Origin of the sequence: Pseudonocardia sp. 73-21, assembly GCF_001899645.1 — a bacterium.
Taxonomy (GTDB): Bacteria; Actinomycetota; Actinomycetes; order Mycobacteriales; family Pseudonocardiaceae; genus Pseudonocardia.
Map to the genome: position 1 here is coordinate 1 of NZ_MKVV01000057.1, position 57,671 is coordinate 57,671.

The 57,671-nt window shown below is 73.6% G+C and carries 47 protein-coding genes and 1 tRNA gene; 33 read left to right on the forward strand and 15 right to left on the reverse strand.

Annotated features, from left to right (window positions below; translation table 11 throughout):
- Positions 1-439: 439 nt before the first annotated feature.
- The gene (locus BGP03_RS18095) at positions 440-1,336 is read right to left on the reverse strand and encodes an Abi-alpha family protein (RefSeq protein ID WP_298795619.1); all 897 of its coding nucleotides are present in this window, start codon (positions 1,334-1,336) and stop codon (positions 440-442) included.
- Positions 1,337-1,446: 110 nt separating this feature from the next.
- Between BGP03_RS18095 and BGP03_RS18100 the strand changes: the two genes are divergently transcribed.
- The 9 genes from BGP03_RS18100 (at position 1,447) to BGP03_RS18140 (ending at position 13,703) form a co-directional block, all read left to right on the forward strand.
- Positions 1,447-2,496 (forward strand): alpha/beta fold hydrolase, encoded by a 1,050-nt coding sequence (locus BGP03_RS18100; RefSeq protein WP_298795618.1) that lies wholly within the window; start codon positions 1,447-1,449, stop codon positions 2,494-2,496.
- Positions 2,497-2,536: 40 nt separating this feature from the next.
- The gene (moeZ, locus tag BGP03_RS18105; protein WP_298795616.1) at positions 2,537-3,709 is read left to right on the forward strand and encodes an adenylyltransferase/sulfurtransferase MoeZ; all 1,173 of its coding nucleotides are present in this window, start codon (positions 2,537-2,539) and stop codon (positions 3,707-3,709) included.
- 252 nt (positions 3,710-3,961) lie between these two features.
- Positions 3,962-6,247: a hypothetical protein gene (locus tag BGP03_RS18110; RefSeq protein WP_298795614.1), complete on the forward strand. Its 2,286-nt coding sequence runs from the start codon at positions 3,962-3,964 to the stop codon at positions 6,245-6,247.
- 72 nt (positions 6,248-6,319) lie between these two features.
- Complete coding sequence (locus BGP03_RS18115) at positions 6,320-7,150, forward strand: TIGR02569 family protein (protein ID WP_296371593.1); 831 nt, start codon at positions 6,320-6,322, stop codon at positions 7,148-7,150.
- A 127-nt stretch (positions 7,151-7,277) separates the two neighbouring features.
- Positions 7,278-8,666, forward strand: coding sequence for a nitrate/nitrite transporter (locus BGP03_RS18120; protein WP_296371594.1), 1,389 nt, complete (start codon positions 7,278-7,280; stop codon positions 8,664-8,666).
- A gap of 166 nt (positions 8,667-8,832) precedes the next feature.
- Positions 8,833-11,445: a nitrite reductase large subunit NirB gene (gene nirB / locus BGP03_RS18125; RefSeq protein WP_298795611.1), complete on the forward strand. Its 2,613-nt coding sequence runs from the start codon at positions 8,833-8,835 to the stop codon at positions 11,443-11,445.
- Entirely contained in the window at positions 11,442-11,786 is a 345-nt protein-coding gene (nirD, locus tag BGP03_RS18130) for a nitrite reductase small subunit NirD (RefSeq protein WP_298795609.1), read from the forward strand. Before nirB ends, nirD begins: the two co-directional genes overlap by 4 nt.
- A gap of 8 nt (positions 11,787-11,794) precedes the next feature.
- Positions 11,795-12,979: a uroporphyrinogen-III synthase gene (locus BGP03_RS18135; RefSeq protein ID WP_296371600.1), complete on the forward strand. Its 1,185-nt coding sequence runs from the start codon at positions 11,795-11,797 to the stop codon at positions 12,977-12,979.
- Between the two features lie 25 nt (positions 12,980-13,004).
- On the forward strand, positions 13,005-13,703 hold the full coding sequence (locus BGP03_RS18140; RefSeq protein WP_296371603.1) for a CbiX/SirB N-terminal domain-containing protein: 699 nt from the start codon (positions 13,005-13,007) through the stop codon (positions 13,701-13,703).
- 67 nt (positions 13,704-13,770) lie between these two features.
- Here the strand turns inward: BGP03_RS18140 and BGP03_RS18145 are convergent, their stop codons facing one another.
- The 3 genes from BGP03_RS18145 to BGP03_RS18155 form a co-directional block, all read right to left on the reverse strand.
- Positions 13,771-14,046, reverse strand: coding sequence for an MGMT family protein (locus BGP03_RS18145; RefSeq protein WP_296371604.1), 276 nt, complete (start codon positions 14,044-14,046; stop codon positions 13,771-13,773).
- 2 nt (positions 14,047-14,048) lie between these two features.
- Complete coding sequence (locus BGP03_RS18150; RefSeq protein ID WP_296371606.1) at positions 14,049-14,405, reverse strand: alpha/beta hydrolase; 357 nt, start codon at positions 14,403-14,405, stop codon at positions 14,049-14,051.
- 216 nt (positions 14,406-14,621) lie between these two features.
- Positions 14,622-15,044 carry an Asp23/Gls24 family envelope stress response protein gene (locus BGP03_RS18155; RefSeq protein ID WP_298795606.1) on the reverse strand — a complete coding sequence of 141 codons (423 nt, stop codon included), beginning with the start codon at positions 15,042-15,044 and terminating at the stop codon, positions 14,622-14,624.
- A gap of 183 nt (positions 15,045-15,227) precedes the next feature.
- Between BGP03_RS18155 and BGP03_RS18160 the strand changes: the two genes are divergently transcribed.
- The 6 genes from BGP03_RS18160 to BGP03_RS18185 all read left to right on the forward strand — a co-directional run bounded on the left by BGP03_RS18160 (position 15,228) and on the right by BGP03_RS18185 (position 24,557).
- Entirely contained in the window at positions 15,228-15,809 is a 582-nt protein-coding gene (locus BGP03_RS18160) for a sigma-70 family RNA polymerase sigma factor (protein WP_298795604.1), read from the forward strand.
- Positions 15,810-15,868: 59 nt separating this feature from the next.
- Positions 15,869-16,384 carry an Asp23/Gls24 family envelope stress response protein gene (locus tag BGP03_RS18165; protein WP_296371612.1) on the forward strand — a complete coding sequence of 172 codons (516 nt, stop codon included), beginning with the start codon at positions 15,869-15,871 and terminating at the stop codon, positions 16,382-16,384.
- The gene (locus BGP03_RS18170) at positions 16,381-16,752 is read left to right on the forward strand and encodes an Asp23/Gls24 family envelope stress response protein (protein WP_298795601.1); all 372 of its coding nucleotides are present in this window, start codon (positions 16,381-16,383) and stop codon (positions 16,750-16,752) included. Before BGP03_RS18165 ends, BGP03_RS18170 begins: the two co-directional genes overlap by 4 nt.
- Before the next feature lie 43 nt (positions 16,753-16,795).
- Entirely contained in the window at positions 16,796-20,098 is a 3,303-nt protein-coding gene (locus tag BGP03_RS18175; protein ID WP_298795599.1) for an ATP-dependent DNA helicase, read from the forward strand.
- Positions 20,099-20,242: 144 nt separating this feature from the next.
- A complete protein-coding gene (locus BGP03_RS18180) occupies positions 20,243-21,196 on the forward strand; it encodes a glycoside hydrolase family 16 protein (protein WP_298795597.1) in 954 nt (317 codons plus the stop codon).
- A 10-nt stretch (positions 21,197-21,206) separates the two neighbouring features.
- Positions 21,207-24,557 (forward strand): ATP-dependent DNA helicase, encoded by a 3,351-nt coding sequence (locus BGP03_RS18185; RefSeq protein ID WP_298795596.1) that lies wholly within the window; start codon positions 21,207-21,209, stop codon positions 24,555-24,557.
- 48 nt (positions 24,558-24,605) lie between these two features.
- On the opposite strand, the gene BGP03_RS18190 is transcribed toward BGP03_RS18185, so the two are convergent.
- Positions 24,606-25,145, reverse strand: coding sequence for a DUF1697 domain-containing protein (locus BGP03_RS18190; RefSeq protein WP_298795594.1), 540 nt, complete (start codon positions 25,143-25,145; stop codon positions 24,606-24,608).
- A complete protein-coding gene (locus BGP03_RS18195; RefSeq protein ID WP_296371622.1) occupies positions 25,142-25,519 on the reverse strand; it encodes a hypothetical protein in 378 nt (125 codons plus the stop codon). The genes BGP03_RS18190 and BGP03_RS18195 overlap by 4 nt, the downstream gene beginning before the upstream one ends.
- An 89-nt stretch (positions 25,520-25,608) precedes the next feature.
- Here BGP03_RS18195 and BGP03_RS18200 point away from each other — a divergent pair, with 89 nt between their 5' ends.
- Positions 25,609-26,607, forward strand: coding sequence for a potassium channel protein (locus tag BGP03_RS18200; RefSeq protein WP_296371847.1), 999 nt, complete (start codon positions 25,609-25,611; stop codon positions 26,605-26,607).
- Positions 26,608-26,823: 216 nt separating this feature from the next.
- On the opposite strand, the gene BGP03_RS18205 is transcribed toward BGP03_RS18200, so the two are convergent.
- From BGP03_RS18205 to xylA, 3 genes are all read right to left on the reverse strand, one after another.
- Entirely contained in the window at positions 26,824-28,050 is a 1,227-nt protein-coding gene (locus tag BGP03_RS18205) for an ROK family transcriptional regulator (protein WP_296371624.1), read from the reverse strand.
- 196 nt (positions 28,051-28,246) lie between these two features.
- Positions 28,247-29,671 (reverse strand): FGGY-family carbohydrate kinase, encoded by a 1,425-nt coding sequence (locus BGP03_RS18210; protein WP_296371627.1) that lies wholly within the window; start codon positions 29,669-29,671, stop codon positions 28,247-28,249.
- On the reverse strand, positions 29,668-30,855 hold the full coding sequence (gene xylA, locus BGP03_RS18215; protein WP_296371629.1) for a xylose isomerase: 1,188 nt from the start codon (positions 30,853-30,855) through the stop codon (positions 29,668-29,670). The genes BGP03_RS18210 and xylA overlap by 4 nt, the downstream gene beginning before the upstream one ends.
- A gap of 45 nt (positions 30,856-30,900) precedes the next feature.
- Here xylA and BGP03_RS18220 point away from each other — a divergent pair, with 45 nt between their 5' ends.
- Together BGP03_RS18220 and BGP03_RS18225 are read left to right on the forward strand one after the other, a co-directional pair.
- Complete coding sequence (locus BGP03_RS18220) at positions 30,901-31,737, forward strand: exodeoxyribonuclease III (RefSeq protein ID WP_298795591.1); 837 nt, start codon at positions 30,901-30,903, stop codon at positions 31,735-31,737.
- Positions 31,738-32,066: 329 nt separating this feature from the next.
- Positions 32,067-33,302 (forward strand): aldehyde dehydrogenase family protein, encoded by a 1,236-nt coding sequence (locus BGP03_RS18225; protein ID WP_298795589.1) that lies wholly within the window; start codon positions 32,067-32,069, stop codon positions 33,300-33,302.
- A 50-nt stretch (positions 33,303-33,352) separates the two neighbouring features.
- On the opposite strand, the gene BGP03_RS18230 is transcribed toward BGP03_RS18225, so the two are convergent.
- Positions 33,353-34,297: a helix-turn-helix domain-containing protein gene (locus BGP03_RS18230; RefSeq protein ID WP_298795587.1), complete on the reverse strand. Its 945-nt coding sequence runs from the start codon at positions 34,295-34,297 to the stop codon at positions 33,353-33,355.
- A 123-nt stretch (positions 34,298-34,420) separates the two neighbouring features.
- On the opposite strand from BGP03_RS18230, the gene BGP03_RS18235 reads away from it, so the two are divergent.
- The 5 genes from BGP03_RS18235 (at position 34,421) to nudC (ending at position 39,958) form a co-directional block, all read left to right on the forward strand.
- Positions 34,421-35,449: a carbon-nitrogen hydrolase family protein gene (locus tag BGP03_RS18235; protein ID WP_296371635.1), complete on the forward strand. Its 1,029-nt coding sequence runs from the start codon at positions 34,421-34,423 to the stop codon at positions 35,447-35,449.
- 38 nt (positions 35,450-35,487) lie between these two features.
- Complete coding sequence (locus tag BGP03_RS18240) at positions 35,488-36,225, forward strand: SDR family NAD(P)-dependent oxidoreductase (RefSeq protein ID WP_298795584.1); 738 nt, start codon at positions 35,488-35,490, stop codon at positions 36,223-36,225.
- A gap of 46 nt (positions 36,226-36,271) precedes the next feature.
- Positions 36,272-37,540, forward strand: a complete 1,269-nt coding sequence (locus BGP03_RS18245; RefSeq protein ID WP_298795625.1) for a pitrilysin family protein — start codon at positions 36,272-36,274, stop codon at positions 37,538-37,540.
- Between the two features lie 76 nt (positions 37,541-37,616).
- Entirely contained in the window at positions 37,617-38,972 is a 1,356-nt protein-coding gene (locus BGP03_RS18250) for a pitrilysin family protein (protein WP_298795582.1), read from the forward strand.
- Positions 38,969-39,958 (forward strand): NAD(+) diphosphatase, encoded by a 990-nt coding sequence (gene nudC / locus BGP03_RS18255; RefSeq protein ID WP_296371641.1) that lies wholly within the window; start codon positions 38,969-38,971, stop codon positions 39,956-39,958. Before BGP03_RS18250 ends, nudC begins: the two co-directional genes overlap by 4 nt.
- A gap of 11 nt (positions 39,959-39,969) precedes the next feature.
- Here nudC and BGP03_RS18260 read toward each other — a convergent pair whose 3' ends face one another.
- A complete protein-coding gene (locus tag BGP03_RS18260; RefSeq protein ID WP_296371643.1) occupies positions 39,970-40,209 on the reverse strand; it encodes a mycoredoxin in 240 nt (79 codons plus the stop codon).
- Positions 40,210-40,264: 55 nt separating this feature from the next.
- On the opposite strand from BGP03_RS18260, the gene BGP03_RS18265 reads away from it, so the two are divergent.
- The 3 genes from BGP03_RS18265 to BGP03_RS18275 all read left to right on the forward strand — a co-directional run bounded on the left by BGP03_RS18265 (position 40,265) and on the right by BGP03_RS18275 (position 43,409).
- Positions 40,265-42,316 (forward strand): ATP-dependent DNA helicase UvrD2, encoded by a 2,052-nt coding sequence (locus BGP03_RS18265; protein ID WP_296371646.1) that lies wholly within the window; start codon positions 40,265-40,267, stop codon positions 42,314-42,316.
- Between the two features lie 461 nt (positions 42,317-42,777).
- A complete protein-coding gene (locus tag BGP03_RS18270) occupies positions 42,778-43,098 on the forward strand; it encodes a WhiB family transcriptional regulator (protein ID WP_298795623.1) in 321 nt (106 codons plus the stop codon).
- Between the two features lie 47 nt (positions 43,099-43,145).
- Positions 43,146-43,409 carry a hypothetical protein gene (locus tag BGP03_RS18275; protein ID WP_296371648.1) on the forward strand — a complete coding sequence of 88 codons (264 nt, stop codon included), beginning with the start codon at positions 43,146-43,148 and terminating at the stop codon, positions 43,407-43,409.
- Between the two features lie 93 nt (positions 43,410-43,502).
- Here BGP03_RS18275 and BGP03_RS18280 read toward each other — a convergent pair whose 3' ends face one another.
- Positions 43,503-44,837, reverse strand: a complete 1,335-nt coding sequence (locus BGP03_RS18280) for an AarF/ABC1/UbiB kinase family protein (protein ID WP_296371650.1) — start codon at positions 44,835-44,837, stop codon at positions 43,503-43,505.
- 73 nt (positions 44,838-44,910) lie between these two features.
- On the reverse strand, positions 44,911-45,939 hold the full coding sequence (locus BGP03_RS18285; protein WP_298795578.1) for a TOMM precursor leader peptide-binding protein: 1,029 nt from the start codon (positions 45,937-45,939) through the stop codon (positions 44,911-44,913).
- Positions 45,940-46,067: 128 nt separating this feature from the next.
- On the opposite strand from BGP03_RS18285, the gene BGP03_RS18290 reads away from it, so the two are divergent.
- Entirely contained in the window at positions 46,068-46,640 is a 573-nt protein-coding gene (locus tag BGP03_RS18290; protein ID WP_296371654.1) for a M48 family metallopeptidase, read from the forward strand.
- A 3-nt stretch (positions 46,641-46,643) separates the two neighbouring features.
- On the opposite strand, the gene BGP03_RS18295 is transcribed toward BGP03_RS18290, so the two are convergent.
- Entirely contained in the window at positions 46,644-48,038 is a 1,395-nt protein-coding gene (locus BGP03_RS18295; RefSeq protein WP_298795576.1) for a zinc-dependent metalloprotease, read from the reverse strand.
- A 182-nt stretch (positions 48,039-48,220) separates the two neighbouring features.
- Between BGP03_RS18295 and BGP03_RS18300 the strand changes: the two genes are divergently transcribed.
- The 6 genes from BGP03_RS18300 (at position 48,221) to BGP03_RS18325 (ending at position 57,087) form a co-directional block, all read left to right on the forward strand.
- Entirely contained in the window at positions 48,221-49,237 is a 1,017-nt protein-coding gene (locus BGP03_RS18300) for a PDZ domain-containing protein (protein WP_296371657.1), read from the forward strand.
- A gap of 102 nt (positions 49,238-49,339) precedes the next feature.
- Positions 49,340-52,309, forward strand: coding sequence for a UPF0182 family protein (locus BGP03_RS18305; protein WP_298795574.1), 2,970 nt, complete (start codon positions 49,340-49,342; stop codon positions 52,307-52,309).
- Positions 52,310-52,458: 149 nt separating this feature from the next.
- A tRNA-Met gene (locus BGP03_RS18310) sits at positions 52,459-52,532 on the forward strand.
- A 297-nt stretch (positions 52,533-52,829) separates the two neighbouring features.
- Positions 52,830-54,248: a rifampin monooxygenase gene (gene rox / locus BGP03_RS18315; protein ID WP_298795572.1), complete on the forward strand. Its 1,419-nt coding sequence runs from the start codon at positions 52,830-52,832 to the stop codon at positions 54,246-54,248.
- Positions 54,249-54,253: 5 nt separating this feature from the next.
- The gene (helR, locus tag BGP03_RS18320; RefSeq protein ID WP_299736815.1) at positions 54,254-56,407 is read left to right on the forward strand and encodes an RNA polymerase recycling motor ATPase HelR; all 2,154 of its coding nucleotides are present in this window, start codon (positions 54,254-54,256) and stop codon (positions 56,405-56,407) included.
- A gap of 257 nt (positions 56,408-56,664) precedes the next feature.
- Positions 56,665-57,087, forward strand: a complete 423-nt coding sequence (locus BGP03_RS18325; protein ID WP_298795568.1) for a hypothetical protein — start codon at positions 56,665-56,667, stop codon at positions 57,085-57,087.
- On the opposite strand, the gene BGP03_RS18330 is transcribed toward BGP03_RS18325, so the two are convergent.
- On the reverse strand, positions 57,030-57,449 hold the full coding sequence (locus tag BGP03_RS18330; RefSeq protein ID WP_298795566.1) for a hypothetical protein: 420 nt from the start codon (positions 57,447-57,449) through the stop codon (positions 57,030-57,032). The genes BGP03_RS18325 and BGP03_RS18330 overlap by 58 nt on opposite strands.
- Positions 57,450-57,671 lie beyond the last annotated feature (222 nt).

Sequence of the window (57,671 nt, forward strand, 5' to 3'; positions counted from 1 at the left end):
CATGCCTTGATTCTAGTCGAACAGACGTGCGATTGCTACGTGTTTGCGCAGTTCAGGACACTTTCGGTGTTGCCTGGGGGTTGAGTCGCCGGGGGTGCAGGGTCAGGTCCGACCGCGGGGCTGAGGTGGGTTCCGAGTACAGGGCCGGGCACGACAGGGTGATCTGAGTGTTCGGTGCGGGGACCAGCTGACGTGGGGCCGGTCGGATGCGGCCGCTCGCGGGCGACCGCCGCACAGACCCGCCCGGGATACATCGAGCACGGCCACGGCGGCGGCCGCACCGGTTCTTCCGGGCCTACGCCTGATCGCGACCTGGCACGTGCAGCCGGCTGGCCGGCGCCAAGACCGGCCGTCCCCACACCGGGTCCTGTTCACGAACAGGACCTGTGGCCGTGAGCTGGGCCCACGGCCACCGACCATCGACCTCGGAATCAGTCATCTACTGGCCGTTGGTGGCCGGCCCGTGGTCGGCCGGCACCTCCCACGGCACGGTGACGGCGGGCAGGTGGACCTCGGGTTCGGGATCGGGCTCCGGGGCGGGCGGCAGGTCGGGCCCCGGCTCGGTCCAGATCTGCTCGTCGTGGGGATGGCAGGCGTCCCACAGCTCACGCCCGAGCGCGGACATCCGGAGGGTCTGGCGCACGATCCGCGCCCGGCCGTCGGCGCGGGCGGCGTCCTCGGCCTCGCGCACGAGCTCGTCGGTGAGGCAGATGTCGTACTGCACGGCCAGCGTCGGGTCCATCTCGCCGACCTCGACGAGATCGAGGTGCAGCAGGCGGGCGAGGTAGCGCGGCACCGATGCCGGAACGGCCACTCCCGCGGCCCGTCCGACCGTGGAGGCGTTGGACAGCACGCGCCGGGTGCCGGTGACGCCGGTGCGGCAGTCGACGTGCAGCAGCGGGTAGGCGCTGCCGTCGGCGAGCGCGGAGAGGATCCGGGCCTCGTCGGGCAGCAGCTGGCGCAGGATCGCCAGGTAGAGGTACTCGCGGGCGCGCTGCCTCGTCTGCTCGATGGAGCGCAGCAGCAGCTCCGCCATCGCCACGCGCAGCGGCTCGGTCTGCTTGGGCGGGGCCGTGGCCGCCGTGCGCAGCGTCGGCTCGCCCTCGGTGTCGGACGTGGCCCGGCCGTCGTGCAGCGGATCGACGTTGTCGAGCCGGCGGCGCAGCTCGCCGAGCACCGTGCGTTCCAGCTGCTGCAGCTCGGTCTCCACGGCGGCCGCGCCCGGCAGGCCGCGGGCGAACTCGGCGCCGGCCTTCGTGGCCCAGCGCGCGAACCGGCCTGCCTGGTTCACCAGTGCCTCGGCGCGCTCGGACGCCGGCGGGGTCTCGTCGGGCACCCGGCCTCCTGTCATGAGTGTTACCGAGGGTAACAGCCGGGACGGTGCGGCAGCAAGATTCGGGTCACCGTCACTGGCGAAGGCGCGCCCGTTCGGGTCATGCTCGACGGGTGGTCTCCCTGATGTCGTTCGCCGTTCGCCCGCCGGCAACCTCCCCGGCCGAGGTTCCCCTGGCCGACCCGGCCAGCCTGCCGGTGCGCGACGAGCGCTGGGCACCGTGGCCGGGCCGGGAGATCACCGCAGGCGGCGTGACGCTGCACGTGCGTGAGACCCCGGGTCCGGACGGCACCCCCGCCGTCTACGTCCACGGGCTGTCGGGATCGGGCACCAACTGGACCGACCTCGCGGGCCTGCTCGGCACCCGCGCCGCGGGCACCGCCGTCGACCTGCCCGGGTTCGGGCTCACCCGGCCGACGCCGACCACGGACTTCTCGCCGTCCGGCCACGCCGACGCCCTGCTGTGCTTCCTCGCCGGTCGGGGCCGCCCGGTGCACCTGCTGGGCAACTCGCTGGGCGGCACCGTCGCGATGACGGTGGCCGCCCGCCGTCCGGAGCTGGTGCGCACGCTGACGCTGGTGTCGCCGGCCATGCCCGACCGCAGGCCCGACCCGCGGCGGATGTCCGACCCCCGGATGGCGCTCGCGATGCTGCCCGGCCGCGTCGGGCGCCGCGCCCGCGCCGAGCTCGCCGCCGTCAGCTACCGCCAGCGCGCGGAGAACGTGGTGCGGCTGTGTTTCGGCGACCCGGGTCTCGCGCCCGAGCACCGGCTCGCCGAGGCTGCCGCCGAGTTCGAGATGCGGGCCCACCAGCCCTGGGCCGGCGAGGCCGTGGAGCGCACGAGCAAGGCGATGCTGGCGGGCTGGCTGCGCGGGGCGTCGCTGTGGACGGTGGCGGCCCGGGTCCGCGTGCCCACCCTCGTCGTCTGGGGGGACCGCGACCGGCTCGTCAACCCCCGGCTGGGTGCCCGCACCGCCGCCGCGGTCGGCGGGAAGCTGCTGGTGCTGCCCGGCGTCGGGCACGTGGCGCAGATCGAGGCCCCGGACGCGGTCGCGCGGGCCGTCGCCGGGATGTGGGACTCCGTCGCCGAAGGACGTTGGGTGTCCGAGGGTAGTTGGGTCGCCGCCGGAACCTGGGAAGATCCTGCACCGGGTCCGCGTTGACGCGGGCACGTACGTGGAGTCGATTCGAGGAGCTTTGAAGATGGCGCTTCCGCCGCTCGTGGAGCCGGCCGCCGAACTGACCAAGGACGAGGTGGCCCGCTACAGCCGTCACCTCATCATTCCCGACGTGGGAATGACCGGTCAGAAGCGGCTGAAGAACGCGAAGGTGCTGGTGGTGGGCGCCGGCGGGCTCGGCAGCCCCGCCCTGCTCTACCTGGCCGCCGCCGGGGTGGGCACGCTCGGCATCGTGGAGTTCGACGAGGTCGACGAGTCCAACCTGCACCGCCAGGTCATCCACGGGCAGTCCGACATCGGGCGCCCGAAGGCCGAGTCGGCGCGGGACTCCATCAACGAGGTCAACCCGTTCGTCGATGTCCGGCTGCACCAGGTGCGGCTCGAGGCCGACAACGTGCTCGACATCTTCCGCGACTACGACCTGATCCTCGACGGCACCGACAACTTCGCCACGCGCTACCTGGTGAACGACGCCGCCGTCCTGCTGGGCAAGCCGTACGTGTGGGGCTCGATCTACCGGTTCGAGGGCCAGGCGTCGGTGTTCTGGGAGGACGCGCCCAACGGCCAGGGCCTCAACTACCGCGACCTCTACCCCGAGGCTCCGCCCGCCGGCATGGTGCCGTCCTGCGCCGAGGGCGGCGTGCTGGGCGTGCTGTGCGCGTCGATCGGCTCGATCATGGTCAACGAGGCCATCAAGCTGATCACCGGCATCGGCGAGACGCTGCTCGGCCGCCTGATGGTCTACGACGCGCTCGACATGACCTACCGCACGATCAGGCTGCGGAAGGACCCCGAGGCCACGAAGATCACCGAGCTGATCGACTACGAGGCGTTCTGCGGCGTGGTGTCCGACGAGGCGCAGGACGCCGCCGCCGGCCACACCATCACGGCCGTCGAGCTCAAGGACATGATCGACTCGGGCAAGGACTTCGCCCTGATCGACGTCCGCGAGCCCCACGAGTACGAGATCGTCAAGATCCCGGGCTCGGTGCTGATCCCGAAGGACCGCATCCTCTCGGGCGAGGCGCTCTCGGAGATCCCGCAGGACAGGCCGGTGGTGCTGCACTGCAAGTCCGGCGCGCGGAGCGCCGACGCCCTGGCGGCGCTGCACAAGGCCGGCTTCAAGGACGCGGTGCACGTGCAGGGCGGCGTGCTGGCGTGGGCGAACCAGGTGGACAAGAGCCTCCCCACCTACTGACCCCCCACCGAACCACCCGATGAACGGCACTCCCGTCGCCCGGTTGCGACGGGAGTGCCGTTCGTCCGTCACGCCATCCTCATGTCGTCCCGCCGCCGCTCACGGTCCGTCACAAGATCTTCCGAACAGCACGCAGCGTGACGCTGACCAGGGGTATCGGTCCAATTGGAGCAGTGACAACCTCCCGTGGACGCGGGTACCGTTCCCCTCCCGGAAGATCAAGACGGGTCACCCGTCAGGGGGGTCGCACAGGTGGACGACTACGTACGGCGATGCGCGCTGCCTGGCTGCGACGTACCGATCGACGACATCCCGGGGCGTCCCGCACGCCGCTACTGCACGGCCGCCCATCGCGCCGCGGCCCGGCACGCCCGCCGGGCGTCGATGCAGCCCGACCAGCAGGAGCGGCTCGCCGAGACCCTCCCCTGGCTGCGGGAGCCCGACCCCGAACCCGTCCTCGTGCGGCCCTCGGCGGCGCACGCCGAACCCGAGCGGACCGTCCGGGTGCCGGCTCCGCGCGCGGTGTCGCCGGCGGGTCGCGGCCTCGCGGCCCGGCTCGGTGACCGCCTCCCGCGCCGCCGCCGCGCCATCGCCGTGATCGGCGCGGCGGGGATCCTCGCGGGCGGCTACGCCGTCACGTCGTCGCAGTCCACCGAGGTCGCCGGGCCCGTCGCGCAGACGCCGCAGGGCGAGTCCTCCGACGGCTGGGCGGCCCGGGCCCAGGTCACGCTGACCTCGGTCGACAGGCAGCTCGACACCATCGCGCAGACCGAGGCCGCGTGGAACGCCATGCCGGAGCACGCCACGGTGGGCACGCCCGCCGCGGTCGCCGAGCTGATGGACCGCAAGGCGCTGCTGGAACGGCGCAAGGCGGCCCTGCAGTCGCAGCTCGACACCTACCGGGCGCTCGCCCGTACGAAGGCCGACCTGGAGCTGTCCGAGCAGAACCTCGATGCGGTCGAGAAGGCGTTGAAGGACGCTCCCACCACGGGCGCCGTCACCTCGCCCGACGAGGCGTCCGCGCTCGCCGCCCTGCAGGAACAGCGTGACCTGCGGATCCGCCAGCGCGACGCGAAGAAGCTGGAGCTGGCGGGCATCGAGGGCAACGTCGAGAAGGCGGCCAGAGCGCCGCTGCCCGACGACGGCCAGCAGACCACCGTCGTCAGCGAGAAGGTGCTGGACGTCATCCACAACGGTGGGCGCGACGGTGGACGGCCGACGTCGCCGACGCCCGGCCCGCGCCGTCCCGAGGTGCTGGCCAGCGGCCGCGAGGGGGAGCAGGGCCAGGAGCGCCAGGCCACCACCACGAGCGCGCCGCCCGACCCACGTGGTCCCCGCGACGAGTCGGCCGAGCGCCGGTCCGAGCCGCGGCCTGCGGCGGCACCGAAGGGGCCGGTCGGCGGGGTCGTCGACACGGTGGACGGGGCGCTGGGCGGCGGGAAGCCGGACCCGAACACCGGTGATCGGTCCCGGGGCCCGGTCGGGAAGGTCGCCGACACCGTCGGCGGCGTGCTGGGCGCCGGAAAGCAGGAGACGAAGCCGGCAGCCGCGGACAAGGCTGCCGCCGACAAGCCTGCTGCGGACAAGCCCGCCGAGCAGCCGAAGGGACCGGTCGGGAAGGCCGTCGACACCCTGGGTGGTGCCGTCGATGGGCTGGTCGGCGGCGGGAAGGGCCAGAAGGAGAGCACCCCGAAGGAGAGCTCCCCGAAGAAGAGCTCCCAGAAGGAGAACAAGCCGGAGCAGAGCGCGGCGGCGAAGCCCGCTGCGGACGACGGGGCCGGGCGGTCGCCGACCCCGAGGAGCGCGCCCGCCAGGAGCGCCCCGGCGGCGACGCCCGCGCGCACCGGTGGCGATCTCGCCGGGTCGATGCCCGGCGCCGAGATGGCGATGGCCATCGTCAGCTCCGTCCCGGGCGGGGAGGCAGCCGCCCCCGCGATGGAGTCGGCGCTGCGGCAGGCGGCGACCCAGTACGCGGAGCAGGCGGGTGCGTCGACGACGACCGTGAAGTCCTCGGGCTCCCCATCCTCGGGCTCGCAGTCCTCGTCACGCAAGACGCCGACCCACCTGACGACGACGGTGGTGGACGACTCCGGCTCCACGCATGAGCAGAGCTCCCGCAGCTCCTCGAGCGGCGACGGATCCTCGAGGACATCGTCGGGTGGCACGGCGTACTCGAGCTCGTCGAGTTCCGGCACGTCGAGCCAGCCGAGCACGTCGAGCCAGTCGAGCACGTCGGGCTCGAACACGTCGCGCTCGAGCACGTCGGGCTCGGGTACGTCGAGTTCGGACAAGTCCGGCTCGGGCTCGTCGGGCTCGGGCACGTCGAGCAGGTCGGGATCCGGCACGTCGTCCGGCTCGGGTGGCTCGTCGAGCTCGGGTGGCATCTCCGACCCGGGCGGCTCGTGGAGCTCGGACAGCTCGTCCGGCTCGGGTTCGGCGAGCTCCGACTCGTCCGGTTCCGGTTCGCGCAGCTCGTCCGACTGGTCCGGCTCCGGCAGCTCCACGGACTACTCCGCAGGCTCCGACCGGTCCAACTGACTCCGGAGCCCACGACCCTTCGTCCCGCGTGGCAGACCCGATCGGGCGGCGGGCGCAGGTAGCGTCCCGGGGGTGACCGCTGCTCCCGTCCGTCTGCCCGCCGGCGAGGCAGGCACCGCGCTCCCGCCGCACGTCCGCACGGCCTTCGGCGTCAAGGACCTGGAACCACGGCCCGTGGTGTGGGCGGGGCGCCGGGCGTGGCACTGCGGTGACGTGCTGATCCGTCCGGTCTCCGACAACGCCGTGGCGGCCTGGTCCGCGGGTGTCCTGGACGGGCTGGAGGTCGACGGCCTGCGGCTCGCCCGGCCGGTGCGGTCGTCGGACGGCCGCTGGATCGTGGCGGGGTGGGCGGCCAGCCGGTTCGTGCCGGGCACGCTCGAGCCGCGCTACGACGCCGTGGTGGAGGCCGGGATGCGTCTGCACGCGGCCACCGCGCACGTCCAGCGTCCGCGGGTCCTCGACGACCGCGACGACATGCTGACCCGCTCGGCCGCCGGCGCGTTCGGGGAGCGCAAGCTCAGCCTGAAGCCGTCGGCGGGTGGCGACCTGTACTGGCAGCTCGCGGCCTACCGCACCCCCGTCCGCGTCGCGGCGCAGGTGGTGCACCCGGAGCTGTTCGGCGCCGTCCTGTTCGACGACGAGGGCGTGCCGGCGCTGATCGACCTCGTGCCGTGCTGGCGGCCCAAGGAGTGGGCGGCCGCCGTGGTGGTGGTCGACGCCCTGGCCTGGGGCGGGGCCGACGACGCGATGATCCAGCGGTGGTCGCACCTCGACGAGTGGCCCCAGATGCTCCTGCGCGCCGTGCTGCACCGGCTCGCCCTGCACGCCCAGCACCCCGAGGCCTCGGCGTCCACGCTCGCGGGTCTGGAACGCGCGGCGGGCCTGGTCAGCGCCCAGCTGTAGATCTCACATGCGGTGCCCCCACCGGTGAGCACGCTTTTGCTCCGCCGTCACACAGATCCGACCAACCGGTAACGGCCCCTGCCTAGCGTCCCCCTCCGACATCGGAGACGAACGCAGGAGGACGCCAGTGACCACCACGGACGTAGAGACCGGGAACGGCCGGTCGTTCCTGCGCGGCCGCTGGATCGAGAACTGGAACCCGGAGGACACCACGTTCTGGGAGCGGACCGGCGCGAGGATCGCCAACCGGAACCTGTGGTTCTCCATCCTCAGCGAGCACATCGGGTTCTCGATCTGGTCGCTGTGGTCGGTGCTCGTGCTGTTCATGGGCAACGACTACGGGTTCAGCGCAGCTGACAAGTTCTTCCTGGTCGGGGTGCCCACGCTGGTGGGCGGGTTTCTGCGGCTGCCCTACTCGTTCGCGGTGGCCCGGTTCGGCGGCCGCAACTGGACGATCGTCTCGGCGCTGATGCTCCTGGTCCCGACGATCCTCGCCGCGATCGTCATGCACCCGGGCACCTCGTACACGACGTTCCTGCTCGTGGCGGCCATCGGTGGGGTCGGCGGCGGGAACTTCGCCTCGTCGATGACCAACATCAACACGTTCTTCCCGGAGCGTCGCAAGGGCTGGGCGCTGGGGCTCAACGCAGGCGGTGGCAACCTGGGCGTGCCGGTGATCCAGCTGATCGGGCTGCTCGTCATCTCGACGGCCGGCACGGGCGCGCCGCGGATCCTGCTGGGCGTCTACATCCCGCTGATCGTGATCGCCGCCGTGCTGGCGGCGGTGTACATGGACAACATCTCCGCGGTCCGCAACGACACCGGCTCGTTCACCGAGGCGCTCCGGCAGGGCCAGACCTGGGTGATGTCGTTCCTCTACATCGGCACGTTCGGCTCGTTCATCGGCTACGGCTTCGCATTCGGGCTGGTGCTGCAGAACCAGTTCGGCCGCACCCCGTTGCAGGCCGCCGCCGTCACGTTCATCGGGCCGCTGCTGGGCTCGCTGATCCGCCCGGTGGGAGGGCGGCTCGCCGACCGGATCGGCGGCGCGCGGGTGACGTTCTGGAACTTCGTGGCGATGGCCGTGGCCACGCTGATCATCATCGCGGCGTCGGGGATGAAGTCGTTGGCGCTGTTCACCACCGGTTTCGTGATCCTGTTCGTGCTCACCGGCATCGGCAACGGCTCGACGTACAAGATGATCCCGGCGATCTTCCGGGGCAGGGCGCGGTCGGCGATCGCGCTGGGCGAGAACGAGACCACGGAGCTGGGCCGGGCCCGGCGCATCTCCGGTGCGGTGATCGGCATCGCCGGGGCCGTCGGGGCGCTGGGCGGGCTGCTGATCAACCTGGCCCTCCGCCAGTCGTTCCTCACGGCGAAGAGCGGTGACCCGGCGTTCTGGTCGTTCCTCGCGTTCTACGTCGTGTGCATCGTGGTCACCTACGTGGTCTACCTGCGGCCGCTGCCGGCCGAGGCCGAGCACACCCACCCGCGCAAGGCCCTCGTCGGCGTCTGACCGTTCGCGATCGCAAATTTCCGGCTCGCACAACGCGGTGACGCAGGGTCACGAAGCGGCTCGTCGTGGGGGGCTCACGCTGGTGGCCCGGCGATGTGCGGGCTGCGTTACGTCGGTGTCACGGTGGGCCGTCCGTCCGTAATCCCGTCTGCCTACCGTCGCTCGCGTGAACAGACAGCTCGTCGTCATCGGCAACGGGATGGTCGGGCACCGGCTCGTCCAGGCGCTGCGGGAGCGGGACACCCGGCGCGAGTGGCACGTCACCGTCCTCGGGGAGGAGACGCGCCCGGCCTACGACCGGGTGGCGCTCTCGTCCTACGTCGACGGCACGACGGCCGACGAGCTGACGCTGCCCGAGCTGGGGGTGCAGCTGCACCTGGGCGACCCCGCCGTCGCGATCGACCGGGCCGCCCGGCGGGTGCGCACCGCGTCAGGGCGCACGCTGTCCTACGACGCGTTGGTGCTGGCCACCGGCTCGGTGCCGTTCGTGCCGCCGGTGCCGGGAAGGGACCTGCCCGGCTGCTTCGTCTACCGCACCCTCGACGACCTCGACGCCATCACCGCGGCCGCGGAGGCCGCCGTGGCCCGACCAGGTCCCGGACGTCGCTCGGCCGTCGTCGTCGGGGGCGGGCTGCTCGGGCTGGAGGCGGCGCGGGCGCTGCGGCGGCTCGGGCTCTCGCCGCAGGTGGTGGAGATCGCGCCGCGGCTCATGCCCGTGCAGGTCGACGAGGGCGGCGGGGCGCTGCTGCGGCGGCTCGTCGAGTCGTCGGACCTGGCGGTGCGGTGCGGGGTGTCGGTGACCGCGGTCGCGCCCGACCGCGGCCGGCTCACGGCCACCCTCTCCGACGGCGTCGAGCTCGACGCCGACCTCGTCGTGTTCTCCGCCGGCATCCGGCCCGCCGACGCACTGGCCCGCGCGGCCGGGCTGGCGCTGGGCGAGCGCGGCGGGGTGCTCGTGGACAACCGCTGCCGCACCTCCGACGAGGACGTGTGGGCGATCGGTGAGGTCGCCGCGCTGGAGGGGCGCACGTACGGGCTGGTCGCGCCGGGCTACGCGATGGCGGAGGTCGTGGCCGACCGGCTGCTCGGCGGTCAGGCCACGATGACGCCGGCCGAGCTGGACATGTCCACGCAGCTCAAGATGCTCGGCGTCGACGTGGCCAGCTTCGGTGACGCCCAGGCCGCCACGCCGGGTGCGCTGGAGGTGGTGGTCGACGACCCCGTGGCGGGCACGTACTCGAAGCTCGTGGTCAGCGGACCTGCTCGGAGCGACAGCGGAGAGCTCGTCGATGGGGCGCGGACGCTGCTCGGCGGGGTGCTGGTCGGCGATGCGTCGAGATTCGCGTCGCTGCGCCCGCTCGTCGGTTCCCCGCTGCCCGCCGACCCCGCGGCGATGATCGCGCCCGGAGGCGTGGAGCTGGGGGCCGACGCCCTGCCCGACTCGGCGCAGATCTGCTCCTGCAACGCGGTCACCAAGGGCGCGATCACCTCGGCGATCGCCGGCGGGGCGCACGATGTTCCCGCGCTGAAGGCCTGCACCCGGGCCGGCACCAGCTGCGGATCCTGCGTCCCCCTGCTGAAGAAGGTTCTCGCCACCGAGGGCGTCGAGGTCTCGAAGGCCCTGTGCGAGCACTTCGGGCAGAGCCGCGCCGAGCTGTTCGAGGTGGTGGCGGGCACCGGGATCCGGACGTTCTCCGAGCTCGTCGACCGCTTCGGCCGCGGGCGGGGCTGCGACATATGCAAGCCCGCCATCGCGTCGATCCTGGCCTCGCTCGGGACCGGCCACGTCCACGACGGCGAGCAGGCCGCCCTGCAGGACACCAACGACCACTTCCTCGCCAACCTGCAGCGCAACGGCACCTACTCGGTGGTGCCGCGGCTGCCCGGCGGCGAGGTGAGCCCGGCCCAGCTGATCACGATCGGCGAGGTGGCCCGCGACTTCGGGCTCTACACGAAGATCACCGGCGGTCAGCGCATCGACATGTTCGGCGCCCGCGTGGAGCAGCTCCCCGCGATCTGGCGGCGGCTCGTCGACGCCGGGTTCGAGTCCGGGCACGCCTACGGCAAGGCGCTGCGCACGGTCAAGTCCTGCGTGGGCACCACGTGGTGCCGCTACGGCGTGCAGGACTCCGTGGGGCTCGCCGTCGCGCTGGAGCTGCGCTACCGGGGCCTGCGGGCGCCGCACAAGTTCAAGTCCGGCGTCTCGGGCTGCGCGCGCGAGTGCGCGGAGGCGCGCAGCAAGGACTTCGGCATCATCGCCACCGAGCAGGGCTGGAACCTCTACGTCGGCGGCAACGGCGGGTTCACCCCGCGCCACGCGGAGCTGCTCGCGTCCGACCTCGACACCGAGCAGCTCGTGACGATCATCGACCGGTTCCTCATGTTCTACATCCGCACCGCCGACCGGCTGCAGCGCACGGCGTCGTGGATCGAGTCGCTCGAGGGCGGGCTCGAGCACCTGCGCGCCGTCGTCGTCGAGGACTCCCTGGGCATCTGCGCGGACCTGGAGGCGGCCATGGAGAAGCACGTCGGCAGCTACGCCGACGAGTGGCGCGGGGTGCTGGAGGACGAGGAGAAGCTGGCGCGGTTCGTGTCGTTCGTCAACGCACCGGACACCCCCGACGCGACGATCGAGGTGGTCAGGGAGCGCGGCCAGCCGGTGCCCCTGCCTGCGCCGGGAGTGCGCCAGCCCACAGAGCTGCGGCTCCGCCGCCCGTGCGCGGTTATCGGTGCCGGGGCACCGATAACCGCGCACGACCCGGCCGGGGCCGACCGATGACCACCGTCGTCCCGGATCTGCGCTGGCACGACGTCTGCGACCTCGCGCGGCTGCTGCCCGAACGCGGGGCCGCCGCGCTCGTGGACGGGCGGCAGGTCGCGATCTTCCGCACCCACGACGGCGGGCTGCACGCCGTGGACAACATCGACCCGATCTCCGGGGCCGCGGTGCTCTCGCGCGGCATCGTCGGCGACAGGGGCGGGGTGCCCACCGTCGCGTCGCCCGTCTACAAGGAGTCGTTCAGCCTGCTGGACGGCCGCTGTCTCGACGCCGACGGGGTGAGCGTCACCGTGTATGCGGTGCGCATCACGGACGGCCGCGTCCAGATCGGGATACCGTGACGACTGCCGTGACCACCACTGACGCCGCCACCACCACGACCGCCGTCCCACCCCTCGCGGGGTTCACCGTCGGCGTCACCGCCGCGCGCCGGGCCGAGGAGCTCGGCACGATGATGGAGCGCCGCGGCGCGGCCGTGCTGCACGGGCCCGCGCTGCGCATCGTCGCGCTGGCCGACGACACCGACCTGCTCGCCGCCACCCGCGGCCTCATCGCCCAGCCCCCGGACATCACCGTGGCCACCACCGGCATCGGTTTCCGCGGCTGGGTGGAGGCCGCCGACGGGTGGGGCATCGGTGAGGACCTGCTGGCCGCCCTGGGCTCGGGGAAGCTGATCGCCCGCGGCCCGAAGGCACGCGGCGCGATCCGCGCGTCCGGGCTGGTGGACGCGTGGTCACCGCCGTCGGAGTCCTCGGCCGAGGTGCTCGACTACCTGCTCGCCGCCGGCGTCGAGGGCTCCCGCATCGCGGTGCAGCTGCACGGCGAGCCGCTGCCCGACGTCGTCGAGGCGTTGCAGGTGGCGGGCGCCGAGGTGATCGAGGTGCCGGTCTACCGCTGGGCCCCGCCCGTCGACATCGGGCCGCTCGACCGCCTCACCGACACCGTGCTCGGCGGCTGCGTCGACGTGCTCGCGTTCACCAGCGCCCCCGCCGCCGCGAGCCTGCTGGCCCGGGCCGCCGAGCGCGGCCTGCGCGACGAGCTCGTCGCGGCGATGTGCGGCCCGGTGCTGGCGCTGTGCGTCGGGCCCGTCACCGCCGCACCGCTGGAAGCGCTCGACATCCCCACCGTGCAGCCCGAGCGCTCCCGGCTCGGGGCCATGGTGCGCAAGCTGGAGTCCGAGATGCCCGCGCGGGCCCGGCGGCTCCCGGTGGCCGGCCACTGGCTGGAGCTGCGCGGGCACGCCGTGCTCGTCGACGGGGTGCTGCGCCCGGTGCCACCCGCCGGGATGGCGCTGCTGCGGGTGCTGGCCCGGCGGCCCGGGCGGGTGGTCACCCGCGCCGAGCTGCTGCGTGCGCTGCCCGGCACCAGCAACGACGAGCACGCGGTGGAGACGGCGATGACGCGCCTGCGCTCGGCCCTGGGAGAATCCCGGCTCGTGCAGACCGTCGTGAAGCGCGGCTACCGGCTCGCGCTCGACCCCGCCGCGGGCCCGGCCCCGGTCGGGGGGCACTGCCTGCACGGGGACAGCCGGTGACCGACCTGCTTGTCAGGGCCGGTCGATGAACACTGTGCCCAGCCTGCTGCTCGTCGCCCACGGCACCCGCGCGCCCGAGGGGGCCGTGGTCACCGAGCTCGTCGCCCAGCGGGCCCGCGAGGCGCTGGGGGTGCGGGTCGGGGCCTGCTACGTCGACGTCCGGCACCCCACCCCGGCCGACGCCCTCGCGGAGCTCCCCGGCCCGTGCGTGGCCGTCCCGATGTTCCTGGCCGCGGGCTACCACGTCCGGGTGGACGTCCCGGCGCAGCTGGGCGGCACCGGTCGCTCCGACGTGGTGCTGGCCGACACGTTCGGCCCCGATCCGGCGCTGGTCGCCGCCGCGGCCGACCGGCTGCGCGCCGCCGGGCTACGGGACGGCGACGCCGTGGTGCTGGCCGTCGCCGGGTCGAGCGACCCGCACGCGCAGGCCGACGGGGCCACCGCCGCCCGCCGGCTGGGCCGGCTGCTCGGCGCGCCGGTCACCCTGGCCACGATCGCGACGGGCGGGCCGCGGGTCGGCGAGGCCGTCGCGTCGCTGCGCGAGGGCGGGGCGAAGCGCGTGGCCGTGGCCTCGTGGCTGCTGGCGCCCGGGCTGTTCCAACGCCAGCTCGACGCGTGCGGCGCCGACCTGGTCGGGGCGCCCATCTCCGACCACGACGCGGTGATCGAGCTGGTGGCCGCCCGCTACCAGGCGGCGCTGTCGGCCGCGGTGCGCACGGCCTGACGTCGCAGCTCGTCGGTCTCCTCGCAGCCCGCCGGCGCGCTGCGAGGACGCCACACGGGCTGCGAGGTCAGGGGCGGCGGGGGAGGCGACCGTCCACCAGCAGGATGCCTTCGGTGCGCAGGCGTGCGGCCTGTTCCTGTGCCACGTGCTTCGCGCAGGTGCCGTCGGCGCGCAGGACGCGGTGCCAGGGGATGTCGTGGCCGTCCTCGGCCAGGATCCGGCCCACCATCCGCGCCCGCCCCGGCATGCCCGCGCGGGCGGCGACCTCCCCGTAGGTGGACGTCTCGCCCGGCGGGATCGAGCGGACGACCTCGCGCACCCGCTCGACGGCGGCGTCGTCCATCTTCACCACGGGAAGGCCCGGATCGCCGTCGCCACCTCGGCCGCGCGTTCCAGGTAGACCACGTGGCCCGTGTCGGACTCCTGGACGGTCGTGAGCGGGCCGAGGTGCGCCACCCAGTCCGGGTGGACGTAGGCCTCCTTCGTGGCTGTCGGCAGCAGGGTGGGGAGGTCGGCGGGCGGGGGGATCGCGGGCCGGGACGGCGAGCGGCCGTGCCCCCGCAGATCGACGGTGACGAGCCGGACATCCGGGAGCCCAGCGGCCGGCGGGCGCCACCGGAGGCAGTGCCCGGTGCCGCCGTGCAGGGCCAGGACGGGCGGACCGTCCACGGGCCCGTAGAGGTCGACGTTGAGCACACTCACGCCCGTGATCGTGCCAGCCACCGGGCCCCGCGGGGCAGTGGACCGGGCCGCGTCGACGCGCAGCAGCAGCGGGGGTGGCCGGTCGTCGAGGTCGAGGGCATCAGGGCGCCGACGGGTCGAGCCCGGGCAGGACGAACGCGCCGAAGCCGCCGTAGGCGCTCGCGGGGTGGTTCGGGCTCAGGCTGACCGAGGCGCCGGTCGGGGTGAGCGCGGTCGTCACGACACGCGCGGGGCGGCCGCGGGCAGGGCCGGGACGTCCTCGTCCTTGTCGTCGGACGGCAGGTGCACGTCGCTGACGTTGATGTCGACCTCGACGACCTCGAGGCCGGTCATGCGCTCCAGGGCACCGATCACGTTGCGGCGCACGGCCTTCGCCACCTCGACGACGGACGCGCCGTAGGAGACGACGAGCTCGAGGTCCACGGCGGCCTGCTTCTCGCCGACCTCGACGCCGACACCCTGGCCGGCGTTGGTGGTGGCACCGGGGATGCGCTCGCGCAGGGCGCCGAAGGCGCGGGCGGCGGCGCCGCCGAGGGCGTGGACGCCGGGCACCTCCCGCGCGGCGAGCCCGGCGATCTTCGAGACGACGATGTCGGCGATCTGGGTGGTGCCCTGCGGGGTGGCGAGCGGCGTGGCCATGTCTACTCCTCCGTGGACGGTCCGTTCCTCGTTGCGGGAACACCGGTGACGACACCGGGACGCCACGTTCCTCACGCCGTGCCACAGTGACGTGGCCCACCGTGAGGATCGTGGTCGGCGCGTGTCTCCCCTGTGTCAGAGCAGTCGAGTTGTCCGGGCGTTTGTGGAGGAAGGGAGCTAGAGGTGGTGACAGGCTCCGCGGTGGCCGAGGCCGCACCGTCGGACGGCGGGTGGGACGACGCCACACTCGTCGGCCGGGCCCGCGAGGGCGACCTGCGCGCGTTCGAGGCACTGGTCGGGCGGTACCAACGGCGGATCTACCAGCTCGCCTGGCGGATGACCGGCAGCTCGGGCGACGCCGAGGACGTCACGCAGGAGGTCTTCCTGACCCTGTGGCGACGGCTGCCCGAACTGCGGGAGGACGTCGCCGTCGTCGGATGGCTCTACAAGACGGCCACCAACCGCTGTCTCAACGTCCTGCGGTCGCGCAAGCCCACGGCCGAGGTGGACGAGGCGACCACGCCGTCGCACGATGCGTCGGACGATCCGGAGCGCTCGGCCGAGTCGAACGAACAGATGCAGGCACTGGCGGCCGCACTGGGGCGGCTGCCGGCGAAACAGCGGGCGGTGTGGCTCCTGCGGGAGATCCACGGCCGCAGCTACGACGAGATCGCCGATCTCGTCGACACGACCCCCCAATCCGTGCGCGGGCGGCTCGCCCGGGCGCGTGTGCAACTGGCGGAGATGATGCAACCGTGGCGGTGACCAGAGGGACCCATGGGAACAGCCGGATCGACGGTCACCCGCTTCCCTGCGGACGGTGGGTGGAGGACGTCGTCGACGACCTCGACGCCGGCCGGACCGACGACCATTCCCGAACCTGCGAGCACTGCGCCACCGCGCGGCGCAGCCTCGAGAACCTGATGGAGGCCACCGCGGCGCTCGTCGCGGATCCCTCCGAACCACCCCCCACCCTGCTCGGCCGGATCATGCAGGCCGTCCGGGCCGAGGCCCGGCGCGGTGACGTGCTGGCGCTGGAGGGGGCCGAGCTCGGACCGGCGGACGTCTCCGAGGTGGCCGTGGCGGCGGTCCTGCGCTTCGCCGCGGACTCGGTGGAGGGTGTGTGGGCCCGCAGCTGCCACATCACCGTCGAGCCGGGGAGCGCCGGAACCATCGCCGTGGCCATGACGTTGTCGCTGCGCTACGGCAGCGGCCCCGCCGAGGGGCTGCTGGGCGAGGTGCGCGGGCGGCTCGCCGCCGCGCTGGCCGGCCAGGTCGGCCTGCACGCGCACCGCGTGGACCTGACGATCGTCGACGTGTGGCCGGAGGAGGAGCTGTGACGACGCCTCTGGAGAATCTCGGTGAGGTCGCCGACGTCCACGTCGCGTCGGCCGCCGCCGGCGCCGCCCGCGCCACCCCCGGCGTCGAACGGCTGCAGCCCGGCCTGTGGGGCCTGGTGCAGCAGCTCAGCCACGAGCTGTGGGAGCGCGCCACCGGCGAGGCCTACCCCGACGTGGCCGGGGTGGAGGTGGAGATGCAGGACGGGGTGGCGCTGGTGGACGTCACGCTGGCCACCGACGGCACGATCCCGGCCGGGCAGGTCGCGGCCGCGGTGCAGCGGGCGGTGGTCGACGCCGTCGCCGCCCGCACCGCCGTGCCGGTGCTGAGCGTGGCCGTGCACGTCTGCGAGATAGCCCTGCCCCGATAGTGTCGGTGCCCCGTGGTTGCATCGTCCCATGACCGTCAGCGGGGTGACCACCTCCTCCCGCCCGCTCGCGCCCGGCCTCGTCCGGCGGGCGCGCGAGGCCGGGCCGGAGCCCGTCTGGGACGCCGCGGCCCGGCGCGTGCTCGCGCACACCGCCGGGCCGCTGCGGGTGGTGGGCGGGCCCGGCACCGGCAAGACCACGCTGCTGCTGGCCGCCGTCGCGGCGCGGGTGCGGGCGGGTGGGGATCCGTCGCGCACGCTGGTGCTGGTCGGCAGCCGACGCGCGGCGGCCGAGCTGCGGGAGCGGCTCACCGAGCCCGGCGACGGGCAGACCTCGCGCGAGCCGCTCGTGCGCACCGTCCACTCGTACGCGTTCGGGGTGCTGCGGCTCTACGCCGCGCTGCACGGGGATCCGCCGCCGCGGTTGCTGGCCAGCGCGGAGCAGGACGCCGTGGTGCGCGACCTGCTGGGCGGCGAGCTCGACGGCGACGCCCCGGACTCGGGCTGGAACGACGCGCTGCGCCCGGCGCTGGGGCTGCCCGGCTTCGCCGCGGAGCTGCGCGAGCTGCTGCTGCGTGCGGCCGAGCGCGGCCTGGGTCCCGAGGAGCTGCACGACCTGGGGCGCCGCCACGACGTGCCGGCCTGGGTGGCGGCGGGGCGGTTCTTCCGCACCTACGAGCAGGTCAACCTGCTGCGGGGCGCCGCGGGCCGGGGTGCCCCGCAGGCCACCGCGCCCGCCCTGGACGCCGCCGAGCTGGTGGCGGCCGCGCTCGACGCGCTCGCCTCCGACGCGGATCTGCTGGCCGCCGAGCGCGAACGCGTGCGCCACCTCGTCGTCGACGACGCGCAGGATCTCGACCCGCAGCAGATGGAGCTCGTCCGGGCGCTGGGTTCCACCGCGCAGACGGTGCTGCTCGCCGGCGATCCCGACCAGGCGGTGCTCAACTTCCGGGGCGCCGATCCGCAGGGCCTGCGCGCCGTCGAGGCCGAGACGGTGGTGCTCACGGTCGACCACCGCGGCGCACCCGCCGTGCGTGCGGCCGGGGTTCGGCTGGCGGCGCGGCTCCCGGGGGCGGGCGAGGGGCGTACCCGCACCGGCGGAACCGACGGCCCGGACGGCGTCGTGGCCGTCCGGGTGTTCACCTCGGCGGCGCAGGAGGCCGGATGGGTCGCCGACCAGCTCCGCCGCGCCCACCTCACCGACGGGGTGCCGTGGTCGCGGATGGCGGTGCTGGCGCGGTCCACCCGGCGCTCGATGCCCACGCTGCGCCGGGCGCTGCTCGCCGCGGGCGTGCCGATCGCGGCGCCCACCGACGAGCTGCCGCTGGCCCGCCAGCCCGCCGTCGTGCCGCTGCTGATGGTGCTGCGCTACGCCACGCGGCCCGATCTCCTGGACGCCGACGCGGCCACGGCCCTGCTCACCTCGCCCCTGGGCTCGGCCGACCCGATGCGGCTGCGCCGCCTGCGCCGCGGGTTGCTGCGTCTCCATGCGCAGGCCTCGGAGGAGGCGCGTGCCGTTCGCAGGCCGGCGCCGGAGGGGGCACCGGCTGGTCACTACCAGGTGCCGGAGGTGGCCCCCGGCATCGACGCCGAACGCGTCAGCAGCGACCCGTTGCTGGTCGAGGCCCTCCGGGCGGCCGCGCTCGGCCATCCCGACCCGCTGGCCACCCTGCCCCCGCAGGAGACGGCGCCGCTGCGCCGGGTGGGCGCGCTGCTGGCCACGGCGGGCGACGCGGTCCGCGAGGGGGAAGGAGCCGAGGAAGTGCTCTGGCGGGTCTGGCAGGCCTGCGGGCTGGGGCGGCGCTGGAGCGAGGCGAGCGCGCGCGGCGGCCCGGTCGGGGCGGCCGCCGACCGTGACCTCGACGCCGTGCTCGCCCTCTTCGACGCGGCCGCGCGGCACACCGACCGGCTGCCCGGGGCCGCCGTCGCCGGGTTCACCGAGTACCTGGCCGAGCAGCAGCTGCCGGCCGACTCGCTGGCGTCGCGCGCTCCGCAGGGCGAGGCGGTCGCGCTGCTCACCGCCCACGCCGCGCGCGGCCGCGAGTGGGACGTCGTGGCGGTGCCGGCGGTGCAGGAGGGCACGTGGCCCGATCTGCGGCAGCGCGGCAGCCTGCTGGGCAACGAGCGGCTCGTCGACCTCGTCGCCGGGGTGGCCGAGCCCAGCGGCACGGTGTCGCGGGTGGCGCCGTTGCTGGCCGAGGAGCGGCGGCTGTTCTACGTCGCGTGCACCCGGGCGCGGCACACGCTGCTGGTGAGCGGCGTCCAGGATGACGACGAGCAGCCCTCCCGCTTCCTCGACGAGCTCGACCCCGTGCCCGCGGGCCAGGCCGACCGGCCCGTCCACCGGCCCGGCCGGGCGCTCGTGCTCGCCGAGCTGGTGGGGGAGCTGCGGCGGGCGGTGTGCGACCCCGGATCGTCGGGGGAACGACGGCACCGGGCGGCGGTCCAACTGGCGCGGCTCGCCGAGGCCGGTGTACCGGGCGCGCGGCCGGCCGACTGGTACGGCCTCGATCCGGTGTCCAGCGACGCCCCGCTGCGCGCCGAGGGCGAGATCGTGCCCGTGTCGCCGTCCGACATCGAGAAGATCATGCGGTGCCCGCTGCGCTGGGTGCTGGAGCGCCACGGCGGCGGCGACGTCGGGGCGCTGGCCGCCGTCACGGGGTCGCTGGTGCACGCGCTGGTGCAGGCCGGAGCGGGGGGCGCCGAGCCGGGTGAGCTGGAGGGCGCCCTCGCGCAGGCGTGGGCCCGGCTCGACGCCGGTGCGCCGTGGTTCTCCCGCCGCGAGCTGGCCCGGGTGCGCGGCATGCTGGCGGCGTTCGACGCGTGGGTGCGTTCCAGCCGCGAGGCCGGCCTGCGGCTCGTCGCGGTGGAGCAGCCGATGCAGCTCGACCTCCCGCCCACCGACGTGCCGCGCGGGGCTCCGCTGAGGCTGCGTGGCCGCGTCGACCGGCTGGAGATCGACCCCGAGGGCCGCCCGGTCGTCATCGACGTGAAGACGGGCAAGACGGCGGTCAGCGCACGGACGGCGGCCGAGCACCCGCAGCTCGCGGTCTACCAGCTCGCGGCCGCGCTCGGAGCGTTCGGCGAGCTGGTCGACCAGGCCGCCGGTCCGGGTGGGGCCCGGCTGGTCTACGTGGCCGACCAGCGTGCGGGCGGCGAGGCGAAGGAGCCCGTCCAGCCCCCGCTCGACGCCGACGGCGTGGCCCACTGGGAGCAGGTGGTGCGCACGAGCGCCCGGGAGACCTCGGGGTCGCAGTTCGTCGCGCGGGTCGGGCCCGACTGCGACCGGTGCCCGGTCCGTTCCGGCTGTCCGGTCAACGGATCGGGGCGACAGGTGCCGGAACCGTGATCTTCGCGACGGAACGTGACCATAAAGGACGATCTGGGCACGCTTTCGGGTGGGTCCTGGGAGTGTCGACCGGACCGCCGGTAGCCTCAGCGCCGCACGCCGTCGCTCCCTGCATTCCCCCATCGGCGTGGTCGAGGAGGGTTCGTGTTCCGCGTCTCGTCCCGTGCCCGCGTGGTGATCGCCTGCACGGCGGTGGTGGTGGCGCTGGCCGGTTGCGCGGCCTCACCCGATTCCACCACCGCCGGTCCGCCCCCGGACCTGTTGCAGGCGTTGCCGGAGCCGGCCGCACCCCCCACCACGATCCCGCCCACCCCCACGGTGGCGCCCACCACCACCGTGAAGGCCAAGCCCAAACCGGCCACCGCAACGCCGCCCCGGCGGGGTCGCACGGCCACCGGTGCGGCCGCGGCCGGGCAGACGCCCGCGGAGATCGCCGCCAACTGGAAGCCGGTCGGTGGCGACGAGTTCAACGGCTCCGCCCTGGACACCACCAAGTGGGGCACCTACGACAGCGTCGGCGCCTTCGGCAACGGCACACGCAGCCCCGACACCATCAGCCAGTCGGGCGGCAGCATGCACATCACCGCCAAGAACGTGGACGGCGGCATGTCCGGCGGCATGGCCGACTCGTTCGGCCAGATCTACGGCCGGTGGGAGTTCCGGGCACGCACCGATCTCGGCCGCGGATTCGGATCGGCCATCCTGCTCTGGCCCGACTCCGAGCAGCTCTCCGACGGAGAGCTGGACATCATGGAGGTCCCCAACGAGAAGCGGGACCGCGCCAACTTCGTCGTGCACTCCGGCGACGGAGGCCAGACCACCGTCGGCACCGCCATCCCGGGCCGGTTCGACCAGTGGCACACCTTCGCCATCGAGTGGCTGCCCGACAGCATCACCTGGTACGTCGACGGCAAGCAGCAGTACAAGCTGACGGACAAGGCCGCCATCCCGAGGACGTCCATGCACCTGGCGATCCAGCTCGACCAGGGGCCGAAGACCGACTGGATCGAGGCTCCGGACGACACCACGCCCGCCGCGGGCATCAACCTCGACGTCGACTACGTCCGGGTCTACGCCCCGGCCAAGCCCCCCGCGTAGAGCTGCGCCTGTGGAGCTGACCCCGCAGGCCCTCGCCGTCGCCCTGGGCGTCCCGCCGCCCACCGACGAGCAGGCTGCGGTGATCTCCGCCCCCGCCCGTCCGACGCTGGTCGTCGCGGGTGCGGGGGCGGGTAAGACCGAGACGATGGCGGCGCGCGTCGTCTGGCTGGTGGCCACCGGTGAGGTGCTGCCCGAGCAGGTGCTGGGCCTGACGTTCACGCGCAAGGCCGCGCAGCAGCTCGGGGCCCGCGTGCGGTCGCGGCTGCGGCGTCTCGCCGGGTCACGGCTGCTCGACGAGCTCGACCCGAGCGGCGAACGCCGGGCCGCGGTGCTGGCGGGCGAGCCGACCGTGGCCACCTACCACGCCTACGCGGGCCGACTCGTCGGCGAGCACGCGCTGCGGCTGCCCGCCGAGCCCGCGGCGCGGCTGCTGGGCGAGACGGCGTCCTGGCAGCTCGCGCACCGCGTCGTCACGAGCTGGGCCGAGGACCTCGACGTCGACCTCATGCCGGCCACCGTCACCGAGCGGCTGCTGTCGTTGGCCGGTGAACTGGGCGAGCACCTCGTCGACCCGTCGGCCGTGCGCCGGCACGCGGAGCTGTTCACCGACCTTCTCGAGGGCGCTCCGCGCGGCAAGGGGCAGCGCGCCGAGCCGTCCCAGACGTACCGGAAGTGGATCCAGACCCAGCACACGCGCGTGGCGCTGCTGCCGCTGGTGGAGGCGTTCACCGCGCGCAAACGGGCCGAGCGGGCGGTCGACTTCTCCGACCAGCTCGCCGTCGCCGCCCAGGTCGCGGCCGCCCATCTCGAGGTCGGGGCGGCGGAGCGGGCCACCTACCGGGCGGTGCTGCTCGACGAGTACCAGGACACCGGCTACGCCCAGCGCGTGCTGCTGCGGGCGCTGTTCGGCACGGTGCCGGGAGAGCCCGTGCGGGACGACGGACCGGCGGTCACGGCGGTCGGCGACCCCTGCCAGTCGATCTACGGCTGGCGCGGGGCGAGTGCGGGCAACCTGACGCGCTTCCGCACGGACTTCCCGGCCGGGGAGGGGGAACCGGCCGACCAGTACGGCCTGCTGACGAGCTTCCGCAACCCGCCGGAGGTGCTCGACCTCGCGAACGTGGCGTCGGCCCCGCTGCGAGCCCTGCCCACTCATGACGAACGGCACGCTCGTCAGAGGGGACCGGGCCCCGCACACGTCGACGTGGGAGAGCTGCGGGCCTCTCCGCACGCGGCCCCCGGCGTCGTGCGTGTCGCGATGCACCCCGACGTCGCCGCCGAGCTCGCCTGGATGGCCGACGCGGTCGCCGAGCAGTGGCGGCTCGCGTCCGACGCCGGTGCCGAGCCACCGTCGTCGGCCGTGCTGGTGCGGCGCCGCGCCGACATGGACCCGATCGCCGCCGAGCTGCGGGCGCGCGGGCTGCCCGTCGAGGTGGTCGGGCTGGGTGGGCTGCTCGACACGCCGGAGGTCCGTGACCTGGTCAGCGCCCTGCGACTGGTCGCCGACCCCCTCGCCGGGCCCGCGGCCGTCCGGTTGCTCACCGGGGCGCGCTGGCGGCTCGGCGTCGCCGACCTGGCCGCCCTGTGGGCCCGGGCCCGCGAGCTGGTGCCCGACCTTCCGTCGCAGCGGGGGCCGCTGACCCCGGCGGAGCTGGCCCTGGGCGCGCTGCCCGGAGAGCAGGCGGAGCAGGCCGGGCTCGTCGACGCCCTCGACGACCCGGGCGGGCCCGAGCGCTACTCGACTGCCGGGTTCGAGCGCATCGGACGGCTGGCCCGCGAGCTGGGCTGGCTCCGCTCGCGCGCCGGTGCCCCGCTCACCGACCTCGTCGCCGACGCCGAGCGCGTCCTGCTGCTCGACGCCGAGACCGCCGCGCGTCCGGGACCGGTCGGCCGGGCCCACCTCGACGCGTTCGCCGACGTCGTGGCCGACTTCGCCTCGGGCGCGGAGGTGTCCACGCTGCCGGCGCTGCTGGACTACCTGGAGGCCGCGGAGAAGGCCGAGGACGGGTTCAGCCCGGGTGAGGTCGAGGTCACCCCCGACCGCGTGCAGGTGCTCACCGTGCATGCCGCGAAGGGGTTGGAGTGGGAGGTGGTGGCCGTGCCGCACCTCGTCCACCTGGTGTTCCCGGGTCGCAAGATCGGCGGCACCTGGCTGACGAGCCCGGCCGAGCTGCCCGTCCCGCTGCGCGGCGACGCGGCCGACCTCCCCGACATCCAGCTCCCCGCCGGCAGTGCTGATGCGCGCTCCGCCGACGCGGCGCGCTGGGACCGCAAGCAGCTCGAGACCGTCGTCAAGGAGCACTCCGAGGCGCTCGACGAGCGGCGGCTCACCGAGGAGCGGCGGCTGTTCTACGTCGCTCTGACCCGGTCCGAGCGGGTGCTGCTGCTCTCGGGGCACCGCTGGGGTCCTGCCGGGGACAAGCCGAAGGAGCCGTCGGAGTTCCTGGTGGAGGCCGCGCAGGTCCATCCCGCGGAGGTCTGGGCCGAGGAACCCGCGGACGGCGAGGCCAACCCGGCCCTGCTCGACACGCCCGAGGGGGAGTGGCCCGCCGACCCGCTGGGCTCCCGCTCGGCCGACGTCCACGCCGGCGCCGACCTCGTCCGGGCGGCCCAGCGCGACCGCGCCGGCCCCGGCGAGCAGCTCGACCTGCTCGGCGACGAGCCGCCGCCCGACGAGGACGAGCTCGATCCCGAGGGCTGGGCCGCCGACGTCGACGTGCTGCTGGCCGAGCGGGCCGCGGCCCGGGCCCGGCCCACCGTCGCGCTGCCGTCGCAGCTGTCGGTGGTGCAGCTCGTCGAGCTGGCCGACGACCCCACGGCGCTGGCCGCACGCCTGCGCCGGCCGCTGCCCCTGCCGCCCAACCCGCACGCCCGTCGCGGCACGGCGTTCCACGCCTGGCTGGAACAGCGCTTCGGCGCCGCGCAGCTGCTGGACCTCGACGAGCTGCCCGGCGCGGCCGACGAGGGGGCCGCCCCCGATGACGCGCTGGAGGAGCTGCAGGAGGCGTTCCTCGCCTCGGCGTGGGCGGAGCGGCGGCCCGTCGAGGTGGAGGTGCCGTTCGAGACCGTCGTCGCCGGGGTCGGAGTGCGCGGGCGGATGGACGCGGTCTTCGCCGAGCCCGACGGCACCTGGACCGTCGTGGACTGGAAGACCGGCACCCTCCCCGACGACGCCCGCCTCCCGGCGCTGTCGGTGCAGCTCGCGGCCTACCGGCTGGCCTGGGCGTCGCTGGCCGGCTGCGAGCCCGGGAAGGTGCGGGCGGCGTTCCACTTCGTGCGGCAGAACGTCACGCTCAGCCCCGCCGACCTCCTCGACGCCGACGGCCTCCGCGCCCTCCTGGCCTCGGTGCCCGCCGGTTGACACCCGCGAGTCGGCGGTTTCGCGTGTACGAGTCGCCGGTTCCGGGGCTCAGCCGAGCAGATCGACCAGCTTGGTCATCGTGTTCCAGTTCCGCGCGGTGACGGTGACGCCGAGGTGCTTCTCCGCGTACGTGGCCACCGGCGGCGCCTCCATCGACCCGTCCGGACACCACTGGTAGACGACCCGGTCGCCGAGCCGGGCCCGCTCGGGGTCCAGGGCGACCGGATCGTGCTCGGCGAGCAGCGCGGGGTCGGGCGCCGCGTCCAGGATGTGCGCGAACATCCGCGAGCCGTTGTCCGCGATCTCGACGAACGGGTGACCGTCGACGATCGCCCGCAGCCGCTCACCGGTCAGCACCAGGCACCGGACATCCATGGCGAAGCGGTCGGCGATGGCTGCGTGGATCCGCCCGGCGTGCTCGTCGGGGTCGCCGTCCTCCCCGGTGACGACGGCGTTTCCGCTGTTCAGCAGGGTCTTCACGTCGGTGTAGCCGAGGTCGGTGAGCATCACCCGCAGGTCGGCCATGGCGATCCGCTTGGCCTTGCCCACGTTGATGCCGCGCAGCAGCACGACGTACCGGGTGCTCACCGTACGGCGTCCTTCCGGACCTTCATCGCCCACAGCACCAGCGGGATCTGCAGCGGCAGGCGGCCGTAGGCGATGGCCTGCTCGCGCGGGGAGCGGTCCGACCAGTCCACGGCCATCGTGATGTTCGCGGGCAGCACCGCCACGAACAGCGCCGCCGCGGCCAGCCCGCCGAGTCTCCTCGTCCTCGGCGCGGCCACCGCGGCCGCGACCCCGAGCTCGGCGACACCGGAGGCGATCGTCCAGAACCGGGCGGTACCGGGCAGCTGCCTCGGCACGATGGCGTCGAAGAACGCGGGGATCAGGAAGTGCAGCACGCCGCCCCCGACGAGGAACGTGCTCATGGCGACCGCGGCGCGCTGGCGGGGGAGCGTCATGGCGGTGATCGTCGCGCGGCTACCCTCCGCGGGTGCGGACAGAGCGTCGTAGGCCGATCGCCGATCCGGCGCTCGTCGGGCCGGTGCGGATGCCCGATTCCACCGTCACCCCGATCGTCTCGCTGCTGCGCCGCCTCGCCATCGCGCTCGGTGCGCTCGTCGCCACCGCCCTGATCGTCTACTTCGGACGCGCCGGGTACCTGGACAACAACAGCGACACCCCGATCAGCCTGGGCGACGCGTTCTACTACGCCACGGTGTCGGTCTCCACCACCGGTTACGGCGACATCGTGCCGGTCAGCCCGACCGCGCGGTGGATCACCACGATCTTCGTCACGCCGCTGCGGCTGATCTTCCTCATCACCTTCGTCGGCACCACCGTCGAGTTGCTCACCGAGCGGTCCCGGCAGTCGTTCCGCATCCAGCGCTGGAGGTCCCGCGTGCGCGACCACACCGTCGTCGTCGGCTACGGCACCAAGGGTCGTGCGGCCGTCGAGACCCTGCTCGGCGACGGGGCGGATCCGGGGAACATCGTCGTCGTCGACACCGACCGGGCCCAGCTCGACGCCGCGTCCGCGCTCGGGCTGGTGACGGTCACAGGCAACGCCACGCGGTCGTCGGTCCTGCGGATCGCGGGGGTCCCGAACGCCAAGGCGATCGTGGTGGCCACCAACCGCGACGACACCGCCGTGCTCGTGACGTTGACCGCGCGCGAGATGGCCCCCACCATCCGGATCGTCGCGTCCGTGCGGGAGTCGGAGAACGTGCACCTGCTGCGGCAGTCCGGCGCCACGTCGGTGATCGTCTCGGCGGAGACGGCGGGCCGGCTGCTCGGCGCCGCCACCACCACGCCGAGCGTCGTCGAGGTGATCGAGGACCTGCTCACCCCGGACGCCGGGTTCGCCATCAGCGAGCGGGAGATCGAGGACTCCGAGATCGGCGGGTCGCCCCGTCACCTCGCCGACATCGTGCTCGGCGTGGTCCGCGGCGAGACCCTGCACCGCGTCGACGCCTCGACCGTCGACGCCCTGGAGCGCGGCGACCGGCTCCTCTACGTCCGCAAGGCGAGCCAGCCCGACGAGAACTGAGCGTTGCGCGTGATCGTGGCCGGCCGCACGTTCCGGCCCTCGCCACGGCGGTGACGTGCGACGCGTCGCGATCATGATGACCCTGCTCCCAGCGTGACCGGCGCCGGTCGCACCTCAGCACCGTGTTCCGGGCATCGACGTGCGGTCGATCACGATCATCGCGTGGCCGGCAGCGGACCGGCGGGGTGACACGGCGAACTCGTCGTATCGGGACGGTCAGCTCGCGGGCGGGAGCTGCAGGAGGGCACGGACGACGGAGGTGGCGGCTCCGCGCAGCGCGGCGTCGGCTCCGAGTACGGAGCTGCGGATGTCGACCGGCGGGCTGGTCAGCACCCGCGTGTCCAGCTCCGCCGCCACCGCGTCGCGCAGGGGCGTGCCGAGGCGGGCGTAGAGCCCACCGAGGACGACGGCCGGGACGTCGAGCAGGTTGACCGCACCGGCCAGGGCGACGCCGAGCGCCCGGCCCGCGGCGTCGACGGCGGCGGCGGGGACAGCGTCGTGCTGACGGGCGAGCAGGTCGTCGACGTCGGTCGCCCCCGCCGCCGCGAGCAACGCGTCCTGGCCGGCGGCCTGCTCCAGGCACCCGCGACCGCCGCAGCTGCACCGCGGCCCACCGGGATCGACGACGACGTGCCCCAACTCGCCTGCGCGCCCGCCGGCTCCGCGGAACAGCCCGCCGCCGAGCACGATCGCGCCCCCGACGCCGATCTCGCCCGAGACGTACAGCATGTCCGGCGGGCCGCCACCGCACCACAGTTCGGCGAGTGCCGCGAGGTCGGCCTCGTTGCCGGTGCCGACCGGGAGCCCGCGCAGCAGCCCGGACAGCTCGGCGGTGACGGGGACGTCGATCCAGCGGGGGAGGTTGGGGGCGCGCTGCAGCTCGCCACGCGGCCCGACGACGCCGGGCAGCGCGACGGTCGCACCGACGACCGCCAGCCCGGCCTCGGCGATCACCTCGGCGGCCAGCGCGGCCGCCGTCCGGAGCCCGACGGCGGGGGCCCGGCCGCGGTGGTCGGACTCCGCGGTGCGGACGGCCCGCACGGCCCCGGCGAGATCGACGACGCACGCGCCGACGTGGTCCACCCCGATCTCCACGCCCAGCCCCGCGGGCCCGGAGCGGTTGAGCTGCAACGGGTTCGCCGGCCGTCCGGTGCCACCGCGGGCGGCGGCCAGCTCGGTGACGAGCCCGCCGTCGAGCAGTTCCTCCACCAGCGACGAGACGGTGCCGCGGGTGAGTCCCGTCCGTGCCGCTACGGCCGCCCGCGACACGGGCTCGCCGTCGGCCACCTCACGCAGCACGAGCGCGAGGTTGTGCCGCCGCACGCCCGCCGCCCCCATCGGCCGCACCTCCCCCCGCGAGTGCGCGATCCCGCCGCGCGAGTTCGCCGTTCCACCGCGCGGGTTCGCCATCTCACCGACCGAGTTCGCCGTCTCGCGGCTCATCCGAGCCGGCCCACGCGACGATCGGGCGAACTGGGCCCGCAGATCGGCGAACCCGCCGGGCCATCCGGCGAACTCCCGCGGTCAGGTGGCGAACTCGCCGGGCCACCCGGCGAACTCGCCGAGCGGGACGGCGAACTCGCCGCGTGGGATGGCGAACTCGCCGCGTCGGATCGGTCGACCCGCGGGGGGACGGGGGTCATCGCCGGGGCACCGTCAGGTCGCGGGCTTCCGCGTAGCGGGCGCGGACCACGGGGGTCGGGTCGGCCTCGAACGTCTCGGTGTCCGCGGCCGCCCACCCCGGCGGCGCGTCCGAACCCGCCAGCACCCACGCGGCCTGACGGGCCGCGCCGTCGGCCACGTACTCGCCGGGCGTGGGCCGCAGGACCGGCCGGCCGAGCACGGCGGGCGCGATCTGCGCCACCGCGTCCGACCGGGCCCCGCCGCCGATGAGGAACACCCGCTGCACCGGGACCCCGGCCGCCACCAGCGCGTCCACGGCGTCGGCGAGGCCGCACAGCAGCCCCTCCACCGCCGCGCGGGCCAGGTGCGCCGGCGTCGAGGTGCCGAGCGTCAGGCCGTGGAGGGCGCCGGTGGAGTCGGGCCTGTTCGGCGTCCGCTCGCCCTCCAGGTAGGGCACGAGCACGAGCCCGCCCGCACCCGGCGGCGCCGAGAGCGCCAGCCGGGAGAGCCCGTCGTGGTCCACGCCCAGGAGAGCTGCGGCCGCGTCGAGCACCCGTGCGGCGTTGAGCGTGCACACCAGCGGCAGGTGCTCACCGGTCGCCGACGCGAAACCCGCGATGATCCCCGACGGGTCCGCCGTGGGGGTCGGGCTCACCACCGAGACGACGCCGGACGTGCCGAGTGAGATCACGACGTCGCCGGAGCGGGCGCCCAGCCCGAGCGCGGCGCCCGCGTTGTCGCCGGTGCCCGGGCCCAGCAGCACCCCGTCCGGCGTCCGGCCCGCCGCCTCGGCCGGTCCGAGCACCCGCGGCAGCAGCACGTCGTCGCGGCCCAGGCCGAGCCGCAGCAGGTCGCGGCGGTACCCACCCGTGGTCCCGAAGTACCCGGTGCCCGACGCGTCGCCGCGGTCGGTGACCAGGTCGTCGAGGTTCCCCGTCCCGCGCAGCTTCCAGGTCAGCCAGTCGTGGGGCAGGCAGACGGCCGCGGTCGCGGTGGCGTTCGCGGGTTCGTTGCGCGCCAGCCAGCGCAGCTTCGTGACCGTGAACGAGGCGACCGGGACGCTGCCGATCGCGTCGGCCCACGCCGTCGCTCCGAACTCGTCGACGAGGTCGGCCGCCGCGCCCGCGGAGCGCGTGTCGTTCCACAGCAGCGCCGGTCGGACGACCTCGCCGGAGCCGGAGAGGCACACCATCCCGTGCTGCTGCCCGGCGACGGCGATCGCCTCGACCCCGTCGAGCCCGCCGGCGTCGGCCACCGCGGCCTGCAGGGCGTCCCACCAGGCGGCGGGGTCGACCTCGGTGCCGCCCGGGTGTTTCGCACCGCCCTCGCGGACGAGGGCTCCCGTGGCGGCGTCCCGGATGACGATCGTGCAGGACTGCGTGGACGAGTCGACGCCGGCGACGAGCCGCGGCGCTGGTGGTTCGCTCGCGCGCCCGCTCACCGCGCCCCCATCAGGTGCTCCACCGCCAGCTGGTTGAGCCGGCCGAAGCCGTAGCCGCGCTCCCCGGCCTTGTCAGCGTCGTACTCCTCGAAGGCGGAGCGGTCGGCCACGAGGTCGGCCAGCGTCTCGCCGTCGGCCAGCGTGGGCTTCGACAGTTCCGCGACGCCCGCCGTGGCCAGGGCCTCGATCACCTCGGGATCGGCCCGGAAGGCGGCGGCGCGTTCCTTGAGCAGCAGGTAGACGCGCATGTTCGCCGCCGCCGAGTCCCAGACACCCGTGATGTCCTCGGTGCGCAGCGGCTTGTAGTCGAAGTGCCGCGGCCCGTCGTAGGACGGCCCGCCGCCCGGGGCGCCGTGCTCGATGAGGTCCACGAGGGAGAACGCGTTGATCAGGTCGCCGTGGCCGAAGATCAGGTCCTGGTCGTACTTGATGCCGCGCTGGCCGTTGAGGTCGAGGTGGAAGAGCTTGCCCGCCCACAGCGCCTGCGCGATGCCCGCGGAGTAGTTGAGCCCGGCCATCTGCTCGTGGCCGACCTCGGGGTTCACGCCGACGATGTCGCCGTGCTCCAGCCCGGCGATGAACGCGAGGGCGTGGCCGAGGGTGGGCAGCAGGATGTCACCGCGGGGCTCGTTGGGCTTGGGCTCGATCGCGAAGCGGATGCCGTAGCCCTGCTCCTTGACGTACGCGGCGAGGGTGTCGATGCCCTCGCGGTAGCGGTCGAGCGCGGCCTGGATGTCCTTGGCCGAGTCGACCTCGGCGCCTTCGCGGCCACCCCAGAACACGTAGGTGGACGCGCCGAGCTCGGCGGCCAGGTCGAGGTTGCGCACGATCTTGCGCAGCGCGAAGCGGCGGACGCCCCGGTCGTTGCTCGTGAACGCCCCGTCCTTGAACACGGGGTGGGTGAACGTGTTGGTGGTCATCATCGGCACCACGAGGCCGGTCTCGTCCAGCGCGGCCCGGAACCGGGCGATCAGCCGGTCACGCTCGGCGGCGTCCGACCCGAACGGGATCAGGTCGTCGTCGTGGAACGTGACGCCCCAGGCGCCGAGGTCCGAGAGTCGGTGCACCGACTCGACGGGGTCCAGAGCGGGCCGGGTCGCGACGCCGAACGGGTCGGCCGCCGGCCAGCCGACCGTCCAGAGGCCGAAGCTGAAGTGGTCCTCGCGGCTGGGCTGCGGCGCCATGCCGACTCCTTTGTTCAGGTATCGAACTAATAGGGGCACGGTAGCGTGCCGGACGTGCGCTTGGCTACGTGGAACGTGAACTCCGCCCTCTCCCGGCTGCCGCGGCTCCTGCCCTGGCTCGACGAGCGCGCGCCCGACGTCGTCTGCCTGCAGGAGACGAAGCTGTCCGACGAGGCGTTCGCCGAGACCTTCGACGAGCCGCTGCGCGAGCGCGGCTACGAGGTCGCCCACGTGGGGGAGGGCCGGTGGAACGGGGTGGCCCTGCTCTCGCGCGTCGGCCTGGACGACGTGGTGCGCGCCCTGCCCGGCGTGCCCAGCTTCGGCGACGCCGTCGAGGCCCGGGCCGTCACCGCCACGTGCGGCGGCCTGCGCGTCACGTCGGTGTACGTGCCCAACGGCCGCACCCCCGACGACCCGCACTACGCCTACAAGCTGGAATGGCTGGCGGCGCTGGCCGCGTCGGTGACGGACCCGGCCACCACCGTGATCGCCGGCGACATGAACATCGCCCCGGCCGACGCGGACGTCTGGGACCTCACGCAGTTCGTCGACTCGACGCACGTGACGCCGCAGGAGCGCAAGGCCCTCACCGCGTTGCAGGACACCGGCCTGCACGACGTCGTCCGCGACCGCTGGCCGTCCGAGCGCATCTACACGTACTGGGACTACCGCGCCGGCCGCTTCCACCAGGACAAGGGCATGCGCATCGACCTGGTGCTCGCGGGCTCCGACCCGGCCGGCCGGGTGCGGGCCGCGTGGATCGACCGGCAGGCGCGCAAGGGCAAGGGCCCCTCCGACCACGCGCCGGTGATGGTGGACCTCGACACGGCCCCCGACGGCGACCTCGGCCCGGTGGTCCCGCCGCCCTCGGCCCGGAAGTAGCGCCTGCCGACGCCCGTGCGCGGATATCGGTGCTGGAGCACTGATATCCGCGCACGACCCCGGTCGCTCGGCGTGCCGCGCCATGATCGTCGGGAGTGGTCAGGGGCGGCCACATCGGGCGCCGTGTGCCCACTTCCGGCGATCGTGGAGCCAACACCGGACGCTCCGTCGGCCCACGCCGACGCTGCGGATCGCCGCAGCGGGCGTGCTCGCCCCGCCCGACCTCGTCATCGGCCGGGTTCGCGCCGGCCGCGGTGGTGCCGGTCCCCTGGGCCCGCGACGATGCCCCGACGTCCCGCGATGCGCAGGGGCCGTGAGAATCTGGCGGTGTGAGCACCACCGAAGCCGCCGCCGTCCGCGATGCCGCCCTCCGCGCCGCCGCCGCCGCGCCGGGGGTGCGGGCCGCGGGGGGAGAGGCGGTCGACGCCGCCCTGCGCACGGCCGCCGTCCTGCTGCGCGAACGCACCGGCCGGCTGCTCGCGGCCAACGCCGAGGACGTGGAGGCCGCCGAGCAGAACGGCATGGCGCCGGGCCTGCTCGACCGCCTGCGGCTCACCCCCGAGCGCCTGACGGACATGGCCGGCCAGCTCGACGTCCTCGCCGCCACCCCCGAGCCGCCGCTGCAGCGCGAGGTCCGGACGCTGCCCACCGGGGAGCGCGTGTTCGAGCGGCGCGTGCCGGTCGGCGTGATCGGGGCGGTGTTCGAGGCCCGCCCCAACGTCACGGTGGACGTGGCGTCGCAGGTCCTGAAGGCGCGCAGTGCCGCCGTGCTGCGCACCGGGTCGGCCGCGCTGGGCTCCGCCCGGGCGCTGATCGACCTCGTCATCGCCCCGTCCCTGCGCGAGAACGGTGTGCCCGAGGCCGCCGTCCAGCTCGTCCCGACGCCCGGCCACGCCGGCGCCGAGGCCCTGGTCGGCCTGCCCGATCTCGTGCCGCTCGTCGTCGTCCGGGGAAGCGGCGAGGTCACCCGCAAGCTGTCGGCGATCGGGGCCGCGGCGGGTACGCGCGTGCTCGCCCACGCCGACGGCGGCGGCGTCCTCTACCTCGACGCGAGCGCCACCGAGGCCGAGACCGAGCGTCTGGTCACCGAGGGCACCGATCGGCTCGGCGTCTGCAACCGGCTCAACCTGCTGCTGATCGACGCGCCCGCGTACGACCGCCTGTGGCCGGTGGCGGAGAAGGCGCTGCGCGAGCGGACGATCGAGCCGTCGCTCCCACCGCACAGCCACCCGCTCGGCCACGAGTGGGCGCTCGACTCCGGCGCCGAGGCCCACGTCACGGTCACCACCGTCGACGGGCCGGTGGACGCCGCTCTCACCGCGGCCCGCGAGACCTCGGGCCTCGCCGCCACCGTCTGCGCAGCCGACGAGAAGGCGGCCACGGCGTTCATCGACGCCTACACCGGCACCGGCGTGTTCTGGAACGCCACCACCCGCCTGCTCGACGGCTACAAGCTCCTCGGCCTGCCCGAGACCGGCATCAACGTCGACCACACCCCCGGCCCACGCGGCCCGGTCACCTACCTGGACCTGAGCCTGCGCCAGTTCGTGGTGCTCCCCGCCTGACGGCGGTCGTGCGCGGATATCAGGGCCCCGGCACTGATATCCCACCCGCTTCAGCGCGTACGGGGGGTGGCACGGACCTCGCGGGCGGTGCGCCCGAACCGTGCGCGGAACGCCCGGCTGAAGTGTGACGCGTCGACGAAACCCCACGAGAACGCCAGGTCGCTGATGGTGCGGTGACGCAGCGCCGGATCGCAGAGGTCGGCGCGCACGGCGTCGAGGCGCTGCGCCCAGATCCACTCCGCGATCGAGCACGGCTCCCCGGCGAACGCGCGGTGCAGCGTGCTCACCGACGTGTGCAGCTGCGCGGCGATCACGGCGACCGTCAGCCCGGGGTCGCGCAGGTGCGCCCGGGCGACGGCCCGCACCTGCTCCCGCCGCGCCTCGGCCGACGGCTCCGGCACCGCGCCGCCCAGCGAGCTCAGCCCGGCCACCACGATGTGCTCCACGCTCTGGGCCACCGCGGCCGCGGCGGCCGGTTCGAGCACGCTGATGTCAGCGGCGAGCGTCCGGATCATCTCGATCATCAGGTGCCCGGCGCCGCGGGAGCCGCGCACGCTGCGGGCGGTGAGCTCGGCGGCGTCGCGCAGCTGGGAGCGCAGGGTGGGCCCGGGCAGCATGAGGACGTACTGCTGGAACGCGCCGTCGAAGTCGAGCTGGTAGGGGCGCGTGGAGTCGTAGAGCGCGAAGTCGCCGGGGTGCAGCTCGGCCGTGCGGTCGTCCTGCCTGATGCGCCCGACGCCGGAGGTCTGGATGCTGACGAGGAACCAGTCCTCCGCCGCCCGCGCGATCAGCGACGGCGTGCGGCACACGCGCTGCGCGGTGGCCGTGACGCGGGAGAGCTCCAGCGTGGCGAGCGAGTCGACGCGTATGTCGCCCACGACGTCGTCGCCCGGCGCGTCGCAGGACAGCTGGACGTAGGCGTCGGAGACCGCGTCGTTCCAGTAGGCCAGCCGGTCGCGCGCGTCCACCTCGTCGGTGGTGTGCAGGCGCGCCATGCGCCGACGGTAGGGACGGGGCCCGGACCAGGCAAGACCCAGGGACGTCGCTGCGTCGCAGAGTCAACAAGACGGACACGCACGGACCAGCGACGGGCCGTGGGCCCCGCCACGCTGATGCGCATGAGCATCGACCACCCCCGGTTCCGCGCCGCCGCCGTCCAGGCCGCGCCCGCCTTCCTCGACCTCGACGCCGGCGTGGACAAGGCGATCGCCCTCATCGCCGAGGCCGCCGCGAACGGCGCGAAGCTGATCGGCTTCCCCGAGACCTGGCTGCCCGGCTACCCCTGGTTCATCTGGCTCGACTCCCCGGCGTGGGGCATGCAGTTCGTGCAGCGCTACCACGACAACTCGCTGGTCTACGGCTCGCGCCACGCCGACCGCCTCGCCGCCGCGGCCCGCGAGCACGCGATCACCGTCGTCATGGGCATCTCCGAGCGCCAGGCCGGCAGCCTCTACATCGCGCAGTGGATCATCGGCCCCGACGGCGAGACGATCGCCCGGCGCCGCAAGCTCAAGCCGACCCACGTGGAGCGCACGGTGTTCGGCGAGGGCGACGGCTCCGACCTGTCGGTCTACCCGACGCCGCTGGGCCGCATCGGCGGACTCTGCTGCTGGGAGCACCTGCAGCCGCTGTCCAAGTACGCCATGTACGCCCAGGACGAGCAGGTGCACGTCGGCGCGTGGCCGAGCTTCTCGCTCTACGTCGGCGGCGCGTACGCGCTCGGTCCGGAGGTCAACACCTCGGCCAGCCGCGTCTACGCCGTCGAGGGTCAGTGCTTCGTGCTGGCCCCGTGCGCCACGGTCTCCCCGGAGATGGTGGAGCTGATGTGCACCGACGACACCAAGCGCGCGCTGCTGCAGCCCGGCGGCGGCCACGCCCGCATCTTCGCCCCCGACGGGCAGGAGATCGCCGAGGCGCTCGCGCCGGACGTCGAGGGCATCCTCTACGCCGACCTCGACCTCGGCATGATCTCGCTGGCCAAGGCCGCGGCGGATCCGTCGGGCCACTACTCCCGCCCCGACGTCACGCGCCTGCTGCTCAACAAGACCCCCGGCGACCGCGTGGTGCCGTTCTCCGCCCCGGGCGTCGAGATCGAGGGTGACATCGTGGCCACATCAGCAGGAGCGATGGCCGACATCAGGAGATAGCTCTTCCTGATCCCGGCGCCGGGAGCGAGGGTGGGCACGTGGACCTCCGATTCGACGGCCGCGTCGTGCTCGTCACCGGCGCCGGGCAGGGGCAGGGGGCGGCGTTCGCGCGCCGCCTGGCGGCCGAGGGCGCCACGACGATCGGCCTCGACGTCACGCCGGAGCCGGTCGAGGAGCTGCCCGGCGTCGACTACCGGCAGCTCGACGTCACCGACGCGCAGGCCTGGAAGGACCTCGACCTCGACCGCGTCGACGGCCTGGTCTGCAACGCCGGCATCACCTGGCGGGCCCGCCTCGGTGACGTCGACCCGGCCGGTCTCGCCCGGGTCCACGAGATCAAAGTGACGGGCACGGTGCTGGGCATCCAGACCGTCACCCCGCTGATGACCGCCGGCGGCGCGATCGTGGTCATCGGGTCGGTGGCCGCGCTGTCCGGGCACTACCCGCTGGCCTACACGGCCAGCAAGTGGGCCCTGCGCGGCGTGGCCAAGGCGGCCTCGCTGGAGCTGGGGCCGCGCCGGATCCGCGTCAACACCGTGCACCCCGGCTTCATCGCGACGCCCATGACCGCGTCGGCGCCGCCGGAGTTCCGGGCGAGCAACCTGGCCGAGACGCCGCTGGGCCGCCTGGGCACCGTCGAGGACATCGTGCCGATCGTGACGTTCCTGCTGTCGGACGACGCCTCGTACATCACCGGCGCGGAGATCGCCGTGGACGGCGGGATGAGCGCGCACGGCGGCGTCAAGTCCATCAGCGACGCCCTGCGCTCCACATGAGCCGCGCCGGCGCGCAGCGGCTAGATTCGGCTCCGTGCCTGTCGAACTGCCCACAGTCGATCTCCACAGGGCGACGCTGGCCAACGGCCTGCGCGTCCTGATCGTCCCGGATCCTGCAACGCCCGTCGTCGGGGTCGCCGTGCACGTCGACGTCGGCTTCCGCTCCGAGCCGGAGGGGCGCACGGGCTTCGCGCACCTCTTCGAGCACCTGATGTTCCAGGGCAGCGAGAGCCTGGAGAAGCTCGCGCACTTCCGGCACGTCCAGAGCTCGGGCGGGGTCTTCAACGGCTCCACCCACCAGGACTACACCGACTACTTCGAGATCCTCCCGGCCGCCGCGCTCGAGCGCGCGCTGTTCCTGGAGGCCGACCGGCTGCGCGCACCCACCCTCAGTGTCGAGAACCTCCGCAACCAGGTGGACGTCGTCAAGGAGGAGATCCGGCTCAACGTCCTGAACCGGCCCTACGGCGGGTTCCCCTGGATCCTGCTGCCGCCCGTTCTCTACGACACGTTCCCCAACGCGCACAACGGCTACGGCGACTTCTCCGAGCTGGAGCAGGCCTCGCTGGAGGACGCGGCGTCGTTCTTCGACACCTTCTACGCGCCGGGCAACGCGCAGGTGACCGTGGCCGGCTACCTCGACGTCGACGAGACGCTGCGGCTCGTCGAGAAGCACTTCGGCGACATCCCGGCCCGGCCCACACCGGTGCGGCCGTCGTTCGCGGAGCCGATCCCGGGCGCCGAGCGCCGCCGGTCGGTGACCGACGCGCACGCCCCGATGCCCGCGCTCGCCATCGGCTACCGCCTGCCCGACCCGGCCACCGACCTCGACGGGTACCTCGGCCACGCCCTGCTGGGCTCGGTGCTCGGCGACGGCGAGGCCGCCCGCCTGGAGCGGGGGCTCGCGCAGACGGGGCTGGTCACCGACATCTCCGCCAGTGCCGGGCTGATGGGCCCGCTGGACGCCCGCGACCCCGACACGTTCACGATCACGGCGGTGCACCCGGCCGAGATCGACGCGGACCGCGTGCTCGCCGCCGTCGACGAGGAGCTGGACAAGCTCGCCGCCACCGGCCCCACGGCCGACGAGCTCGCCCGTCAGGTGGCCCGCTGGTCGGCGGGCCTGCACCAGGAGAACGACCGCGTCATGTACCGGATGCTGGGTCTCGGCGCCCGCGAGCTGCTCTACGGCCGGGCCGAGATCGGCGTCGAGCTGCCGGAGCGGCTCGCCGCCGTCACGCCGGCGCAGGTGCAGGCCGCGGCGGCCACCCTCCGCGGCTCGGGGCGCGGCGTGCTGCTGGTGGAGCCGTCATGAGCAGCGGCTCCGCCGCCCGTGCGCGGATATCCGTGCCGGAGCACCGTTTTCCGCGCACGACCCCTGGAGGGCTCCGATGACCCGCTCCGCCGAGGAGATCGGCCGCACCGAGGCTGGGCCGCGGGAGCTGCCGCCGCTCGGCCCCACCCGTGACGTGCCGCTGCCCGACGTCGAGGACCGCACGCTCCCCAACGGCCTGCGCGTGCTCGCCGCCCACCGCCCCGGCGTGCCGATGGTGGAGCTGCGGCTGCGCGTGCCGTTCGCGGGGGAGGCGCCCGGGCACCCCGCCGTCGCCGAGCTCCTGTCGGCCACCCTGCTCACCGGCACGCCCACCCGCGACCGGGTCGAGATCGACGACGCGCTGGCCGCCGTCGGCGCCGACCTCGGCGTCAGCGTCGACCCGGAACGCTTGATGATAACCGGCTCCGGCCTGTCCGACGGGCTCGCCGACGTGTTGGGCGTGCTCGCCGACGTTCTCACCGCGGCCACGCATCCCGACGACGAGGTCGCCCGCGAGCGCGAGCGGCTCGTCGAGCGGATCTCCGTGGCGCGGGCGCAACCGCGCACGATCGCGCGGGCGGCGTTGCAGCGCAAGCGTTTCGGTGATCACCCGATCACCCGCGAGATGCCGACGGGGGAGGCGGTCGCGGCCGTCACCGCCGAGGAGGTACGGGCTCTGCAGACCACCGCGCTCGTACCGCGGGGCTCGATCCTGACCCTCGTCGGCGACATCGACACCGGTGCCGCGATCGCCGAGGTCGAGAAGCAGCTCGCCGCCTGGACGTCCGAGCACGCCGCCGTCGAGATGTCCCCGCCGCCGCCGGTGCCCCCGGGCGACCTGGAGCTGGTGCACCGGCCCGGTTCGGTGCAGTCGCAGCTGCGGCTCACCGCGCCCGCCGTGCGCCGCGACCACCCGGACTACGCCGCGTTCCAGCTGGCCAACCTGGTCTTCGGCGGCTACTTCTCCTCGCGCTGGATGGAGAACATCCGCGAGGACAAGGGCTACACCTACGGCGCCCACTCCGGCATCGAGTTCATCCCCGGCGGCGCGCTGCTCGGGGTGGACACCGACGTCGCCAGCGACGTCACCGCCGCCGCGCTGCTGGAGACCCGCTACGAGCTGGGCCGGCTCACGGCGGTGCCGCCCACGGCCGAGGAGGTCGACGCGGCGCGCGCCTACTCCATCGGCTCGCTGCTGATCTCGCTCGACAACCAGGGCGGGCTCGCGTCGACGATCACGGCGATGGCGGCCGACGGGCTCGACATCGACTGGGTGCGGTCCCATCCCGCGCGGCTGGAGGCGGTCACCGTCGAGCAGGTGGCGGCCGCGGCCCTGACGTACTTCGCACCCACTGCGTTCACGGGGGTGGTCGTCGGCGACGCCGACGTCATCGGTGCCGGCGTGCGGGCCCTGGGGGGAATCGCGTCGTGACCGACTTCCAGCTGCTCGTCCCCCCCATGCTCTCGCGCGCGGCGACCTTCCGCGACGAGACGCTGCGCACCGACCTGGCCCGTCAGGAGGCGGGCTGGCCGACCGCGCGGCTCGTCGTCGTCGACGACCAGGGCCGCACGCCCGTCGACTGGGACACTCCCACCGGCGGGTTCGACTCCGGCGACGCCGCGAGCTGGGACGTCGCGAAGGGCGCCGGGGCCACGCTGAAGACGCGCGCCACCACGGGCACGACCCCCACCGAGGGCGCGGTCCTGCTCGGCGAGAGCGAGGGCGTGGCGTACTGGGCGGTCCGCGGCCGTCCCGACCTGGTGGCGGGCGACGACCCGTCCGAGTGGGCCGACCTGCGGATGACGGGCACCGCGCTCGACGCCCTGGGGGCCGGCCTGTTCACCACCGCCGTGGCCGTCCTGAACTGGCACGACGCCGCACAGTTCTGCGCCCGTGACGGCTCGCCGACCCGCGTCGCCAACGCCGGCTGGCACCGGCACTGCGAGGCGGCGGGCCACGAGGAGTACCCGCGCACCGACCCGGCGGTGATCTGCCTGGTGCACGACGGCGGCGACCGGATCTTGCTCGCGCGCCAGCCGTCGTGGCCGGAGGGCCGGTTCACGGTGCTCGCGGGCTTCGTCGAGGGCGGCGAGTCGCTGGAGGCGTGCGTGGAGCGGGAGATCCACGAGGAGGTCGGCGTCCACGTCACCGACATCCGCTACCTCGGCAGCCAGGCCTGGCCGTTCCCGCGCAGCCTGATGGTGGCCTTCCACGCGGTGGCCGACCCCGAGCAGCCGCTCGTGCCGGCGGACGGCGAGATCGCCGAGGCGATGTGGGTGACGCGGACCGAGCTCCGTGCCGCCCTGGACCGCGGGGACTGGGGCGGCCGGGCCGGGCCGGGGGAGCGCCTGCTGCTCCTCCCCGGCAAGGTCAGCATCGCCCGCTCGATGGTGGAGAGCTGGGCCGCTCTGGACTGACGATGTGGGGGCTACGCCACCAGCTCGACCTGCACGTCGCGGAGGCTCGGGTTCGTCTTCGTGCTCCCGTCGGCGAACTTGATCACCGGCACCGTCTGGTTGCCGCCGTTCACGCCCTCCACGAACGTCGCGGCGTCCGGGTTGCGCTCGATGTCGATCTCGTCGTAGGAGATGCCGGCCTGGTCGAGCTGGAGCTTGAGACGGCGGCAGAAGCCGCACCACGTGGTCGAGTACATCGTCACCTGAGCCATGCCCAGGTCAACGGCCTCGACCCGAACTGTCTTCCCGGGATGTCAGGATGGGCCTGTGACGTTGCTCGAAGCCCCCGAATCAGGACTCGACGACGAGCAGCTCGCCGCGGTCACCGCCCCCCGGGGCCCGGTGTGCGTCCTGGCCGGCGCGGGCACGGGCAAGACCCGCACCATCACCCGCCGCATCGGCCACCTCGTGCGCACCGGTCACGTCGCCCCGGGCCAGGTCCTCGCCGTCACGTTCACGGCGCGGGCCGCGGGGGAGATGCGACTCAGACTGCGTCAAGTGGGCGTGTCCGGTGTGCAGGCGCGAACCTTTCACGCAGCCGCGCTGAGGCAACTGCGCTACTTCTGGCCCCGCGTCGTCGGTGGCGACCAGTGGCAGCTGCTGGAGGGCAAGCTCCGCGTCGTCGGGCAGGCGGCCGCCCGGCTCAAGGCCGGCACCGACGCCGCGTCCCTGCGCGACTTCGCCGGCGAGATCGAGTGGGCCAAGGCCACGCTCGTCACGCCCGAGCAGTACCCGGCCACCGTGGCCCGCCTGCACCGCGACACCCCGGGTCCGGCCGAGCAGGTCGCCGCGGTCTACGCCGGGTACGAGGCGCTGAAGAACCGCGCCGAGATGCTCGACTTCGACGACCTGCTGCTGCACGTCGCCGGGGCGCTGGAGCAGAACGTCGGTGTGGCCGAGGAGTTCCGCGACCGCTACCGCTGCTTCGTCGTCGACGAGTACCAGGACGTCACGCCTTTGCAGCAGCGCGTGCTCGACGCCTGGCTCGGTGAGCGCGACGACCTCACCGTGGTGGGCGACGCCAACCAGACGATCTACACGTTCGCCGGCGCCAGCCCGCGCCACCTGCTGGAGTTCCCGCGCCGCTTCCCCGAGGCCACGGTGGTGCGGCTGCAGCGCGACTACCGCTCCACGCCCCAGGTGGTGGCCGCGGCCAACACGCTGATCGGCGCGGCGCGCGGGCGGGCCGCCGGCACGCGGCTGCAGCTCGTCGGACAGCTCCCGCCCGGCCCGGAGCCCGAGTTCACCGAGCACGACGACGAACCAGCCGAGGCCGCCGCCGTCGCGAAGAAGATCAAGCGGATGGTCGCCGACGGCACGCCGGCCGCCGAGATCGCCGTGCTGTTCCGGATCAACGCGCAGTCCGAGGTCTACGAGCAGGCGCTCACCGAGGTGGGCGTGCCGTACCAGGTGCGGGGCGGAGAGCGGTTCTTCGCGCGGCCCGAGGTGCGCCGCGCCATGACGATGATCCGCATCAACAGCCAGGTCCCCGGCCCGCTCGTGGACGTCGTGCGCAAGGTGCTGCTCGTGGTCGGTCTGACGCCCGAGCCGCCCGGCGGTGCGCAGCAGCGGGCCCAGTGGGAGTCGCTGCTCGCCATCGTCGAGCTCGCCGAGGAACTGCTCGCCGTCGAGCCCGAGGCCGACATGCGCCGCTTCGCCCAGGAGCTCGAGACGCGTGCCGACGCCGCCCACCCGCCCACCGTGCAGGGCGTCACGCTGGCGTCGCTGCACGCGGCCAAGGGGCTCGAGTGGGACGTCGTGTTCCTCGTCGGGCTGGTGGACGGCACGCTGCCCATCCAGCACGCCGACGGCGACGAGGACGCCATCGAGGAGGAGCGCAGGCTGCTCTACGTCGGCATCACCCGCGCCCGCCGCCGCGTCCTGCTGTCGTGGGCGCTGTCGCGGCAGCCCGGCGGGGCGCGCCGACGCCGGCGCAGCCGGTTCCTCTACGGGCTGATCCCGGAGCAGCACCCGGCGTCGCGGGTCGCGAATCCGACCGAGCGGGGCGGGTCCAAGCCGCGCTGCCGGATCTGCGGGTCGCCGCTCATCGGCATGGACGCCATGAAGATGCGCCGCTGCTCCGACTGTCCGTCCGATGTGGATACCGAGCTGCTCGACCGGTTGCGGGAGTGGCGCAGCGGTGAGGCTCGTGACCAGCAGGTTCCCGCCTACGTCGTGTTCACCGACGCCACGCTCACAGCCATCGCCGAGCACCGCCCGGCCGACCGGGCCGCGCTCGTCGGCATCCCCGGCATCGGGGCCCGCAAGCTCGACCGGTACGGCTCCGCGGTGCTCTCGTTGATCACCGAAGCAGACTGATGCTCGAACTTTCGTGAAAATGGGTTGTGCAGCCCGAAGGGGCGTCTCTAACCTCACATCTCGACGGACTCACCAGCCCGTTCTCAGCCACGACCGACCTTCGAAGGGGGTGCCTCTGATGATCACGACGACGAACCTCACCGCCGGAGCCGTCTACGGCACCCGTCCGTGCGTCGAGTCCGTGGCGCCCATGCACGCATGGAAGCAGCAGCGACCGTTGGCCGTCGGCTTCAACCAGATCGACAACAGCACAGGTGTGTCCGCACGGAGGCGTCGCCATCTATAGGCGACAGCCACCGGCCCCAGATCGAAGGCCGCGGACCCCCTCACCGGGATCCGCGGCCTTTTTGTTTGTCCTGCCTGACCACATCTCTCAGGAGGTAGTTGTGTTAGTCCGATCAGTTCCGTTGGACGGCGGAGCGATCTGTCCCGACCAGTTCGGCGGCGAATCAGCCGACGGACTGGGATCCCTGCTCGCTCTGCTGGACGGCCCCGATGGGGCACCCCGCGCCGGCCTGGATCTGCCCTGTCGCTCCGGCGACGCCGACAAGTGGTTCGCCGAGGCTCCTTCCGAGCTGGAGCAGGCCAAGGCCCTGTGCGAGCAGTGCCCGATCCGGGCCGAGTGCCTGGAGGGTGCGCTGCGGCGTGCGGAGCCGTGGGGGGTCTGGGGTGGAGAGATCTTCGAGCGTGGGGTGGTCATCCCGCGCAAGAGGCCTCGTGGCCGCCCGAGCAAGGCCGACCTGGCCCGCGACCGCGCCTACGCCGCAGCCGTCTCGGCCTGAACCACCCGTGGGCTCCGTGAGAGCCCTCCGACCCCAAGGAGATCCCGATGACCTACCTCATGCCCGTCGAGACGCCGGTTGCCCCGAGCACGGCCGACCCGAATCCCGTAGTCCGCGACCGCGAAGGAACGCTGATGTTGCTCCACGAAGCACTGGCCAGATCCCGACAGCAAGAAGCCGAACAGGCCGCACGTGACCACGCCCTCGTCCGCAGCGTGACCGCGGGCCGGCGCTGGGCCCGGCTCGCCCGGTTCGCCGCGAGGCGCGCCGAGCGGGCCCGCACCGAAGCCCAGACCGTGCGGCTCGCCTGATCGACAGGTAGGGCACCTCGCTCTGAGGGCACGGCAACCGAGATGACGACGACGCCCCGGTCGCGGAGTGACCGGGGCGTCGTCGCCGTCCGCTCAGGTGGTGCTGTCGACGTCCTCGGCGTCGAAGATCCACGGCTGCCAGTGGTGGACGATGCCGCGCAAGGGGACGTCCACGTCGAGCTGGCAGAGCACGGCCAGCGTGCCCATCGTGACGCGGTGGATGAGCAGGTACTGCGGCGGGAGGTTGAGCTCGCGGCCGGTGTTGAACTGCGGGCTGCGCAGATCGCCGACGCGCTCCGCCTGGCTCTGGAGCCAGCGCCGGTTGAACCGGAAGCTGTCCTCGCGCAGCGGCTCGGTGAACGGCGACAGGTAGGCCTCCGCCTCCTCGGCACCCAGCTTCGACCCGGCGCGCAGGAAGCCCTCGTCGCGGAGCAGCTCCAGCAGATCGTCGGACCGGTTCTCCAGCGCGAGCCGCACCATGACCGACAACGGCCGGGGCAGGCCGTCGGGCAGCCGTGCCACGGCCCCGAAGTCGATGACCATGAGCCGGCCGTCGTCGAGGACCTGGAAGTTGCCGGGATGCGGATCGGCGTGCAGGAGCCCGACCCGGGTGGGCGAGGAGTAGAGGAACTCGGCGAGCAGCGCCGCGACGGCGTCGCGTTCGGCCTGGTCGCCGGTGGTGATGACGTCCGACAGCTTCCGGCCGGTGACCCACTCGGACACCATGGCCTTCGGGGCCGACGCCACCACGCGCGGGACCTTGACCTGCTCGTCGTCCTCGAACGCGGCGGCGAAGATGCGCTGGTTCTCGGCCTCGTCGCGGTAGTCGAGCTCCTCCTCCATGCGGTCGCGCAGCTCGGTGATCAATGGCTTGATCTCCAGGCCCGGCATGAGGGGCTGCATGACCCGGCTCATCCGGGACAGCTGCCGCAGGTCGGACCGCAGCGCCTCCTCTGCGCCCGGGTACTGCACCTTGACGGCGACGTCGCGGCCGTCGCGCCAGACCGCGCGGTGCACCTGCCCGATGCTCGCGGCCGCGGCGGGGGTCTCGTCGAAGTCCTGGAAGCGGGAGCGCCAGCCGCGTCCGAACTGCTCGGCCAGCATCCGGTGCACATCCGCGGGCGGCATCGGCGGCGCGGCCGACTGCAGCTTGACCAGCGACTCGCGGAACGGTGCCGCGAACTCGTCGGGTATGGCGGCCTCGAACACGCTCAGGGCCTGGCCGAACTTCATGGCCCCGCCCTTGAGCTCACCCAGCACCTCGAACAGCTGCTCGGCACTCTTGGCCATCAGCTGCGCGGAGATCTGCTCACCGTCGCCACCCGCCAGCCTGCGGCCCCAGCCACCGACGGCCCGACCGGCCACCCCGAGAGGGAGGCTGGCGAGCTTCGCGGTGCGGGCCGCTGTGCGTCGGGGGATGTCGGTCACGACGGCTCCTCGCTGGCGCTCGTCGCCGTCGTGCCTGGCAGTGCTGCGCCGGATGGTGACCTCGCAAGCTCGCTCACGCTTTTATTGTGTCCCCATCCCCCTCCATCGCGCTCGTCGCACGGCCGTGGGAAGGCCCACCCGGGGCGGCTGCCGCCCGACAGTGGCACTCCGGATCGGCCGACCAGTCCCGCCGGCGCACGGTGCCCGCCGCGACGTCCAGCTCCAGCGTGGCGTCGAGCGTGGGTGGGACGGGACCCTCGACGTCCAGCGCGGCCAGCGCCTGGGCCGTGGCCAGGCCCACCGTGGCCGCGACGCACGACGGATCAGCCCGCCCGGCCGTGCCCACCAGCTGCGCCGCCGCCAGCGGCCACTCCTCGTCCTGGGCGGTGCGCTGCAGCTCGATGCAGCTCAGGCACGTGGAGCGGCCGGGGAGCACGAGCGGGCCGACGATCCCGACGCCGTCGCGGAGCCGTACCTGCAGGTGGGTGACGGCGTCGGCGTGCAGCGCGCTGAGGCCCACGGGCTGCGGGATCTCGTCGGCCAGCACGACGAGATCGGGGACGAGCCGCATCGGGGGCGGCCCGGTGCGCGCGCCCGGCACGAGCCGCGCCACCGCGCCCCGGGTGGCGGCGAGACGGTCGGCGCCCCGGTCGGCGTCGACGTAACCGGTGCCGAGATCGTCGGTGTGCACCTGGCCACGGGTGTCGGTGTGGACCGTGCCGACACCGGCGAGCACGAGCCCGGTGACGATCCCGACCGCGAGCGGACCCCGGCCGGCGACCACGACGGTGCTGCTTGCCCGGCGCTGCACCCGGCGGGTGCCGGTGACGGCGTCGACCAGGGCTCCTGCTGCGCAGAGCTGGTGCAGGAGGTCCTCGGCGTCCTCCCGCACGGCCCCGCGCTCGACCGCCCGCGCCACCAGCAGGTGGGCGGTCGACGGGACGCCCACCTCGTCGAGCATCCCGGCGAGCGGCGGGGGGAGCCCCGTGACCGCGATCGCCACCGCGGGGTCGAGACCGATCAGCCGCCCGCCCGCCCCGAGCGGGAGCACGGTGCGGTGGGGCGCCAACCGGACGACGGCGGGGAGTGGGGAAGCGGGCATGGGCCGATCGTGCCCGGACGCGCCCGATCGTGCGTCGGGTTGTCCACAGGTGAGGCGGCCTGTGGACAACCCGTACCCATTGCCTCGGCCGGGACCGCCGCGGGACCGCCGGGGACTAAGCTGGGCGGATGGCGCAGCCCTCGGTCGTCGAGGTCCGACGCAGTGATCGCCGCCGGCGCATGGTCAGCGCCCGGCGCGAGGGCGACACTGTGATCGTCTTCATCCCCGGCTGGATGAGCGAGTCGGAGGAACGTCGCTGGGTCGACGAGATGGTCAGCAGGCTCGAACGCAGCGAGGCCCGCCGCCGCTCACCCGCCCGCACCGGCGACGACGCGCTGCGCACCCGCAGCATGGAGCTCTCCCGGCGCTACCTGGAGGGCCGGGCCGAGCCCACCACCGTGCGGTGGGTGCCGCCGATGCGCACGCGCTGGGCGTCGTGCACGCCCGCCGACGGCACCATCCGCATCAGCGAACGGCTCCGTGACGCCCCGGGCTGGGTGGTCGACTACGTGCTCGTCCACGAGCTCACCCACCTGCTCGAACCGGGCCACGACGCCAAGTTCTGGGCGTGGGTGCAGCGCTACCCGCGGACGGAGCGGGCGATGGGCTACCTCGAGGGCCTCTCCGCGGCGGCCGGGCTCGGCCTCGTCGGCCTGGACGGCGACGAGCCCGAGGAGCTGGCCGAGGTCGAGTCGGCCTGAGGGTCAGTCCTTCTTCTCGCCCCCGGGCTTCTCGTCGGGGTCGTCGGGGGCCTTCTCGTTGGCGAGCTTCTCGAGCTCGGCGATCGGGTCGCTGGCGTCGTCGCGGGCGGCGAACGCGGCAGGATCGTCGAGGTCGTCGGCGGTCGGGATGAGGTCGGGGTGGGCCCAGAGGGCGTCGCGACCCGCGATGCCGCGCTGCTCCCCGAGCAGCCGCCACAGCTCGGCGGCGTCGCGCAGCCGCCGCGGCCGCAGCTCGAGCCCCACCACGGTGGCGAAGGTCTGCTCGGCGGGCCCGCCGGACGCGCGGCGACGGCGCAGCGTCTCGCGCATCGCCTCGGCGCCGGGCAGGCGGTCGCCGACGGCCTCGGCCACGACGGCGTCCACCCAGCCCTCGATGAGCGCCAGCATGGTCTCGAGACGGGCGAGGGCGGCCTTCTGCTCCGGGGTGGTCTCGGGATCGAACATCCCGCCCTGCATGGCCTCCTCGATGGCCGCGGGGTTGGACGGGTCGATGCCGCGGGCGAGCTCCTCGATGCGCGAGGTGTCGACGCGGATGCCCTGCGCGTACTGCTCGACGGCGCCGAGCAGGCGCTCCTTGAGCCAGCCGACGTGGACGAACAGCCGCTGGTGGGCGGCCTCGCGGGCGGCCAGGAAGATGAGCACCTCGCTGGCCGGCCGGTCGAGGTCCTTGGTGAACTTCTCGACGTTCTCCGGCAGCAGAGCGGCGACCCGGTCGGGACCGACGGGGATGCCGATCTCGGTGGAGGTGAGCACCTCGGCGGCGAGCTGCGCGAGGCCCTGGCCGAGCTGGCTGCCGAACGCGAGCCCGCCCATCTGGCCCAGCATCGCCATCATCGGGCCCGCGGCCTCGCGGGCCTCGGCGGGCAGCCCCTCGACCCACGCGCCGGCGACGCGCTGCGCGACGGGGTCGCACAGCCGCTTCCACGTGGGCATGCTCGCGTCCACCCACTCGGTGGCCGACCACGCCTTGTGCTCGGTGGCCCCGGCCGGGAAGTCGGTGGCGGCGTCGAGCCACAGCTCGGCCAGCTTCAGCGCGTCGCTGACGGCGGCGCGCTGCGCCCCGGTGAGCGAGGAGGTCTTCGCGGCGAGCTGCTGGTGGGCGAGCTGCGCGGCCAGGTCGTAGTTGACCGGCCCGCCGCCGCTGTTCTGCGCCTGGCTCAGCATCTGCCCGAGCTGGGTGAGCATCTGCCCGAGCTGGCTGACGTCGAAGCCCCCGGCGCCGCCCATCCCCGGCAACCCCGGGAAGCCGCCCGGGGGCATGCCGGGCAGGTTGCCGAAACCGAACGGGTCCTGCGGACCGTCGCCCGGACGCTCCGGCTTCTTGTCGTCGTCACGGTCGCGGTCAGCGGGCCCGAACCCGAACGGGGTGTCGCTCATGGCACCACGGTACGCGTGACGAGCGGGGTCACGCCTTCAGTGAGGCCGTGGAGATGCTGAGAACGCGCCCCGCGCGGGCCGGGCGGCAGCCCGGACGCCGCGGCCCCGACCCCGGGGTACGTGGGTTCGATCACGGCACCACCGTACGAGGAGCCCACCGGGGCGCCGCATAAGGTCGCGGAGTGAATCACCGCACGTGGACGGTCGTCTGCGCCGGGCTGCTGGCCCTGGCGCTCGGAGTGCTCGGGGCGACGTTGCCGGTGCCGCTGGTCGCGCTCGGACCCGGCCCGACGTTCAACACGCTGGGCGAGGTCGACGGCACCATGGTCGTGGCCGTCAAGGGTCTGCCGACCTACCCGACGGCGGGCAACCTGAACATGACGACGGTGTCGGTCACCGACCGGCTGACGCTGTTCAACGCGATCGGCTTCTGGGCGGCCCGTGACCACCAGGTCGTCCCGCGGGACACGGTGTTCCCGCCGGACAAGAGCGCCGAGCAGGTCCAGCAGGAGAACACCGACCAGTTCGCCTCGTCGGAGGCCAACGCCGAGGTGGCGGCGCTGACCGACCTCAAGCTGCCCACCCGGGTGGTCGTCTCGGCGCTGACCGCCGGCTCGCCCGCCACCGGCCGTCTGCAGCCGGGCGACGAGCTCGTCACCGTCGCGGGCAAGGCCGTGTCCACCCCCCAGCAGGTGTCCGACGCGCTGACCGGCACGAAGCCCGGGCAGTCCGTGGTGATCACCTACAAGCGCGACGGGAAGCAGGCCGATGCCACCGTCGTCCTGGGGGCCAACCCGAGCCTGCCCCAGGGGTTCCTGGGCGTGCGGCCCGGCATCGAGCCGTTGGGCGGTGACATCACGATCAGTCTGGGCGACATCGGCGGACCGTCGGCCGGGCTGATGTTCACGCTCGCGGTGATCGACAAGCTGACGCCCGGCGAGCTGAACGGCGGCCGGTTCATCGCCGGCACGGGCACGATCGACCCCGACGGCACCGTCGGCCCCATCGGCGGCATCCCGTTCAAGATGATGGCGGCGAGGGCGGCCGGGGCCACCACCTTCCTGGTCCCGGCCGCCAACTGCGCGGAGGCCGCGGCCAACGATCCCGACGGACTCTCGCTCGTCCGCGTGGGCACGTTGGGCGACGCGCTGACCGCACTGGATGCGCTGAGAGCGAACAAGCCCGTCGTCGGCTGCTGAAAACCCCCCAAAGCGCGCATTCGAGGCCCGAACGGGAACCCCACACGCCGTCCGTAGAGTTGTGTGGGAAGTAACCCGAAGACTGGAGCGTGCCCTGTGGCCATGCGGCCCCCGGTGGGATCCCCGACGTTGACCCGCCGTACCCGGATCCTGCTGATCGTGGCGGGGATCCTCGTGCTGCTGCTGCTCGGTGGCTCCCGCCTGCTGAATCTCTACGTGGACTGGCTCTGGTTCGGTGAGGTCGGCTTCCGCAGCGTCTTCAGCACCAAGCTGTTCACCAACATCCTGCTGTTCCTGATCGGCGGACTGCTGATCGGCGGGCTGGCGGCGCTGTCGATGTGGATCGCGTACCGGTCCCGTCCGGTGTTCGTGCCGGTCACCGGCCCCGAGGACCCGATCGCCCGCTACCGCACGCTGATCATCCAGCGGGTGCGGCTGTTCGCCATCGGCATCCCGGTGGTGATCGGGCTGATCGCGGGCTTCGCCTCGCAGGCGCCGGGCAACTGGCAGCTGGTGCAGCTGTTCCTCAACTCCACGCCGTTCGGCACCACCGACCCGGTGTTCAACACCGACATCAGCTTCTACACGTTCCAGCTGCCGTTCTACCGGTTCCTGCTGGACTGGCTGTTCGTCGCGGTCGCCATCGGCTTCATCGTCGCGCTCGTCACCCACTACATCTTCGGCGGCATCCGGCTCTCGGGCCGTGCGGGCCAGGTCTCGGGCGCCGCCCGGGCCCAGCTCGCCGTCCTGGCGGGCGTGTTCGTGCTGCTGAAGGCCGTCGCGTACTTCTTCGACCGCTACGAGCTGCTGTTCTCGCAGCGCAGCGACATCTTCGACGGCGCCACCTACACGGATCTCAACGCGGTGATGCCGGCCAAGCTGATCCTGCTGTTCATCTCGATCATCTGCGCGGCGGCGTTCTTCGCCGCGGTGTTCCGTCGCAACCTGCAGCTCCCGGCGATCGCCACCGTGCTCCTGGTGCTCTCCAGCGTGCTCATCGGCGCCGCGTGGCCGCAGGTGCTGCAGCAGTTCGTGGTGGCCCCCAACGCGAACGTGCGCGAGGCGCTGCCGATCCAGCGCAACATCGACGCCACCCGGCAGGCGTTCGGTCTCGGGCCGGACAAGGTCACCGAGGTGCCGTTCAGCGGCACGTCCTCGGCCACACCGCAGGCGGTCCGCAACGACACGGCCACCGTGTCCAACATCCGCCTGCTCGACCCGGCGAAGATCTCCGACACGTTCAACCAGCTCCAGCAGGGCAAGGCGTTCTACGGCTTCCCGTCGAAGCTCGACATCGACCGGTACACCACCAACGTCAACGGCGCGCCCAAGACGCAGGACTACATCGTCGCGGCGCGCGAGCTCAACCCGTCGGGGCTGTCGGGCAACCAGACCGACTGGATCAACCGGCACCTCGTCTACACCCACGGCAACGGCCTGGTGGTCGCACCGGCCAACCAGGTCAACGCCACCCTGGAGGACACCGGGGGTCAGAGCGGCCTCCCGGTCTTCACCTCGATCGACGTGTCCACCGACCAGTCCAAGATTCCGGAGAGCCTGCGGATCGCCCAGCCCCGCGTGTACTACGGCGAGGGCCTCGACTCCGACGGTACCGGCTACTCGATCGTCGGAGCCCCGCAGGGCGCCACGCCGCGCGAGTACGACACCGACAGCTCCAACTACACCTACACCGGCAAGGGCGGGGTGTCGCTGAGCAGCTTCGTCAACCGGGCCGCCTTCTCGCTGCTCTACGGCGAGCGCAACATCCTGTTCAACAGCTCGATCAACGCCGACTCGAAGATCATGTACGTCCGGGACCCCGCCAAGCGGGTCCAGGCGGTCGCCCCGTGGCTGACCACGGACTCCGACCCCTACCCGGCCGTGGTGGGCGGCAAGCTCACCTGGATCGTCGACGGCTACACCACGCTCGCGAACTACCCGTACTCGCAGTCGATGTCGCTCGGGCAGGCCACCGCCGACGCCCAGCAGGGCCTGACCACCCGCCAGCCCGACCAGCAGGTCAGCTACCTGCGCAACTCGGTGAAGGCCACCGTCGACGCCTACGACGGCACCGTCACGCTCTACGAGTTCGACCAGAACGACCCGGTGCTCAAGACCTGGATGAAGGCCTTCCCCGACACGGTGCAGCCGGTGTCGGCGATCAGCCAGGACCTCCGGGCGCACTTCCGCTACCCGGAGGACCAGTTCAAGGTCCAGCGCGAACTGCTCACGAAGTACCACGTGGACGACCCGAACGAGTTCTACGGCGGATCGTCGTTCTGGGCGGTGCCATCGGACCCGACGGCGGCACCCGGCAGTGGGAGTGATGCGGCGCAACCGCCGTACTACGTGCTGGCCGGACAACCCGGCGCGGAGGGGGCCTCCACGCCCTCGTTCCAGATCACGAGCGCGCTCGTGTTCAACAACAGGCAGATCATGTCGGCCTACGTCTCGGCGAGCTCCGATCCGGACACCTACGGCAAGATCACCGTGCTGCAGCTACCCACCACACCGCAGACGAGAGGTCCGCAACAGGTGCAGACGGCCTTCGTCGGTGCGCCGCAGGTGAGCTCCGACATCAGCCTGTTGTCCCGTGGTGGGCAGAGCTCGATCCAGTACGGCAACCTGCTCACGTTGCCCGTGGCGGGCGGGTTGCTGTTCGTCGAACCGATCTACATCGAACGGGCGGGCCAGGACACGTCCTACCCGCAGCTGGCGAAGGTGCTGGTGTCGTTCGGCGACAAGATCGGTTACGGGGCGAGCCTCCCGGACGCGCTCAACCAGCTGTTCGGGACGGGCGCCGGTGACACGGCCACGGGCAGTACGCCGGGTGGCGCGAGTCCGCCGGCCACGGGTGGCACGACGCCGCCGGCCACGGGTGGCACGACGCCGCCGGCCACGGGCTCGAACCCGGCGGCCGTCGCGGCGGCGGCGGCGATCCAGTCGGCCCTGACGCAGCTGCAGGCGGCGCAGAGGTCCGGTGACTTCACGGCCCAGGGCCAGGCGCTCGCGGCCCTGGACAAGGCCGCGAAGGACTTCCAGGCGGCCCAGAAAGCCACCTCCGGAGGCTGACCGCCGGCACGACCGCCGCCCCACGGACGCACGATCCCGTGGGGCGGCCGTGTTGTGCCGCTCGACCTGCGGCAACGCGAAGGGGTACCCCCCGCGGCGGGAGTGTTTCGGGCCGGTGTACTGTCGTAGACACAACAGAACAACAGCGGCGCGGGGTGGAGCAGCTCGGTAGCTCGCTGGGCTCATAACCCAGAGGTCGTAGGTTCGAATCCTACCCCCGCTACTACACGAAATGGCCCCCAGGGATCTCCCTGGGGGCCATTTCGCTGCTGCGCGAGGCCGGGCCGATCACGGGCGAGCGGCGGGGCGTCCGGGTGTAGCACCGGATCCAGCCGACGCCCTGCGCCGCCGGTCCGCGGTGCTGCTCGACGCGGTGGCGTCCGCGTGGCCGCGAGCGAGGCGCGGGTCGTCGGCCGACCTGCCCTCTTCCCACTTCAACGTATAGCGCACAGGGGGGCTTGCCACAAGACCCCGGTCGTGCTCCAGACTCCTCCGCCGTAGCCAGGAACTGGGGGAGTGAATGACTGACGTCATCGTGGTCGGCGGCGGCCCGACGGGCCTGATGCTGGCCGCCGAGCTGCGCCTGCACGACGTGGACGTGCTCGTGCTGGAGAGGGACGCGGAGCCGACGAAGGTCGTCCGTTCGCTCGGCATGCACGCGCGGAGCATCGAGATCATGGACCAGCGCGGTCTGCTGGAGCGGTTCCTCGCGCTGGGCAGGCAGCACCCGGTCGGCGGCTTCTTCGCCGGCATCACCACGCCGTCGCCGGAGGGGCTGGACACCGCGCACCCGTACGTCCTCGGCATCCCGCAGACGATCACCGACCGGTTGCTGGCCGAGCACGCGGTCGAGGTCGGCGTCGAGATCCGGCGGGGCTGCGAGCTGGTCGAGCTCCACCAGGACGACGACGGCGTGACCGCTGGGCTGGCCGACGGCACGCAGCTGCGGTCGCGCCACCTCGTCGGCTGCGACGGTGGCCGCAGCACGGTGCGCAAGCTGCTCGGCGTCGGCTTTCCCGGTGAGCCCACCCGGATCGAGACGCTGCTGGGCGAGATGGAGGTGGGTGTGCCGCTGGAGACGGTGGTGGAGGTGGTCGCCGAGGTGCGCAGGACCCGGCAGTGGTTCGGCGTCGGGCCGATCGGGGGCGAGGGGCTGTTCCGCGTCGTCGTGCCCGCGGAGGGCGTGACCGGCGACCGCACGCCACCGACCCTCGAGGAGGTCAGACAGCAGCTGCGGGCCGTCGCCGGTACCGACTTCGGCGTGCACTCGCCGCGCTGGCTGTCGCGCTTCGGCGACGCCACCCGGCAGGCGCAGCGCTACCGGGTCGATCGGGTACTGCTGGCCGGCGACGCGGCCCACGTCCACCCGCCGGCCGGTGGGCAGGGGCTCAACCTCGGCATCCAGGACGCGTTCAACCTCGGCTGGAAGCTCGCCGCCGAGGTGAACGGCTGGGCGCCGGAGGGGCTGCTGGACACCTACGAGGCCGAGCGGCATCCGGTGGCCGCCGACGTGCTGTCCAACGTCCGCGCGCAGACGGAGCTGATGGCGGTGGGGCCCGGCCCCCAGGCGGTGCGCCGGCTGTTGTCGCAGCTGATGGACTTCGCCGACGTGAACCGCTTCCTGACCGAGAAGATCATCGCGGTCGGCATCCGGTACGACGTCGGCGAGGGGCACGAGCTGCTCGGCCGCCGGCTGCGGGACATCGGGCTCCAGCAGGGGCGTCTCTACGAACGGATGCACGGCGGTCGCGGGCTGCTGCTCGACCAGACCGGCCGGCTGACGGTGGAGAACTGGGCGGACCGGGTCGACCACCTCGTCGACGTGAGCGAGGAGCTGGACGTGCCTGCGGTGCTGCTGCGGCCCGACGGCCACGTGGTCTGGGTCGGCGACGACCAGGCCGACCTGCTCGAGCACCTGCCGAGGTGGTTCGGAGCGTGACGCACGTGGCGGATCTGGACTCCGAGCGGGACTACATCGCCGGGCTCCACGCGCGGCTCGACGCCGAGCGCGTGCGGGTACAGGGGCAGCTCGACGCGGCACTGCGGGGGCACGAGGGCACCGCCGTGGAGCGTGACGTCGAGGTGCGTACGGCCGCGAAGCAGGTGAAGCGGTTGCACGTCGCGGACAACGGGCTGTGCTTCGGCCGGTTGGACTCCACGTCCGGCGAGCGCTCCTACATCGGCCGGATCGGTCTCTTCGACGAGGAGAACGACTACGCACCCGTCCTGCTGGACTGGCGGGCCCCGGCGTCGCGGGCGTTCTACACGGCCACCGCCGCGACGCCGGAGGACGTGCGCCGGCGCCGACAGTTCCACTCGCGCGGGCGCCACGTCGTCGACTTCACCGACGAGGTGTTCGACGGCGACGGTGGTGGCGAGGGCGGGGACGCGGCGCTGCTCGCCGCCGTCAACGCTCCCCGGGGCGAGGGGATGCGCGACATCGTCGCGACGATCCAGGCCGAGCAGGACGAGATCATCCGGCTCGACCACCCGGGCGTGCTGGTGATCGAGGGCGGCCCGGGCACCGGGAAGACCGTGGTGGCACTGCACCGCGTCGCGTACCTGCTCTACACCCAACGGGAGCGGATCGAGCGCAACGGTGTGCTCGTGGTGGGCCCCAACCCGGCGTTCCTGGACCACATCAGCCGGGTCCTGCCCTCGCTGGGGGAGTCGGACGTGGTCTTCGTGACCTCCGGCGACCTCGTGCCCGGGCTGCACGTCACGGCCGAGGACACCCCGGAGGCCGCCCGGCTCAAGGGCTCGCTGCGGATCCTCGACGTGCTCGCGGCGGCGGTGGCGGACCGGCAGCGGTTGCCCGGGAGCCCGATCCCGATCGCGCTGGGGGACGCGTCCGTGCGCATCGACGCCGAGACGGCGGAGTGGGCGCGCGAGGAGGCGCGGGCGAGCGGGCTGCCGCACAACGAGGCCCGTGCGGTGTTCGCCGAGATCGTCACCTACGTGCTCACCGAGCGGGCGTCGGCCCGGATCGGCCGGGGCTGGCTGACGCGCGAGGACCGCGACGCGTGGGCGGACCTGCATTCCGACCTGCGCAAACAGCTCGCGGACGACGAGACGTTCACCGCCGCGCTCGACGCGCTGTGGCCGATCCTGACACCGGAGGCACTGCTGGCGTCCTTCTACCGCTCCGGCGGGCACCCGGTGCTGGCGCGGGCCGACGGCGAGGCCTGGACGGTGTCGGATGTGCCGCTGCTCGACGAGCTGGTGGACCTGCTGGGGCGCGACACCAACGACGAGCGGGCCACCGCGCAGGCCGCCGCGCGGGAGCGCCGGGCCGAGCAGGAGTACGCCGAGGGAACGATGGACGTGCTGGCGCTGGACTACGAGGAGCTGGACGAGGACATCGGCGTGCGCGTCGCGGACCTGACCGTCGGCGAGCTCCTGGCGGACCGGTTCGTCGAGCTGGACACCCGCGAGCTCGTGGAGCGCGCCGCGGCGGACCGGGACTGGACCTACCGGCACGTCGTCGTCGACGAGGCCCAGGAGCTGTCGGAGATGGAGTGGCGGGTGCTGATGAGGCGCTGCCCGAGCCGGTCGTTCACGGTGGTCGGCGATCTGGCCCAGCGCCGGTCACCGGCCGGCGCGACGTCGTGGGCGGCGATGCTGGAGCCCTACGTGCCCGGCCGCTGGGTCCACCGGTCGCTGACGGTGAACTACCGCACCCCGGCCGAGATCATGGCCGTCGCCGCGTCGGTGCTCGCGGGCTTCGCGCCCGACGTGCAGCCCCCGGAGTCGGTCCGCGCGTCCGGCGTGCCGCCGTGGTCGCGCCGTGTCACCGCGGACGAACTGCCCGCGGCCGTGGCGGAGTTCGTCCGCGACGAGGCCGGCCGCCCCGGCACGAGCGTCGTGATCGGTCCTCCGGGCGTCCGGGGCGCGGTGCCGGCGTCGCAGACGAAGGGCCTGGAGTTCGACGCGGTGCTGGTCGTGGAGCCGGGGCGGATCCTCGGCGACGGCACAGCGGGCGCGGCCGACCTCTACGTCGCCCTCACCCGCGCGACCCAGCGCCTCGGCGTCCTGCACGAGGGTCCGCTGCCACCAGCCCTGGCCGGACTGGTCGCCCGTCCACCCGTGGACGACTAGCCCGAGGACGGCGATGCCGACGAACTCGTCGTACACCCGGGCCGACCGGCGCAGCGTGCCCTCGACGGTGAACCCGACACGGGAGGCTGTCGGGAGCACGACGGCGTCGTCGGCGAGCGTCTCGATCCGTAGCCGCTGCGGGCCGTCGGCCCGGGACCGCATCAGCACGTTCGCACGGCCGCCGAATGGTTACCGGAAGTCATTGCGCAGTTACTCCTTTCGCCTGCTTGTCGAGGGGTGTTCACGGCGGAGGATGGATGGCCCTCTACAGGAACGGCTCGATGGACATCCGCGCGGTCACCGGCTACATCGCTCATGCACTACTGGGCCTCTACTGGTTGTGGGTGGTCTCCAGCACCGCACCCCAGCTGCGCCGCACCATGCGGTGCCGCGGACTGCGCATCCGGATCTTCCTGATCAAGACCGCCGCGGTCGTGTCGACCTCGCTGGTCGTCGGCGTCATCCATTTCTGGGCGACGGCCTGGTGGCAGGTCATCGTGGCGGTCGCGGTGGCGATCGTGCTGGCCGTGCTGCTGCGGAGGGCCTACCGGCGGCTCGTGGCCGCACCGCGGCACCGGGCCACGCTCGTGCAGCGCACGCGCAAGGCGTGGAAGCACGACGATCACGAGGTGCCGCGCCGCTCCCACTCGGTCACCGCGGTGCGTAACAGCCCCTCGTAGCGGTCGAGCACCTCGTCGGTGCCGGGGAGGTGGTGGGCGATCGAGACGGCCGCCACCACGCGGTCGCCCGCGCCGACGGGCACGGCGACGGTGCGCACGTCGGGCATCACGGGTCCGCTCGGCCCCCGCTCCAGGCCGTCGTCGCGGATCCGGGCCGCCGTGCGCAGGGCGTGGACGGCGCCCTCTTCGTCCGCTCCGAACGTGGCGGCCACCCACTCCCGGCGCTCCGGTGCGGTCATGTGGGCCACGAGGACCCGGCCGGCGGCCGTGTGCATGAGCGGGGAGCGCAGCCGCCGGGCCAGCGCGTAGTCGAAGGGCTCGTCGGTGCCCGCCCAGTCGACGTAGACGGCGTCGTGGCCCACCCGGATCGCGAGCAGGACGGGTGCGTCCGCGGCGGCGTGCAGGCGTTCCAGATCGCGGCCGGTCCGAGGCGGCAGCGCAGGTCCACCTCGGCGAGGTAGCCGGTGGCCACCAGGCCGTTCACCAGCTTCTGGATCGAGGAGACGGGCGCGTCGAGGCGGACGGAGAGCGCGCTGAGCGTCAGGCCGTCGGGGGCGCCGGGCATTCGCGTGATCGACCTGGCC

Coding starts and splice junctions, on each gene's coding strand:
- BGP03_RS18195 (WP_296371622.1), bottom strand. CDS start 25,519: ATGACGCTCCCCCGCCAGCGCGCCGCGGTCGCCATGAGCACGTTCCTC.
- BGP03_RS18260 (WP_296371643.1), bottom strand. CDS start 40,209: ATGGCTCAGGTGACGATGTACTCGACCACGTGGTGCGGCTTCTGCCGC.
- BGP03_RS18230 (WP_298795587.1), bottom strand. CDS start 34,297: ATGGCGCGCCTGCACACCACCGACGAGGTGGACGCGCGCGACCGGCTG.
- BGP03_RS18200 (WP_296371847.1), top strand. CDS start 25,609: ATGCCCGATTCCACCGTCACCCCGATCGTCTCGCTGCTGCGCCGCCTC.
- BGP03_RS18205 (WP_296371624.1), bottom strand. CDS start 28,050: ATGAGCCGCGAGACGGCGAACTCGGTCGGTGAGATGGCGAACCCGCGC.
- BGP03_RS18325 (WP_298795568.1), top strand. CDS start 56,665: ATGGCCCTCTACAGGAACGGCTCGATGGACATCCGCGCGGTCACCGGC.
- BGP03_RS18275 (WP_296371648.1), top strand. CDS start 43,146: ATGACCTACCTCATGCCCGTCGAGACGCCGGTTGCCCCGAGCACGGCC.
- moeZ (WP_298795616.1), top strand. CDS start 2,537: ATGGCGCTTCCGCCGCTCGTGGAGCCGGCCGCCGAACTGACCAAGGAC.
- BGP03_RS18285 (WP_298795578.1), bottom strand. CDS start 45,939: ATGCCCGCTTCCCCACTCCCCGCCGTCGTCCGGTTGGCGCCCCACCGC.
- rox (WP_298795572.1), top strand. CDS start 52,830: ATGACTGACGTCATCGTGGTCGGCGGCGGCCCGACGGGCCTGATGCTG.
- BGP03_RS18295 (WP_298795576.1), bottom strand. CDS start 48,038: ATGAGCGACACCCCGTTCGGGTTCGGGCCCGCTGACCGCGACCGTGAC.
- BGP03_RS18145 (WP_296371604.1), bottom strand. CDS start 14,046: ATGGACGACGCCGCCGTCGAGCGGGTGCGCGAGGTCGTCCGCTCGATC.
- nirD (WP_298795609.1), top strand. CDS start 11,442: ATGACCACCGTCGTCCCGGATCTGCGCTGGCACGACGTCTGCGACCTC.
- BGP03_RS18305 (WP_298795574.1), top strand. CDS start 49,340: ATGCGGCCCCCGGTGGGATCCCCGACGTTGACCCGCCGTACCCGGATC.
- BGP03_RS18235 (WP_296371635.1), top strand. CDS start 34,421: ATGAGCATCGACCACCCCCGGTTCCGCGCCGCCGCCGTCCAGGCCGCG.
- BGP03_RS18290 (WP_296371654.1), top strand. CDS start 46,068: ATGGCGCAGCCCTCGGTCGTCGAGGTCCGACGCAGTGATCGCCGCCGG.
- BGP03_RS18250 (WP_298795582.1), top strand. CDS start 37,617: ATGACCCGCTCCGCCGAGGAGATCGGCCGCACCGAGGCTGGGCCGCGG.
- BGP03_RS18155 (WP_298795606.1), bottom strand. CDS start 15,044: ATGGCCACGCCGCTCGCCACCCCGCAGGGCACCACCCAGATCGCCGAC.
- xylA (WP_296371629.1), bottom strand. CDS start 30,855: ATGGCGCCGCAGCCCAGCCGCGAGGACCACTTCAGCTTCGGCCTCTGG.
- BGP03_RS18140 (WP_296371603.1), top strand. CDS start 13,005: ATGAACACTGTGCCCAGCCTGCTGCTCGTCGCCCACGGCACCCGCGCG.